Origin of the sequence: Haliea sp. E1-2-M8, from assembly GCF_030649675.1 — a bacterium.
GTDB lineage: Bacteria > Pseudomonadota > Gammaproteobacteria > Pseudomonadales > Halieaceae > Haliea.
This window is the reverse complement of sequence record NZ_JAUTDR010000033.1, coordinates 1-45,068: the sequence shown is the minus strand read 5'-3', so window position 1 is coordinate 45,068 and position 45,068 is coordinate 1. Positions and strand designations below refer to the sequence as shown.

Here is a 45,068-nt window from a genome sequence, read left to right as displayed (position 1 = left end):
CCGCCTTTCCTGGCAGATACCTGCCAGTTGATCTAGTAAAGACCAAAAAAGCGGGACTGAGTGACTATATCTGCGGAGATTTTCTCCCCGCACCCACACACGGGCAGCCGGTAGCGTCTGCTGCGGGCGCTGCGTGAGGATTTGCTGGTCACGGTTGTGCCGCAGTTGCAGGCTTCTTGGCTGGGGTGATGATAGAGGCCCTGCCTCCCAGCCCCGTGCTGGTACTGGGGTCAGATTGCCCCCAGCTCAATCGCCAACTCCAGCGCCGCCCGCAAACTACCGTCACTCACTGCACCCGTGCCAGCAAGGTCCAGCGCGGTGCCGTGGTCCACACTGGTGCGCACAATCGGCAGCCCCAGCGTAATATTTACCGCATTCCCAAACCCTGCATACTTGAGCACGGGCAGCCCCTGGTCGTGGTACATGGCCAGGTAGGCGTCGGCTTGTGCGAGCAGCTTGGGGCTGAATGCGGTATCCGCCGGTAGCGGCCCCAGCAGGTTCATGCCCTCTGCACGCAAGTTTTCCAGCACGGGGCTGATAACCTCGATCTCCTCCCGTCCCAGATGCCCGCCCTCGCCGGCGTGGGGGTTAAGGCCGAGCACCGCAATACAGGGTCTGGCAATACCAAATTTGCCCCTCAGGTCACTGTGCAGGATGTGCAGAGTCGCGGTCAGTGAGTCCGCGGTAATTGCCGCCGGTACCTGCGCCAGCGGCAGGTGGGTGGTGGCCAGCGCCACCCGCAGCTCGCCAGCGGCAAGGAGCATCACCACCCGGGGAGTGCCGGTTGTCTCCGCCAGGAACTCGGTGTGGCCACTGAAGGGGATGTCGGCATCGTTGATCACGGATTTCTGTACCGGAGCGGTAACCATGGCCTGGAATTGGCCGCTGGTGCAGCCCTCCACAGCACGCTGCAGGGTCTCGACCACATAGGGTGCATTGGCCACGTTCAGTACCCCGGGTTCCACCGCCGTAGCCAGGTGCGGTGCGCGCATTTTGCCGCCGGCGGGCAGGACACCAACAGTGCCGGCGGGCAGGGGCTGCGGGGTGGCGCCGAGGTCAATTACCTGCAGCCGCAGGGGCAGGCCCAGCTGCTGCGCCCGGGCCGCCAGCAGTTCCGGGTCGGCAATCACCACCAACTCGGCTGCCCAGTCGCTCTGGGCGATCATGGCGACGATATCCGGGCCGATACCTGCCGGTTCCCCGGCGGTGATGGCGATCCTCGGTACCGTCATGCTGTGGCTACTTGATGTCGACGTAGGCTTCGTCGCGGATCTTGCGCAGCCAGGCGTCCAGTTCTTCCTCGTACTTCCGCTGGTGCAGGGCCTCGGTGGCGCGGGCGCGAATGGCCTCGCGGGTCATGTCCTGCTCGCGTCTTTCCATGACTTCAAGCACGTGCCAGCCGAACTGGCTCTGTACCGGATCGGACAGTTCGCCAACCGGCGTTGCCGCCATGGCCTCTTCGAATTCGGGCACCATCTGGCCGGGGGTGGTCCAGCCGAGGTCGCCGCCTTCGGCTGCGGAGCCGATGTCTTCGGAATGCTCCCGGGCCAAATCGCCGAAGTCCTCGCCGGCTTCGGCGCGTTCTTTCAGGCTGGCGACCAGGTCGCGGGCCTCGTCACTGGTCATGATTTCGGAGGGCCGCACCAGGATATGGCGTACCCGGGTCTGGTTCACCATCTGGCTGCCGCCCTTCATGTCCGCCAGGTGCACCAGGTGCAGGCCGGAGGGGCTGCGGATCGGGTCCGAGGTGGCGCCGACTTCCAGGCTGGGCACCACATCGCTGAACAGGCTGGGCAGGTCCTGCAGGTTGCCCCAGTCAAGGGCGCCACCGGTGAACTGGTAGCGATCGGTGCTGCCGGCGATAACCCGGTCGAAAGCCTCGCCCCCGCGGATCCGAGTGAGCAGCTGTTGCAGATAGTCCCGGGCCGCGGCCACCTCGTTCTCGGGTGCGTCCTCGGCCAGTGGCAGCAGGGCGTGGAGGATGCGGTACTCGGGCTGGGTCAGCTTCTGCCCCTCGGAGGAGGCCAGGAAATTGTTCACTTCCTGCTCCGAGATCTGGATGCGCTGGTTGACGTTGCCGGACTGGACCCGCTGGATGATCATCTCCCGGCGGATTTGTTCGCGCATGGTAGCGTAGGACTGCCCTTCCCGCTCCAGCATCATCCGGAACTGCTCCAGGCTCATGCGGTTCTGTGCAGCGATACGCTCCAGTGCGGCATTGAGTTGGGCATCGCTGATGCGGGCCCCTACCCGATTGCCCATCTGCAGCTGAATGCTTTCGAGGACCAGCCGGTCCAGGGTTTCGCGGATCAACACATCCTCGGGGGGCAGTTCCATACCGCGCGCCTGCAGGGTCTGGGTAATACTCTCGATCCTCTCGCGCAATTCGCTGGCCATGATCACGTCGTCATCGACGATCGCGACCACCTGGTCCAGCATTTGCGTCTGGGCATGCGCTTGCAGCCCGAAAAGCAGCGAAATGGCGAGGCCGGTGGCCAGCAGTACAGATTTAATAGTCACGATCGTCGAAACCTCGAATCATATCTTCAAGCAGGTCGGTAACCCGGTTACCAAAGCCGCCCATACCCTTGAGTACGACTTGGACCTGTGTGGAGTACTCCCGTTCCAGATCAGGGTCGGAGAAATCGGGATTCTGGCCGGGGACGGTATCTATGTAGCGCAGGTGCAGCAGGCGAATACGCCAGCAGCAGCTATCGTATTCGATTCCGAACATATCTTCCACGCTGGTGCTGCCCTCGACGCTGAAGTTGAGCGCGGCGAACACGCTCCAGCGGTCGTCTATCGGGTAGTAGGCAGACAGGTGGGCCTGTTCGGTCACGGTATCCCGGTCCACCAGCGTCACCGGGCGGCGGTAGGAGTACCCGACATTGAACACGGCGCGATCCTCGCGCTGGTAGCTGGCGTGCAGGCTGCCGGCGTTCATGTTGCCGCTGTCCGGATCCCACACCAGGCTGTTGCGCAGGCTCAGGCGTTTGTTGGGGAAGAAGTTGAGGTCCGCCGCCATTTCCGAACTGGACTGGTCCAGCACCTCGTCCCGCGGGTCCAGCCGCACCCGGCGGTCCCGCAGGTAGAAGATCTGGCCGAGGCTGGCGTTCAGGTATTCGCGGCCGTCCTCGGCGCTGATGTAGCGGGTGGTCAGGCCCAGGGAGATCTGGTTGGCGTCGTCGAGGCGGTCGCGCCCGGAAAACCTCGTCTCCCGGAACAGCTGGTTGTAGCTGAAGGTCAGCTCGGCGCTGTCGAAGTCGGGCTGGGTGGACTGGTCGTCGTATTCGCTGATCAGGTAGTAGATACGCGGCTCGAGGGTCTGCAACAGGTCACGCCCCGCCAACTTGGTGGGGCGCTCAAAGAACAGGCCGCTGTCGACGCTGAGCATTCCCGAGCCCGCCGAGGGGCTGTCACTGCCGAGCAGGCCGAGGTCATTGAGCTCGTATTCCAGGTAGCGATACTTGGCGGTGGGCGTCAGGAAGCCGTACTGCCACAGCATGGGCAGGGTGGCGCCGCCTTCCATATACAGGCGCTGGCCGGTGACGCGCTCTGAGTCTGAATCGAAGTAGGAGTACTGGGTGAGGAATATCGGGTCTATTTCGAAGGGAGTGTAGTCGCCGCGATAACTCGCCGTTATCTGGGGCAGCTTCTTGTAGTCCTCGATGATGTCTTCGGCCAGGGTCTGGAACTGCTGGAACTCCATGCCCACCAGCCAGTCTTCTCCCAGATAGTCGATGGAGCCCAGTTGCAGCAGGTTGGTCTTGCGTTTGGTGTCGAGGTTCGAGGTGTCGAGGTCCTTGAAGTAGTCGACATCGCTGACCTTGCTGTAGTCCACTCGCGAACGCCAGCGCTGCTCGAACAGGCCATTGTGCTCGACGTTGGCGAGCCAGCGGTTGGCGCCGCTTTCCTGGGGCCGGTCCCGCTGCAGGCGATCATCGCTGGGTATGTAGGCGCCGCCGACGGACCAGAAGCCGGTATTGCGGTGGAGATAGCGCGCCTCTGCCTCGTGGTTCAGGCCCCGGTCCTGGATCAGGCGTGGGGTGTACAGCAGGTCGTAGTTGGGAGCCAGGTTGAAGTAGATCGGTACCGCCAGGTCCAGGCCGCCATTGGTGTCGGAGCTGATGTCGGGCCAGAGCAAGCCGGTGCGGCGGCGGTCGTCCAGCGGGAAGCGGATCCAGGGGATGTACAGTACCGGCACGCCGCCCAGGTCCAGCTTGGCGCCGGTCGCGGTACCCAGGCCCTCCTTGAGGTCCAGCTTGATGCTATCGGCGCGGATAGCCCACTCTTCGTCATCCGGGGCGCAGTAGGACATGCTGCCGTCCCGAATGAACAACATGCCCTCAGCGTCCCGGCGCAGCTGGCCGGCGCTGCCGTGCAGGTGCTGCTGGTGGAGGACAAATTCACTGTCGCGGATGCTGGCTTCCCCGGTGTCGGCGGAGTACTGGGCCTCCTGTCCGCGTAGCAGAATCCCGGGCTCGCGCAGGGTGATGCCCCCGGATACGGTGCCTTCGCGCTGGACGCGGTCGAAATAGGCGTCCTCGCCGCGCAGCTGGCGATAACCCTGGTCCACGGCGACTCCGCCGCGCAGATAGACATCGTCGCCCTGCATTTCGGATTCGGTGGCGCGAGCCCGGATGTCTGAGGTTGCGGGTGTGTCGGCGAGATCCGATTCCGCCAGCGGGTCAATGTAACGGCCGCCACAGCTGCGGCAGCGCTGGTCGCGCAGCTCTTCGGGCAGGGATTCCAGCGGCACCCAGTCCAGCCCGGCGGCGTCATTCGCCGCGGCGGGCCCCGCCACCACTGCCTGCAGGGCAAGGCTCAGGGCAACGGCGAGGCGGCGCAACCGGGGTTTGGCGGGGCTGTGCGAGCGCGGAATCATCAAGGTTGGATGCATTTTCTGGTATAAAACGGGATGATAAAGCATCACCCCGGCCTTGTCCGGGACTTTTTGCCACAGGAGCCCCCTTGTCGATCCCCTCGCCGCACCTCTTGCCCTGGGCCCTGGCTGCCCTCGACCAGCCCCCGACAAGGGCGGCCGTGCTGCTGCCCGTAGCGGGCGATGCCAGCAACCGTCGCTACTTCCGCCTGCAGTTGCCAGGGCGTGCCGTCATTGCGGTGGTAGCGCCCCCGGCGACAGAGAAAAATGCCGAGTTTCTGGCCATACGCCAACTGCTGGAGCGTGCCGGAGTGCGCGTACCCAGGTTGCTGGCGGCAGACCTGGAGCAGGGGTTCATGTTGCTGGAGGACCTGGGCGACCGGCTGCTGCTGGGGGAACTGGAGGACGCGACGGCAGACGCCCACTATGCCCGGGCGCTCGCTATCCTGCGCCAGTTGGCCGCGGTCGATTCCCGGGGGTTGGAAGCCCTTCCGGTTTACAACCGCGCATTGCTGGCGGAGGAGTTCAGCCGCTTCCCCGTCTGGTTTTTGCAGCAACTGCTGGGGCTGGAACTCACCAATGCCGAGATGCACCTGCTGGCGGAACTGGACGGTCTGCTGATTGGCAGCGCGCTGGCACAGCCGCAGGTGCTGGTGCACCGGGATTTCCACAGCCGCAACCTGATGTGCCTCGCCAGCGGTGAGCTGGCGGTGATCGATTTCCAGGACGCTGTGGTGGGGCCGATAACCTACGATCCTGTATCGCTGTTGAAGGACTGTTACATTCGCTGGCCGCGGGAGCGGGTGGTGGCGTGGGCGCTGGCCCATCGGGATGCCCTGCATGCGCAGGGGCTGCTCCCACTGGTGACTGACGCAACCTTCCTGCGCTGGCTGGACTGGATGGGCTTGCAGCGGCACCTGAAAGTGCTGGGCACCTTTGCCCGTCTGTATCTGCGCGACGGCAAATCAGCCTACTTGCAGGATCTGCCGCTGGTCATCGCCTACATCCGCGAGGTGCTGGCCGCCCATGCCGGTGAAACCGCCGTGCTGGACAATTTTCGCGACTGGTTCGAGCAACGCCTGCTGCCGGTGGTCGCGCAACAGTCCTGGAGCGAACTGCAGTGAAAGTGATGATTCTCGCCGCCGGGGTTGGCGAGCGCATGCGGCCCCTCACCGAGCACACGCCCAAGCCCCTGCTGGAGGCCGGCGGCAGGCCCCTGATCGCCTGGCACATTGAAGCCCTGGCCGCGCTCGGCCTGCGGGAGCTGGTGATCAACGTGTCCCACCTGGCGGGGCAGATCATGGACTGGTGCGGGGACGGCAGCCGCTGGGGTGTGCGCATCAGCTATTCCCTGGAACCCGAGCCGCTGGAAACAGCCGGTGGTATCCACCGGGCCCTGCCGCTGCTGGGGGATGCTCCGTTCCTGGTGCTGAACGGCGACGTGTGGACCGCTTTTCCGCTGCAGCGCCTGCTGGCGCAGCGGAACCTGGCTCCTGGGTCGGCCCATCTGGTGCTGGTCGACAATCCTCCGCAGCACCCGGAGGGTGACTTTTGCATGACGGCCGGGGGCAGTCTGAGTGCCCGCCCCGCCGGCACCCGCGGGCTGACCTATGCGGGCATCGGTGTCTACACCGCGGGTTTCTTCGCCGACATGGCGCCGGGCAAGTTACCCCTGCGGCCGCTGCTGGATGCGGCCATCGCCGCAGGGAGGGTCTCGGGTGAGCACTTCGGCGGCCCCTGGACTGACGTGGGCACGCCGCAGCGACTGCGGGAGCTGGACGTGCTGCTCTCGTCCAGCCCGTAGGACCCCACTGTGTGGGAGCCCACCAGCACCGTGGGAGCCCACCAGTACCGTGGGAGTCCACCAGTACTGTGGGAGTCCACCAGTACTGTGGGAGTCCACCAGTACTGTGGGAGCCCACTCTGTGGGCGATTGCCGGGGCCCCTTCGCTCGCAGAGCGAGCTCCTACGTTTGCGTGGGAACTGTGGGAGCCCACTCTGTGGGCGATTGCCGGATCCTCCTTCGCTCGCAGAGCGAGCTCCTACGTTTGTCCGGGAGTAGGAGCGCACTCCGTGCGCGATCGCCCGCAGAGCGGGCTCCTACGGTATGCCCCTTAAGGAATTTCGGGATGAAGCCGAAGTGCATAGCCGCTAGAATGACAGCCTTTCCTGCTACCGGAGTCTCGCCGTGACCGATTACCTGATCGCCCCATCCATCCTGTCGGCGGATTTTGCCCGCCTCGGCGAGGAGGTCGACCAGGTGCTGGCAGCGGGTGCGGATGTGGTGCACTTCGATGTCATGGACAACCACTATGTCCCCAACCTCACCATCGGGCCCATGGTCTGCAAGGCCCTGCGCAAGCACGGGGTCAGCGCTCCCATTGACGTGCATCTGATGGTGTCCCCGGTGGACCGCCTGATCGGCGACTTCGCCGAGGCCGGGGCCAGCTGGATCACCTTCCACCCCGACGCTGTCACCCATGTCGACCGCTCCCTGCAGATGATCCGCGATGCCGGCTGCAAGAGCGGACTGGTGTTCAACCCCCACGTCGGCCTGGATGCGCTGAAGTACGTCATGGACAAGGTGGATGTGGTGCTGCTGATGTCGGTGAATCCCGGCTTTGGCGGCCAGTCCTTTATCCCCTCTACCCTCGACAAGCTGCGCGAGGCGCGGGCCCTGATCGACGCTTCCGGTTATTCGATCCGACTGGAGGTCGATGGCGGCGTGTCGGCCAAAAATATCGCCGACGTTGCCGCCGCGGGCGCCGACACCTTTGTCGCCGGCTCTGCGATCTTCAATCAGCCGGACTATGCCGCCGTCATCACCGAGATGCGTCGAGCCCTGGCCGGGGTGAGCGGCAGCTGATGCAGCCGGAGGAGTTCGCCGCCTGTACGGCCCAGGGTTACAACCGTATCCCCGTCAGTATGGAAGTGCTGGCCGACCTGGAAACACCTGTCAGCGCCTACCGCAAGTTGGCGGAAGGACCGTTTTCCTACTTCTTCGAATCGGTACAGGGCGGTGAGAAATGGGGCCGCTACTCCATCATCGGCCTGCCCTGCCGCACTCTGCTGCGGGTGCATGGCTACCGGGTGGATATCCTGGTCGATAGTGAGGTTACCGAGTCCCACCAAGTAGAGGACCCCCTGACCTTTGTCGAGGAGTTTCAGCAGCGCTACCGGGTGGCCCCGCAGCCGGAACTGCCGGTATTTCACGGCGGTCTGGTCGGCTATTTCGGCTATGACAGCGTGCGCTACGTGGAGCCGAGGCTGAAGGGCGGGGCGCCGCCGGACGAGCTGGGCAACCCGGACATCCTGCTGATGCTGTCGGAAGAAGTGCTGGTGTTCGACAATCTCTCCGGTACCATCCGTATCATCGTCAATGTCGACCCGGCCCAGCCGGGGGCTCTGGAGCAGGCCCGGGCGCGCCTGCGCACCCTGGCTGACAAGCTGCGTGAACCGATGCCGCCCCTGCCGGAGGTGGCCCTCCACGGCGCCGATTCCGGTGCCCTGGAAAGCAGCGCCAGCTCCCACTTCAGCGAGTCGCAGTTTGCCGCGGCAGTGAACCGCATCAAGGACTACGTTCTGGCGGGGGATGTGATGCAGGTAGTGCCCTCCCAGCGCATGATGGTGCCCTTCAGCGCGCCGCCGCTGAACCTGTACCGCGCCCTGCGTAATCTCAATCCTTCTCCTTACATGTATTACCTGGATCTGGGCGACTTCCACATTGTTGGCTCCTCCCCGGAGATTCTCGCCCGCCTGCAGCAGGGCGAGGTCACGGTGCGGCCGCTCGCGGGCACCCGTCGCCGCGGCCACACCGAGGCTGAGGATCTGGCGCTGGAGGCGGAGTTGCTGGCGGACCCGAAGGAGATCGCCGAGCACCTGATGCTGATCGACCTCGGTCGCAACGACATCGGTCGCATTGCCGAGACCGGCACCGTGCAGGTGTCGGACCAGATGGCGGTGGAGCGCTATTCCCACGTCATGCACATCGTCTCCAATGTCTGCGGCAAGCTCCAGGCGGGCAAGTCCGCCATGGACGTGTTGCGCGCGACCCTGCCGGCGGGCACGCTGAGCGGCGCACCGAAAATCCGCGCCATGGAGATCATCGATGAGCTGGAACCGGTGAAGCGGGGGGTCTACGGCGGTGCCGTGGGTTACATATCCTGGGCCGGGGAGATGGACACCGCCATCGCCATCCGCACCGCGGTGATCAAGGACGGCAAACTCTACGTGCAGGTGGGCGCCGGCGTGGTGGCGGATTCAGTGCCGCGGCTGGAGTGGAAGGAAACCCACAACAAGGCCCGCGCCATGTTTCGCGCCGCCTCCATGGTGCTGGCGGGGCTGACACCTGGCAGGGAGGATGGATCATGAGCACGGAGAAACAAGCCGTCACCGTTGAATGCGTGACCGGTGATATCGTCCGGCAGCCGGATGTCGACGCGGTGGTCAACGCCGCAAACGCCGCACTGATGTCCGGCGGCGGTGTGGCGGGGGCCATTCACCGTGCGGCGGGGCCCGGGCTGGCCCGGGAGTGCCAGCCATTGGCACCCATCGAACCCGGTGAGGCGGTCATTACCGGGGGGCACAACCTACCCAACCGCTGGGTGATTCACTGTCTCGGGCCCATTCATGGGATCGATGAACCCGCCGATGCCCTGCTCGCGGCCTGCTACGAGAACGCCTTGCGTCTGGCCGAGGAAAACGCCATTGCCCGTTTAGCTTTCCCGGCAATTTCCACCGGCGCTTTCGGCTACCCGGCAGAGGCGGCTGCCGCGGTCTGTGCGGGGGCACTGAAAGCCGCGCTGCCCCAGCTGCAGCAGGTCACTCTGGTGCGCTTCGTGCTCTTTGATGACGCCGCCAGGCAGGTGCTGGAGCGGGCGCTGGCTGATGCCGGGCTGACTTTGTAGCAGCGAACACGCCTTGTCCGGCTGGGGTCGCCAGGTATTGCAACCGAGAACCCGGTAGACGGTCAAGAACCACTGCATGCTATAATCGCAGCCTTTTTGCGTGACCCGCGCCTTGCCGCCGATGCGGGCCAGCAAGGTTCAGCAGGTATCTTTCCCAACCCCCAGACCTGCTGCTCCTTCGCCCAAAGGATGTTTATGTCCAGGATACTCATGATCGACAACTACGACTCCTTCACCTGGAATATCGTGCAGTATCTGGGTGAGCTCGGGGCCGAAGTACGGGTGGTTCGCAACGATGAAATCGCCGTTGCGGACATCCCGGCGCTGGCGCCGGAGCGCATCGTTATCTCCCCGGGACCCTGCACGCCCAATGAGGCGGGCATCTCCATGGCGGTGATCGCCGAGTACGCCGGCAAATTGCCGATCCTCGGCGTGTGCCTGGGCATGCAGAGCATCGGCCAGGTCTACGGCGGGCAGGTGGTGCGCGCGCGCCAGGTGATGCACGGCAAAACCTCCCTGATCCACCATCGGGGGCAGGGGGTGTTCCGGGGTTTGAGCCAGCCTTTCGAGGCCACCCGCTACCACAGCCTGATAGTGGCGCGGGACGGCTTGCCAGAGTGCCTGGAAATAACTGCCTGGACCGAAACCGGGGACGGCGAGATGGATGAGATCATGGGTTTGCGGCATCGCGAACTGGCGGTGGAGGGGGTGCAGTTCCATCCGGAATCCATCCTCACTGCACACGGTCACGATTTACTGCGTAACTTTCTCGAGCTGGAGGCGCGCTGATGAACATGCAACAGGCACTGGCGCGGCTGGTGGAAATGCAGGGTTTGAGCCGGGATGAAATGGCCGCAGTGATGACGACGGTGATGTCCGGCGGGGCCTCGGACGCCCAGATCGGCGCCTTCCTGGTGGCGCTGCGGATGAAGGGCGAAACCGTTGAGGAAATCGCCGGGGCCGCCCAGGTGATGCGCGAGCTGGCGACACCGGTTGCGGTCTCCGGGCCGCATCTGGTGGACCTGGTGGGCACGGGTGGCGACGGCGCCAACCTGTTCAATGTGTCCACCGCGGCGACCTTTGTGGTGGCGGCGGCGGGAGCCCGGGTGGCGAAACATGGCAACCGTTCGGTTTCCAGCACCTCCGGCAGCTCTGACCTGCTGGAAGAGCTGGGCGTGCCCATGGACCTGAGCCCCGTCCAGGTGGCCCGCAGCATCGACAGCGTGGGCATGGGGTTCATGTTTGCCCCCGCGCACCACTCGGCAATGCGCCACGCCGTCGGCCCACGCCGGGAACTTGGCATGCGCACGATCTTCAATGTGCTGGGGCCACTGACCAACCCCGCCGGCGTCAAGCGCCAGCTCGTTGGGGTATTCGATCCCGCCCTGTGCCAGCCGCTGGCTGAAGTGTTGAAAGTGCTGGGCAGTGAACATGCACTGGTGGTGCACGGTGAAGGTGGCCTCGACGAAATTACCATCAGTGGCAGCACCGAGGTCGCCGAGTTGGTCCGCGGCACCGTGTCCAGCTATTGCATCACGCCCGAGGATTTCGGGCTGGCGCGGCAGGATCTGGAAGGTCTTGCGGTCAATAGTGCCGCCGAGTCAGCCGCGCTTATCCGCGCCGCCCTGGGCCGCAGCGACAGCGAGCTGGCCCGCAAGGCCGCGGCCATGATCGTGCTCAACGCCGGTGCCACCATCTATGTCGCCGGCCTCGCAGCCACCATTGCCGACGGCGTCGCGCTGGCGGATGATCTCATTGCCACTGGCCAGGCCATGGAGAAGCTCAGGGAGTTTGTCAGCTTCACCCAGATGATGAGCAGCGGGGGACACGGCTGATGAGCGCGGTATCCACCATTCTGCGCCGCATTCTGGCGCGCAAACAGGAAGAAGTTGCCGAGGGCAGGGCAAAACAGTCGCTGGCGGACCTGGAATCCCGCATCAGCGAACAGTCCGCGACACGCGGATTTGCCGCTGCGCTGCGGCGGCAGGTGGCGCAGTCCCAGCCGGCGGTGATCGCGGAGGTCAAGAAGGCCTCGCCCAGCCAGGGCGTGATTCGCGAGGATTTCCAGCCGGGGCAGATTGCGGAGAGCTACCAGCGTGGCGGTGCCACCTGTCTTTCGGTACTGACCGACGTGGATTTTTTCCAGGGCGCGAACGCCTATCTACAGGAAGCGCGCGGTGCCTGCGACCTGCCGGTTTTGCGCAAGGATTTTACTGTCGATGTCTGGCAGGTGCTGGAGGCCCGGGCGATCGGCGCCGATGCGGTGCTGTTGATCGCTGCCGCGTTGGAGGATCGGCAGATGCAGGAACTGGCGGCCGCCGCCGCCGAGTATGGCCTCGATGTGCTGGTGGAAGTGCACGACCGTATTGAGCTGGAGCGCGCGCTGGAATTGGATACACCGCTGCTGGGTATCAACAACCGCGACCTGCACAGCTTCGAGACCTCACTGCAGACTACCCTCGGTCTGCTGCCTCATATTCCGGCAGATCGGGTGGTGGTTACGGAGAGCGGTATTCACACTGCCGAGGATGTGGCCCTGATGCGCGACGCCGGGGTGTTCAGCTTTCTGGTCGGCGAGGCATTTATGCGCGCCCCTGAGCCCGGCGACAAGCTGCGGGAATTATTCTTCCCGTCCCCGCATGATCTGTAGGAGCGCAGTCCCTGCGCGATCGCCCGCGGAGCGGGCTCCCACCGAGTGATCTGTAGGAGCGCAGTCCCTGCGCGATCGCCCGCGGAGCGGGCTCCCACCGAGCGATCTGTAGGAGCGCAGTCCCTGCGCGATCGCCCGCGGAGCCAGCTCCCACCGAGTGATCTGTAGGAGCGCAGTCCCTGCGCGATCGCCCGCGGAGCCGGCTCCTACCGGGTGCCCAGGACCACCATGGTCTTGCCGGAAACGGATACCAGCCCTTCTTCCTCCAGGGTCTTCAGCACTCGCCCCGCCATCTCCCGGGAACAGCCGACAATCTTGCCCAATTCCTGACGGGTTACCTTTATCTGCATGCCCTCGGGATGGGTCATTGCATCCGGTTGCTTGCACAGATCCAGCAGGGTGTGGGCAATACGCCCGGAGACATCGACGAATGCCAGGTCTTTAAGTTTGCGGGTAGTCTGGCGCAGGCGGATACCCATCTGCCTGGCGATGGCGAAAAGGATATCGGGGAACTGGCTGCGAATCTGGTGAAAGCGTTCGTAGGAGATCTCGGCGACCTCGCATTGTTCCCGCGCCACCACCATCGCGCTGCGCACTTCCTCCTTCGCGCCAAACAGACCCATTTCGCCGAAGAAGTCGCCGGGGTTGAGATAACTCACTACCATCATGTGCTCGGGATCATTTTCGTCCTGCAGCATCACCGACACGGACCCTTCCAGGATCAGATAGAGGAAGTCGCTGTCGGCACCTTCTTCGAGGATTACGTGCTTGGAGCGGTACGCCCGCCGATTGCAGTGGCGGAGAAAATTTTCCACATTGGGTATGGTGTTGGTGATGTGCGGCTTCAGCATTCAGCAGTCTCCCTTCCGCCTGCAAACCAGGCAAACAATGGTACCGCACGCCCACCTCAAGTAAAACGCAAACCGCTATGCTAAGCTCGGCGCCTGATCAAATATGGGGATACAGGGCAATGCAGGTAACGGTCAAGTGGGTCGACGGCGCCATGTTCCTGGGGGAGTCCGGCAGTGGTCACAGCGTGGTGATGGACGGGCCACCGGATCATGGCGGCCGCAACCTGGGCCCACGACCCATGGAAATGCTGTTGCTGGGTGTGGGCGGCTGCGCGTCTTTCGATGTGATGGCGATGCTGCAGAAATCCCGCCAGCAGGTTGTGGACTGCCGGGTGGAGATTGCGGCCGAGCGCGCGGACGCAGTGCCGGCGGTGTTTACCAAAATTCACCTGCACTTTGTGGTAACAGGCGCGGGTCTGAAGGAAAAACAGGTGCAGCGGGCGGTGGAGCTGTCAGCGGAAAAATACTGCTCAGCATCAATCATGCTGGGTGCTGCCGGGGTGGCAATGAGCCACAGTTTCGAAGCCGTGGAGTTTCTGCCTTGAGGGCTAGTCCCAACACGTAGGAGCTCGCTCCGCGAGCGAAAGTCTCTTCGCGCGGGGACCGCGCTCCCACGTGGGAGCTCGCTCTGCGAGCGATTTTTTGGGGTCAATCGCCGGGTCCATCGCCTACAGAGTGGGCGCCTACAATGATCGCCCGCAGAGCGGGCTCCTACAGGTAGTAGCTGCTGCGGGTCATCAGTTTCGATACCGCGCCCATCAGCTCCTTGACCGGCGCGGGCAGGTCAGCGCCGCCCGCGGCGAGGGCATTTTCCCCGTGCCGTTCCTCGTCCGCCAGCATCTGCTGCAGAATCAGCTGGGACTTGCGGTCATCGATGGGCAACTGTTTCAGGTGGTCCTTCAGGTGTCGGCACACCCGCTCCTCGGTGGCGGCCACAAAGCCCAGGCTCCACTTGTCACCTACGGCGCCGGCGCCGGCGCCCAGCAGGAAGGAGAGGCCATACCAGGCCGGGTTCAGGTGGCTGGGGCGGCTGTCGAGCTCCCGCAGGCGCTCGACGCACCAGGCCAGGTGGTCCTCTTCCTCGCGCGCGGCGTCGCGCATCTCTTCCCGCACTTCGGGCAGCTTGGCGGTCAGTGCCTGACCCTGGTACAGGGCCTGGGCGCAGACCTCACCGGTATGGTTGACCCGCATCAGGCCGGCGATGTGGCGTCGCTGGCTGTCACTGAAAGTACTGTCGCGGTGTCCTGCCGCCGGAGATTGGCGGCTGGCGGGCTGACCGCGGTTGTGCAAGGTGCGCAACACCGTGTCGGCTTCGGCCAGCAGGCGGTCCAGCAATGTCAGTTGGCGGGTTCTCATCTCGGTAACCTCAGCGGTGGCACAGGCTTTAACTATAGCGCGCCAGCGCCCGCCAACCAATGTCCCGCCGCAGGGTCATCCCATCCCAGCTGATCTGCGCGGCGGCCTGGTAGCAACTGCGCTGGGCGCGGGCGATGTCAGCCCCCAGTGCGGTCACACAGAGCACCCGGCCGCCGCTGGTGACCACAGTGTCGCCCTCCAGCGCGGTGCCGGCATGGAACACCTTCACCTCTTCCGGCAGGATGCTGTCGAGGCCCTGGATCGGGAAACCCTTGCCGTAGGCGCCGGGGTAGCCGCCGGCGGCCAGTACCACGCCGATGGCGCAGCGCGGGTCCCAGTCGACGCTGGTCTGGTCGAGCTGGCCGTCCAGGGCGGCGTTGCACAGGGCTACCAGGTCGGACCGCAGACGCAGCATGATGGGCTGGGTCTCCGGGTCGCCGAAGCGACAGTTGTACTCGATCACCTTCGGCTCGCCCCGGGGCGAGATCATCAGCCCGGCATAGAGGAAGCCGGTGTAGGCGTTGCCCTCGGCCGCCATGCCGCGGACGGTGGGCAGGATGATTTCATCCATGACCCGCTGATAGACCGCATCGGTGACCACCGGGGCCGGTGAGTAGGCGCCCATGCCACCGGTGTTGGGGCCGGTGTCGCCGTCGCCGATGCGCTTGTGGTCCTGGCTGGTGGCCATCGGCAGCACGTGCTCGCCGTCCACCATCACAATGAAACTCGCCTCCTCGCCCTCGAGGAATTCCTCGATCACGACCCGGCAGCCGGCCTCGCCAAAAGCATTGCCGGCCAGCATGTCAGTAACGGCGGCCTCAGCCTGCTCCAGGGTCTCGGCGACAATGACACCCTTGCCCGCCGCCAGGCCGTCCGCCTTGACCACGATCGGGGCGCCCTGCGCCCGCAGGTAGGCCAGCGCCGGCTCCAGCTCGGTGAAGTTGCCATAGGCGCCGGTGGGAATATGGTGCCGGGCGAGAAAGTCCTTGGTAAATGCCTTGGAGCCCTCGAGTTGGGCGGCGCCCTGGCGCGGGCCAAAACAGCGCAGCCCGCGCTCACTGAAGTAGTCCACCACGCCCCCGACCAGCGGCGCCTCGGGGCCGACAATGGTCAGGCCGACGCCCTGCTCCTCAGCGAAGGCCGCAAGGCCCGGGAAATCCATGGTATCCATGGCGACGTTCTGCACGCCGGGCTCGGTGGCGGTGCCGGCATTGCCCGGCGCCACGTAGACCTGCTCCACGCCCGCGGCCTGGGCCGCTTTCCAGGCCAGCGCGTGTTCGCGGCCACCGCTGCCGATGATCAGTACCTTCATCTTGCCCCCGGATTCAGTGGCGGAAATGGCGCATGCCGGTGAAGACCATGGCCATGCTGTGTTCGTCGGCGGCCGCAATCACTTCTTCGTCGCGGATGGACCCGCCGGGCTGGATTACTGCGGCGATCCCCGCCTGGCCGGCGCTGTCGATCCCGTCGCGGAAGGGGAAGAAGGCATCGGATGCCATCACCGACCCCTTTACCGCCAACCCCGCGTGCTCGGCCTTGATCGCCGCGATGCGAGCGGAATTGATCCGGCTCATCTGGCCGGCACCGACCCCAACTGTCTGACCATTGCTGGCATAGACAATGGCATTGGACTTGACGTACTTGGCCACCTTCCAGGCGAACAGCAGGTCGCGCATCTGCTGCTCGTTCGGGTGTAGCTTGCTGACCACTTTCAGCTCTGCCTCTGTCACCATGCCGAGGTCACGGTCCTGTACCAGCAGGCCCCCGTTGACCCGCTTGTAATCCAGCGCCGGGCTGCTGCTGCCCCATTCTCCGCAGGCCAGCAGACGCACGTTCTGCTTCGCGGCCACCGCCTGCTGTGCCTCCAGGCTGACGCTGGGCGCGATGATGACCTCGACGAACTGGCGCTCGACAATGGCCTGGGCGGTTGCCGTGTCCAGCTCGCGGTTGAAGGCTATGATGCCGCCAAACGCGGATTCCGGGTCGGTGGCAAAGGCGAGGTTGTAGGCGTCCAGCAGGCTGCCGGCCACCGCCACACCGCAGGGGTTGGCGTGCTTGACGATGACGCAGGCAGGTTCGGCGAAGTTTTTCACACATTCCAGCGCGGCATCGGTATCGGCGACGTTGTTGTATGACAGCTCCTTGCCCTGCAGCTGGCGAGCAGTGGCGATGCCCGCTTCGGCCGGCTGCGCTTCCGTGTAGAACGCCGCCTGCTGGTGCGGGTTCTCGCCGTAGCGCATTTCCTGCACCTTGTGGAACTGGGTGTTGAAAGTGCGCGGGAAGGCCCCGGAGCCGCCCGGCACCAGGCTGCCAAAGTGATTGGCGATGGCGCCGTCGTAGGCGGCGGTGTGTTCGTAGGCCTTGATCGCCAGGTTGAAGCGGGTCGCCAGGGTCGTGGCACCCTGGTTGGCGCGCATCTCGTCGAGGATGCCTTCGTAATCGCTGGCGTTCACCACGATATTTACCCAGCGATGATTCTTGGCGGCGGCCCGGACCATGGTGGGCCCGCCGATGTCGATATTCTCGATTGCATCTTCCAGTGTGCAATCCGGCTTCGCCACCGTCGCCGCGAAGGGGTAGAGGTTGACCACGACCATGTCGATGGCCGCGATACCGTGCTCGGCCATGACCGCGTCATCCTGGCCGCGGCGAGCCAGGATGCCACCGTGTACCTTGGGATGCAGGGTTTTTACCCGGCCGTCCATCATCTCCGGAAAGCCCGTGTAGTCCGCCACCTCGGTCACCTCGAGGCCGCTGTCCTGCAGCAAGCGGTAGGTGCCGCCGGTGGACAGCAGCTTCACCCCCAGCTCCCGCAGGGCAGTGGCGAAAGCCACAATGCCGGTTTTATCGGACACGCTGAGGAGCGCGCGCTTGACGATTACGGGATGGGAGTCAGTCATGGGTTTGGGGGTGCCTGTCAGCTTTAGTCGGAGAGAAGGTTGTATTGCTTGAGTTTCTTGCGCAAGGTGCCGCGGTTCAGCCCCAGCATTTGTGACGCGCGGGTCTGGTTGTTGCGGGTGTGCTGCATGACCTCCCGCAGCAGGGGCGCTTCCACCTGGGAGAGCACCAGATCGTAGAAGCCCGACGTGGCCTGCCCGTCCAGCTGGTCCAGGTATTTGCGGACCGCGCGGGTGACCGCGTCGTGCAGGTGGCTGCCGGGCTCCGGGTCCGGAGTGTCGTCGCTGCCAATGTTTTCGATGGCGGTAACTGTGGCTGACTTGGATTGCAGTGTCTCGGGCCGGGTCATGCGGCAAGGTCCTTTGCGCTGTCGCGCATATTCAGTTGTTCGATCATGCGCAGTTGTGCGCAGCTATCGGTCAGGCTGTTGAAGGCTTGCCGGCATTCCACAAGCCCGGGGTGCTGTTGCAGGAACCAGCCCACATGCTTGCGGGCGATGCGCGGGCCCATGAACTCACCGTAAAAGACGTGCAGGGCGCTGATGTGAGCGTGCAGCGTTGCCAGCTGCTGCCCGATATCCGGCTCCGGCGGGGTGAAGCCGGTAGCCAGCCGGGTGGCAATCTGGCCGCAAAGCCAGGGTCGGCCCTGGGCGGCGCGGCCGATCATGACGCCGGCGGCGCCGGTGTAGCGCATTACGGCCTCCGCCTTTTCCGCGGAGTCGATATCGCCGTTGGCAAGCACCGGGAAATCCGTGGCCGCCACAATGGCAGCGATGGTGTCGTATTCCGCATCTCCGCGAAAGGCGCAGGCCCGGGTGCGGCCGTGTACCGCCAGGGCTGCAATGCCGGCATCCTCGGCAATGCGGGCGATGCTGACGCCGTTGCGCGCCACCGGCGTCGAACCGGTGCGAATCTTCAGGGTAACGGGAACCGCTACCGCCGCAACTACCGCCTCGAGGATGGCCTGGACCAGTGCTTCATCGGCCAGCAGAGCAGATCCCGCCGCCTTGCGGCAGACCTTCTTCGCCGGACAGCCCATGTTGATGTCGATGATCTGCGCGCCCAGCGCCACGTTGTAGCGGGCGGCCGCGGCCATCTGCAGGGGGTCATTGCCGGCGATCTGTACCGAGCGGGGTTCGATTTCGGCGTCGTGACGGGTGCGCAGCCGGGTCTTGGCGGTGTCGCGCAGGCGCGGATTGGCGTTGACCATTTCCGACACCACCAATCCCGCCCCCAGCCTGGCGCAGAGCTGCCGCAATGGCAGGTCAGTCACGCCCGCCATGGGCGCCAGGGCCACGGGGTTGGACAGCTTGTAGGGCCCGATTTGCAGCATTACGAGTGCCCGGGTTGGTCGTTCCAAGAGGGCGCGTATCATACTCGACCGGTCCGCGGGGTTAAAGCGCGGTGGCTAAAAAATCGCCAGCTGGTTCAGGTGCCGATCAGGTCAGGCCAGCGTTCCGCGCAGGCAGACCCAGTCCTCGCGCTCGCCGACCACGGCGAGCTCAAGCCGGTCGCTGTAGTGCGCACACAGCTCCGCCGCCTGGGTATTCAGCAACCCCGACAGCATCAGGGTGCCGCCGGGTCGCAACAGGCCGAGAAGGGTTGCGGAAAGCGCCATCAGCGGGCCTGCGAGAATATTGGCCACCACCAGGTCCGCCTGCTGTCGCCACGGGTCGATAGCCTCGGCCCCGGGCAGGGCGACCTCGAGGGCGCTGACGGGCAGCTGGTTGCGGGCGCAGTTGTCGCGGCTGGCGTTGAGGGCCTGGGGGTCATTGTCCACCCCCAGCGCCCTCGCCGCACCCAGTTTCAGTGCCGCCACCGCGAGGATCCCGGAGCCACAGCCGTAATCCACGACCGTGCAACCGCCCAGGGTCATGCCGTCCAGCTGGGTCAGGCACAGGGCCGTGGTCGGGTGAGTGCCGGTGCCGAAAGCCAGGCCCGGGTCCAGCAGCAGATTGACCGCTTCCGGTTCCGGCGGCTCCAGCCAGCTCGGGCATACCCACAGCCGCTGCCCGAAGCGCATGGGCCGGTAGTGGGATATCCACTCCCGCTCCCAGTCCTTGTCTTCGAGTATTTCCACCCGCTGATTGCAGGTTGCAAGCAATTTCCGGGGGAACTGCGCGAGCACGGCGTCCATGTCGGTATCCGCGCTGTAGAGTCCGCTCAGACGGGTCTGCTGCCACAGCGGGGTCTCGCCGACGCCCGGCTCCAGTACCGGCTGGTCGGCATTGTCCTCCATGGTCACCGCCACCGCGCCCGCGGCCAGCATGACTGTTTCCAGTTGCTCGACCTGTTCCGGGCCGGTATCCAGCCTCAGTTGCAGCCAGCTCATAGTGTCTTAGGCCCAGTCTTCCAGCTTGCTTTCGAGATAGTGAATGCTGACACCGCCGGCCTGGAAGGAGCGGTCTATGACCAGTTCCCGGTGCAGTGCAGTGTTGGTGCGGATACCTTCAATGACCAGCTCATCCAGGGCCTGGCGCATCCGGGCCAGAGCACGTTCGCGGGTTTCGCCGTAGCTGATGATCTTGGCGATCAGGGAGTCGTAGAACGGCGGCACCGTGTAGCCGTCGTACAGGTGCGAGTCGACCCGGATCCCCGGCCCGCCCGGGGCGTGGAAGGTCGTGACCTTGCCCGGCGAGGGCATGAAGGTCTGGTGGTCTTCGGCGTTGATGCGGCACTCGAAAGCATGCCCGCGGAACACCACATCCTCCTGGCGGACGGACAGGGGCAAGCCGCTGGCGATGCATAGCTGTTCGCGGACGATGTCGATGCCGGTGATCATCTCGGTGACCGGGTGTTCGACCTGGACCCGGGTGTTCATCTCGATGAAATAGAAGCCGCCATCTTCATAAAGGAACTCGAAGGTGCCGGCGCCGCGGTAGCCGATCTCGATACAGGCGGCGACACAGGCTTCGGCGACCTGGGCGCGTAGATGTTCGTCCACCCCCGGCGCCGGCGCCTCTTCCAGAACCTTCTGGTGACGGCGCTGCAGGGAGCAGTCGCGGTCGCCCAGGTGGATGGCGTTGCCCTGGCCGTCGGCGATGATCTGCACTTCCACATGGCGCGGCTTCTGCAGAAATTTCTCCAGATACACCACCCCGGAGCCGAAGGCCGCGGCGGCCTCGGCCTGGGTGAGCTGAACGGAGTTCAGCAGGGCGGCCTCGTTGTGCACCACCCGCATGCCGCGGCCGCCACCGCCGGCGGCGGCCTTGACGATCACCGGATAACCGATACGGCGCGCCACCTCCAGGGTGCGCTCGGCGTCATCGGTCAGGGGCCCGTCGGAGCCGGGTACCGTGGGTACGCCGGCCTTCTTCATCGCCTCGATGGCGGAGACCTTGTCGCCCATGAGGCGAATGGTGTCTGCCCGCGGGCCGATAAAGATAAAGCCGCTCTTTTCCACCTGCTCGGCAAAGTCGGCGTTTTCAGCCAGGAAGCCGTAACCCGGGTGGATGGCGGTGGCATCGGTGATCTCTGCGGCGCTGATGATGGCGGGTACGTTGAGATAACTGCCGGTGGAGGAGGCGGGACCGATGCAGACCGACTCGTCGGCGAGACGGACGTGCATCAGCTCCCGGTCGGCCTTGGAGTGGACGGCCACGGTCTTGATGCCCAGCTCCTTGCAGGCCCGGAGAATGCGCAGGGCGATCTCACCGCGATTGGCGATGAGTACCTTTTCCAGCTTGGCCATGGTGTGTTCCTCTGCTTGCGGCGCACGGGCGCCGGGGCTGTATCAGACGATGGAGAACAGGGGCTGTTCGAATTCGACCGGCTCGCCGTTGTCGACCAGGATGGCCTCGATGGTGCCGGCCTTGTCGGCCTCGATCTGATTCATCATCTTCATGGCTTCAACAATGCAGAGGACATCGCCAACCTTGACGGTCTGGCCCACTTCCACAAACGCGGGTGAAGTCGGCGAGGGAGAGCGATAGAACGTGCCCACCATGGGCGAGGTGATGACCTTGCCGCTGGTGGCCGGAGTCGCTGCCGGCGCGGGTGCTGCCGCTGTCGGCGCCGGGGCTGGCGGGGGCGGTGCGGGGGCATAGGCCGCCATCATCGGCTGGGCACTGTTGCGGCTGATGCGCACAGATTCCTCGCCTTCCTTGATCTCGATCTCGTCGATGTTGGACTCTTCCAGCAACTCGATCAGCTTCTTGACTTTGCGAATGTCCATAGTGGGCTCTCTCTGGTTTTCGATTAAGGCTGTTCCAGGCTGCGGATTGCGGCCAGTAGTCCAAGTTCGTAGCCCTGGGCGCCCAGGCCGCAAATGACGCCGCGGGCCAGGTCCGAGAAATAGGAGTGCTGCCGGAAGGGCTCGCGGGCATGGGTATTGGACAGGTGTATTTCGATAAACGGGATGGCGACTGCGGCCAGGGCATCGCGCAGGGAAACACTGGTGTGGGTGAAGGCAGCGGGGTTGATCAGGATGAAGTTCACCCCTTCGCGGCGGGCATCGTGGATGCGCTCCACCAGTTCGTACTCGGCGTTGCTCTGCATCGCCAGCAGGTGGTGGCCCCGCTCGGTCGCCATGGTGGCGAGGTCGCGGTTGATGTCCGCGAGCGTTGTCGCCCCGTAGATTGCCGGCTCACGTTCACCGAGCAGATTCAGGTTGGGGCCGTGCAATACCAGAATGGTGGCCATGATTCCCCGCCGTTGCTGTCTTCGACCTGTTTTGGGCGGATTCTCGCGCAATTGCCCGGTGCTGTCCATGTTTAATGTTATTTTTTTGGGAAATAGCGTCTGTTACCCGCTATTTAGACGAATTTAGCAATTTTCCAGACGATGGCGCCACGCAGGGCGCGGTTTCGCCGTGATTTGAGGATCATGGCGAAGAAAGGGGGGATATTCCGGAAAAACGTCAAAAGTTGGCGGCAACCTCGCCGGACACAGGCGCTACGCTGTCCAGGGCTCGGAGCACGGTGCCCTTGGTCAGGATCTGGGGCAGGATCAGCGGCTCTGCCGTCGGGTCTGCCGGATACAGCACGTACAGGGGTATACCCGTACGGCGGTGTTCGCGCAGAAAGTCGGAGATCGCGGCATCGTGGTTGGTCCAGTCGGCAACCAGGTAGGCTATGTCGCGCTCGGCAAAGGCGGCGCGAATATCAGCGGTGTGCAGTACGGCCCGCTCGTTGGCAATACAGGTGATACACCAGTCCGCGGTTACATCGACGAAAACCGCCTGGCCGTCCCGGCGCAGATCCGCAACCGTGGCGGTGGACCAGGCCAGTTCGCCATTCGCCTCCCGGGTGCCGCCGGCTTCAAACGGCGATCGCCACAGCCCCAGCATGACCGCCAGCACCAGGCAGGACACCGCCAGCCCCCGGCGCCACAGGGCGTCGTGCCACAGCCACAGCCCCAGTGCCAGCAACAGGCCGCCGGTCAGCGCTGCGGCCATGGTATCGACACCGGTCTGGCGCCCGGCCACCCACAGCAGCCAGATTGCAGTGCCGTAGAGGGGAAACGCCAGCAGCTGTTTCAGGGTCTCCATCCAGGGGCCAGGGCGGGGCAGCCAGTTGCGTGCCCGGGCACTGTAGCCCAGCAGCAACAGTGGTGCGGCCATGCCGGCACCCAGGGCAAAGAAAACTGCCAGCGCCACTGCGGCCGGCTGGGTGATGGCGAAGCCCAGCGCCGTGCCCATGAAGGGTGCGGTGCAGGGGCTGGCCACTACCACCGCGAGCACCCCGGTAAAGAAGCTGCCGCTGTTGCCCTGGCGGCTGGCAAGGCCGCTGCCGGTGTTCATCAGGCCGCCGCCCAGTTGCAACATCCCGGACAGGGACAGGCCCATGATCAGGAACAGATAGGCCAGGGCGATGACGAACCCCGGCGACTGCAGCTGGAAGCCCCAGCCAATGGCCTGCCCGGCGCGCTGCAGCAGGATCAGCACCGTGGCCACCGCCAGAAAGCTCAGTACCACACCCGCTGAGTACAGCCAGCTGTGGCGCAGGCGCTCATGGCTGGCACTGCCGGCGAAGCCCAGCACTTTCAGGGAGAGAATCGGGAACACACAGGGCATCAGGTTGAGAATGGTGCCACCGAGGAAAGCCAGCAGCATCATGTAGGGCAGGCTGCCCAGGGCGGCACTGGCGGATTCCGCAGCGGCGGGGGCCTGCCGTGTGGGCAGCGGCACTGCGCTGACACTGCCGTTGGCAAAATCGATATCGAACATTTCGGTACGCGGCGGATAGCAGAGCCCGGCGTCGGCGCAGCCCTGGGACTTGACCGTCAGCCTGGCGTACTCGGGCGCGTCGCTTACCTGCAAGCGGACATCGGCATCCAGATAATACACCTGCACGTCGCCAAAGAATTCGTCGTGGCGCTCCAGCGCCTCGGGCAGCTGGGCTGTCAGGGGAATGGTATTGCCGGCACTCTCCAGGGAAAACTCGAAGGCATGCTGGTAGAGATAGTAGGTATCGGCGATACGCCAATAGAGCCGCAGGTCGCCGGAGGGTTGAGCTTCCACCTCCAGCTGGTACGCTTCTTCTACCGGCAGGAACTCCGGCTGGCTGAAAGTGATAGCGCCCGGGTCGCCGGTGGGCAACTGGGCCAGGCTGAGGCTGCTGCAGAGCCAAAGCAGGCTGGCGAGTAGAAAACGCATTGAGGTTCCTTTTGCTGGGGGTCCGGCCGCTGCGGGCACTATTGTAGCAGTGCTGTGACGGCAGCCCAATTCGTGGTGAGCCCGGGGTCGGCGCTGGTGGTATAGTGTGACGCCTGCGGAGCCCGATAGTTTCCAGAGGCCTGATTGTTGAGCAAGGAGAGTTGCAAATGAAAGTTCTGCAAGCGGTGGCATTTACCCTGAGCTGTGGGCTGGCGCTGCCCCAGGCGGTGGCGGCACAGGGACAAGCTGTGCTGGAGGATGCCTGGGTGCGGGCCCTGCCGCCGACCCAGACCAACACGGCGGCCTATATGACAGTGCGCAACCCGGGGTCGGAGCCGCTGACAATCAGCGGTGGCAGCACCGCGCTGGCGGAGCGGGTTGAGCTCCATGACACGGCCGAGGTCGACGGTATGCTGCGCATGCGGCAACAGGAGTCGGTTACAGTGCCCGCGGGCGGGTCCGTGGACTTTGCCCCCGGGGGGCTGCACCTGATGCTGCTGGGTCTGGAGCGAATGCCCGCCGCCGGCGAGGTGCTGGAGCTGTGCCTGGATATCGACGGCGAGTCCGTGTGCACCGAGGCAGAAACCCGGCGCACCCCGGCCGGCTCCGGCCACGACCACCAACATCACCAGTAATTGACGCCGCTGGCCGACAGCCACGGGAGGAACGCCGAGATGACAGGATTCAGAGACAGGTGCGCGCGCTGGCGCGATGACTACCTGCCGCAGAAGGGCTGGGCCTACGGGCTGCTGGTGGTTCTGGGGCTATATCTGCTGTTGGCGGTGCTGGTCGGTATGTACTGGAGCTCCACGCCGGCCCCCTTCGATGTCAGCGAAAGAGCCAGGGCCTACGCGGCCGAAGACGGCGCCCGCATCGCCACCGGCTCGACCACCACCGCGGCCCTGATCGGCGCCATGGAAACCCTGCTGGAAAAGCGCGGCGGCTATCTGTCGAACGATGTCTTTCCCCCGGGCGTCTGGCTGGACAATGTGCCCAACTGGGAGTTCGGGGTGTTGATCCAGTCCCGGGATCTGGCGCGGGCGATGCGCGAAGTGTTCAGCCGCTCCCAGTCCCAGTCACGTGAAGATCCGGACCTGTCCCTGGCCGAACCCAAGTTCAATTTCAATTCCGACAGCTGGATCCTGCCGGCGACCGAGAGCCAGTACGGCGAGGGCGTCAAACTCCTGCGCAGCTATCTGCAGCGGCTGGAGGATGCCGATGAGAGCGATGCCCAGTTCTACGCGCGGGCAGACAATCTGCGCTACTGGTTGTCCACGGTGAGCTCCCGCCTGGGCAGCCTGTCCCAGCGGTTGAGCGCCAGTGTCGGCCAGCGCCGCCTGAATACCGACCTGGCCGGCGATGACAGTGCCAGCCAGTCCACCCCGGCGCCCGCTGAGTTGGAAGTGCGTACCCCCTGGATGGAAATCGACGACGTGTTCTTCGAGGCGCGCGGGACAGCCTGGGCACTCATTCACTTTCTCAAAGCGGTGGAAGTGGACTTTGCCGATGTGCTGGCCAATAAAAACGCCCGGGTGAGCCTGCAGCAAATCATCCGTGAACTGGAGGCGACCCAGCAGACAGTCTGGAGCCCCATGATCCTCAACGGCAGTGGCCTGGGTCTGCTGGCCAACCACTCGCTGGTGATGGCGTCCTACATCAGCCGGGCGAACTCGGCGATGATTGACCTGCGCGACCTGCTGTCGCAGGGTTGAGTTGGTGACATGAAACGGTTTACCTGCGGTCGTAGCGCAGGCGGGTGCCGGTATCCAGTGACAGCCGGATCTCGCTGGCGCTGATGGCCTCGGGGAAATAAGTGCCCGAGAGCTTGGCGTCGAGCAGGCTGGCGCCTTCCAGGTTGGTCTCGCGGAAGTCGATCCCGCTGAGATCGGCGTTGCGGAAGTAGGAATTGCTGAAGTCCAGGCCCCGGGCATTCATGTTGCGCAAATCCCGTCCGCGGTAATCACCGCTTTTCAGCTCACTACTGTCCAGTTTGTCACGCTGTTCGTTGAAGCCCTTGATATCCTCGTTGCGCAGCAGCTGATAGAGGGGATCCTGTTTGATAAAAGGCTTGCTCATGATGACCTTCCGGAAAAAATTGGGCACGGTAAATGATGTGGTTGCTGCCTATAGCTTAAGCCACCCGGTCGGCCGTGCCTAGCGCACCCGTGCGGAACCCGCCGTCCGGAGTGCAGCGGGAGGGCTTCCTGCTCACCCGGCAGTGGCGGGACACCGCCGCGGGCATCGAGCTGGAGCTGTGGTTTGCCACCGCCCAGGGCCCGCTGCAGGTGATCATCGGCGGTGAGCGCAGCGTATTCTTTCTCGCCGCGGACGAGGCGGAGCAGCAACGGGGGTTGCTGGCCCTGCATGCCGGGGTCGAAGTGGCGCCGGTAGCGCTGCGGAATTTCACCATGCAGCCGGTGGTGGCGGTGTACAGCCGCAGCTATCGCCAGGCCCGGCAGCTGGCGGACCAGTTGAGCGCAAGGGGCGCCGAGCCGCTGGAGGCGGATATCAACCCCGCGGATCGCTTCCTGATGGAGCGCTTTATCGCCGGTGGCGCCTGCATTGCAGGTGTCCCGGTCGTCAGCGGTAACTTCACCCGGATGAGTGATGCGGCGCTGCGCCCGGCAAGCTTGCGCCCAGCCCTGAAAATGGTGTCCTTTGACATCGAAACCGCAATGGAGGGGCTGCAGCTGTACTCGATTGCGGTTCACGCCACCGGGCCGGACGGCGACTACCGGCAGGTGTTCATGCTCGGTGAAAATGTGGCCGGCAGAGGTGTGGCCGGCGAGCACATGGTAGCGCTGCCCTCGCAGCAGGCTGTGCTGGAGGCCTTTCTGCAGTTTGTCGCCAGCCATGACCCGGATGTGCTGGTGGGCTGGAACGTGGTCAATTTCGACACCTGGTATCTGCAGCGGCTGGCGGACAGCCTGGGCGTCGCTCTGTGGCTGGGCCGCGCCCGCGCGCCCGTGCAGTGGCGGGAACTGGACGATGACGGTGAGCGGCGCACGGCGCGGGTACCCGGGCGCCTGCTGCTGGACGGTATAGAGCTGTTGCGGGCGGCGTTCTACCGGTTCGAGAGTTTTTCCCTGGAAGCTGTATCCCGGGAGTTGCTGGGCGAGGGCAAGTTGCTGCACGGCAGTGACCGCGGCGAGGAGATCGGCCGCCTGTTCCGGGAGGACAAGCCCCGGCTGGCGGCCTACAACCTGCGCGACTGTGAACTGGTGTCGAGGATCTTTGCCGAGACCCGGCTGCTGGATTTTGCCCTGGCCCGCAGTGTCATGACCGGGCTCAATCCGGACCGTCTGGGTGGTTCGGTGGCCTCCTTCGACAATCTCTACCTGCCGCGCCTGCACCGCGCTGGCTTCGTGGCGCCCAATGCCAGTGCCGATCACAGTGGCAGCCCCGGAGGCTTTGTGCTCGACTCGCAGCCGGGCCTCTATGACCACGTGCTGGTGCTGGATTTCAAGAGCCTCTATCCCAGCATCATCCGCACTTTCGCCATTGATCCGCTGGGGCTGGCTCTGGCCCTGCACGGCGACCTGGCCGAGGGCGCCACAGTGCCGGGTTTCGCCGGCGCCAGCTTCGCCCGCAGCGGCCACATCCTGCCGGCCCTGATTACCTCCCTCTGGCAGCAGCGCGACGTGGCGAAGGCAGCGGCGGATGCACCACTGTCCCAGGCGATCAAGATCATCATGAACTCCTTCTATGGCGTCCTTGGCAGCCCCGGCTGTCGATTTTTTGACGCCCGTCTGGCCAGCAGCATCACCCGACGGGGCCACGAGATCCTGTTGCGCACCCGCGAGCGCATAGAGGCCAGCGGCCACCGCGTCATCTATGGCGACACCGACTCAGTGTTTGTGTGGATTGCCGAGGCCGGCAGCGACGCCGAGGCGGAGCAGGCGGGCAGGATCCTGCAGGCGGAACTGAACAGCTGGTGGCAGGAACATCTGCAGCGGGAGTTCGGGTTGGTCAGCGCGCTGGAACTGGAATTTGAAACCCACTACCGCCGCTTCCTGATGCCCACCATCCGCGGTTCCGAGAAGGGCAGCAAAAAGCGTTACGCGGGCCTTGTTGGCAGCGGCGAGGCGCAGCGGTTGGTGTTCAAGGGTCTGGAGAGCGTGCGCAGCGACTGGACCCGGCTGGCGCGGGACTTTCAGGAAGAATTGTACCGGCGGATATTCCTTGATGAGCCCTGGGACGATTACGTGCGCCAGGTAACCATCGGTCTGCTGGCGGGCCGCCACGATTCAGGTCTGGTGTACCGCAAGCGCCTGCGCCGGCGCCTGGACGACTACCAGCGCAATGTGCCGCCCCACGTGCAGGCGGCCCGCCGCTACCCCGAGCAGGGGTTGCCGCTGCCGCGTCGCGGTGACTGGGTGGAGTACGTGATCACTGCCGTCGGGGCCGAACCCGCCGTGGCGCCGCGCGCCCCGCTGGATTATGAACACTATGTTGAACGGCAGCTGGAGCCCGTGGCGGACGGTATTCTCGGGCTGCTGGGAACCTCCTTCAGCGCCGTGACCGGCCGCCAGATCGACCTGTTCTAGTCGCCGAAAAACTCCGCCCGCAGTGCGGGGTAGTCCGCCGCGGGCAGGCGCGGGCCGAAATTGGCCACCACGCGCCCGGCCGCGAGGCTGGCAAAGCGGCCGGCGGCGGCATAGTTCTCACCGCGACCGAGGGCGTAGAGGAAGGCGCCGGCAAACATGTCACCGGCACCGTTGCTGTCCACGGCCTGTACCCGGTGCGGCGGGATGTCTTCGCGCCGCTCACCGTCCCAGGTGATCGCCCCTTCAGCGCCACAGGTGATGACAAAGCTGCGGGCGACCGGTTTCAGCCGCTCCATGGCGACATCGAGACGGTCCGTACGGCCCCAGCACAGGGCCTCGTCGCGGTTGCAGAACACCAGGTCCAGTTGCCCACCGATAATCGCCTGCAGGCCCTCGCGAAAGAACTCGACCATGCCCGGATCCGAGAAGCTGAGCGAGGTCTTTACCCCGGCGGCCTCCGCCAGCTCGCGGGCGCGAATGGCTGCGGCCCGGCCGCTGTCCGAGGTGACCAGATAGCCCTCGATGTACAGGTACTCGGAGGCAGCCAGCGCGGCCGGGTCCAGCTGGTCGATGGACAGGGTTTCGCTGATACCGAGGAAGGTGTTCATGCTGCGCTCGGCATCCGGGGAAATCAGCACCAGGCATTTGCCAGTGGTACCCGCCGGACGGTCCCGGGCCATGCTGTGGTCCACGCCGGCGGTCTCCAGGTCGCGCACATAAATGGCGCCGTCGTCGTCGTTCGCGACCTTGCAGGTCATGAAAGTGGGCGCGCCGAACTGGGCGGCGGCGATCATCGAGTTGCCGGCACTGCCGCCGCTGGCGTGGCTGGCCTTCACCAGGTGGCCCTGCAACTGCGCCAGCAGTGTCGCCTGGCGGGGCTCATCCACCAGGGTCATCAGCCCCCGGTCCACGCCCATGGCGCTGAGTTCGTCGTCCTGGACCTGGATTTCGGTATCGACCAGGGCAGCGCCCATGCCGTAAATAGCGTATTTTTTCATTCTCTGTTCGTACTCCCTTAGTCAGCGCGCTATTATCCGTCACCCCCGACCCATTGCAACCGGCTGTGCTGTAAACTCCGAGATCATGGCCAGAACCCGTCGACCTTTTCTGAAGCTGTTCCTTGCCCTCGCGGTTGCGGGGGTGCTGTTCATGGTGTATCTCGACGTCCGCATTACCGCGACCTTTACCGACAAGATGTGGGAAATACCGGCCAAGGTGTACGCTCGCCCGCTGGAGCTGTTTCCGGGTGCAACCCTGTCGGCAGACGACCTGGCCTGGGAACTCGAGATTCTCGGTTATCGCAAGGTCACCGCTGCGCGCCGCCCGGGCGAGGTGGCGCGTGCGGGCAACCGTTTCGAGCTGTATACCCGGGGCTTCGACTTTCCCGGTGAGCGCGAACCGCCCCGGCAGGTGCGCCTGGCGGTGGCGGACAAGCGTTTGCAGTCCCTGTCGGGCAGCGGCGGCGCCATCGACCTGATGCGCCTGGACCCGGTGCAGATCGGTGGCATCTATCCCCAGCACGGCGAAGACCGGATTCTGGTGCGGCTGGAGGACGTGCCGGAGAGCCTGCTGGCGACCCTGCTCGCGGTGGAGGATCAGCGGTTCTACCAGCACTGGGGTTTCTCGCTCACCGGTATCCTGCGTGCGGCGATCAGCAATGTGCGTTCCGGCCAGGTGGTGGCTGGAGGCAGCACCATCACCCAGCAGCTGGTGAAGAACTACTACCTTACGCCCGAACGCACCATTGTCCGCAAGGTGACTGAGCTGCTGATGGCAGTGCTGCTGGAGCTGCACTTCAGCAAGGAGCAGATTCTCGAGAGCTATATCAACGAGGTCTACCTGGGCCAGGAGGGGCCGCGGGCCATTCACGGCTTCGCCCTGGCTGCGCGCCACTATTTCGACCGGCCGCTGGAACAGCTGGGGCTGCACCAGCAGGCGCTGCTGGTGGGCATGGTCAAGGGTCCGTCCCTGTACAACCCCCTGCGCAACCCCGAACGGGCCCGCGAGCGCCGCAATTTGGTGCTGGATGTGATGGTGGAGCAGGGGCTTGTGTCTGCCGGGCAGGCCGCCATCGCCAGGGGCATGCCGCTGGACCTCAACAACCGCGAGGGCATCCGCGACAGCTTTCCCGCCTTCCTCGACCTGGTGCGACGCCAGCTGCGCCTGGAGTACCGTAACGAAGACCTGACAACCCGGGGCCTCAGTATTTTTACCAGCTTCGATCCGCTGATCCAGCGCCAGATAGAGCAGAGCAGTACCGCCATCCTGAAGCAGCTGGACGCTTCTGGTGAGCTGGAGACGGCCTCGGTGGTCACCCGCTTTGACAGTGGCGAGGTGGTTGCCCTGGTGGGTGGGCGTCAGGTTCGCTATGCGGGTTTCAACCGCGCCCTGGATGCCAGGCGTCCGGCCGGCTCCCTGCTCAAGCCCGCGGTGTACCTGGCGGCCCTGGAGCAGCCGCGGCGCTATACCCTGGCCACGCCGCTCTCGGACACGCCGCTGCAGGTGCCGGGCTCCAATGATGAGGTCTGGGAGCCGCGCAACTTTGACCGCCAGGCCCATGGCGAGGTGCTGTTGCACAGTGCCCTTGCCAGTTCCTACAACCTTGCCACCGCCCGGCTCGGGCTGGCGATCGGGATCGACAAGGTAGTGGCTATGCTGCGCCGTCTCGGTATCGAGGGTTCCATCCCCCAGGTACCGGCACTGACCCTGGGCGCAGGGGAGTATTCCCCGATGGACATGGCGGCGATGTACCAGAGTATCGCCGCCGGCGGCTTCCGCATGCCCCTGCGCAGCATTCGCGATATTGTCGACGCCGACGGCACGCCCCTGCGGCGCTACCCGTTGGAGTACGACCGCACGGTGAGCCTGCAGGCGGTACACCTGCTGCATTATGCTCTGCTCGAGGTGCTGCGCGAGGGTACCGGACGCGGCGCCTATGCCTATCTGGACAACAGCTTCCAGGCGGCCGGCAAGACCGGCACTACCAACGATGGTCGCGATTCCTGGTTTGCCGGATTCTCCGGTGACCTGCTGGCGGTGACCTGGATCGGTCGCGACGACAACAGCGGCACCGGCCTCACCGGCAGTACCGGCGCGCTCAAGGTCTGGGCCCACTTCATGGCCAACGCCAGCCAGCGCTCACTCGCCTACCGGATGCCGGAAGATATGCAGCCGCACTGGATCGACAGCAGTACCGGTTACCTCACCGGCGAGGGCTGCCCGGGAGCCCGGCTGATGCCGTTCGTCACCGGCTCCGAGCCGCGCCAACGCAGTAATTGCACCGGCAGGGAGAAGTCGGGCACTATTCGCGACTGGTTCCAGTCGCTGTTCAGGGGTGACAATTGATGCAGATAAATCTCCTCCTCAAGCGCGGTTTCGTGCTGGGGCTGGCCCTGGTGCTGACGGGCTGCGCAATCTACAGCATGCCCGGCAGCGAGCGTGCTCCGATTGAGACCCGGCCCGCCCCGGGAGAAACCGTGCCCGACACCCCGGAACCGGTGGCGACCCCGGTACCGGAACCTTACCCTCCCGCGCCGCAGCCGGCCGCGACGGATCCCGGCGTTACCTCTGCCGCCGCCAGCCTGCTGGAAAAGGCCAGCGCCGCGTCAGCACAGGGTGACTATGAGCAGGCGCTCGCACTGCTGGAACGGGCCCAGCGGATTGATCCCAACAGCGCGGAAATCTACCTGCAACTGGCGCGCGTCTACGCCGCCCAGGGCCAGGTCGAAAAGGCGCGTGACACGGCCTCCCGCGGTACCCTGTACTGCCGCGACGAGCGGGAGTGCAATGCCCTGCGCGCGCTGGCGCGCTAGTGCCTTAGAGATTTTCGCAAACCACCTGGAAGCCATCGCTGTCCGGTTCAAAGCGCAGTTGCTGGTTGATGCAGGCGGGGTTGTCGCCGGCGGAGTGGCTGACAAAAATCACTTGCGTATCGCTGTTGGCAGCGATGTGATCCACCGCCTTCAGCAGCAGCCTGCGATGGGCGCCGTCCAGGCCCAGGGTGGGTTCGTCCAGCAGCAGAATGAGCGGCGACTTCACCATGGCCCGGGCCAGCAATACCATGCGCTGCAGGCCGAAGGACAGGGTGTCAAAACTGTCCCGGACGTGGGCCCCGAGCCCCAGTGCCGCCAGCCATTGCTCCGCGCTGCGGCGCTGGACATCGCCCCAGTCGTCGAACAGGCCAACGCTGTCAAAGAAGCCGGATACCACTACCTCCACCACTTTCATGTTGCGGGCGAAGTTGAGCTGTAGCTGGGTATCCAGCTGGCCGTACTTCTGTTTGATTTCCCAGATACTCTCGCCGCTGCCGCGTTTGCGCCCGAACAGGGTAATGTCCTGGCCGTAGGCCTTGTGGTTGTCGCCGGTGATCAGGCTCAGCAGGGTGGTCTTGCCGCAGCCATTGGGGCCGGACACGCAGCAGTGCTGGCCGCGCTCCAGGCGCCAGTCCAGGCCGCGCAGGACCTGTAGCTCGCCGTAGGCCACGCTGACATTGCGCAGGTCCAGCAGCGGCCCCTCGGGGACGCTGTAGCTGCGAAGCGTCGGCGCTGGCAAGGCGCCCAGCGGTGGCAGGGTTGGCCGCATCAGGGCCTGCACCTCCTCGCGCGCGAGTACCGCTTCGCGCTCGCCGCTGCACAGGACCCGACCCTCATCAAGCACCAGCAGGTGGCTGATACCTGCTGGCACATCCTCCAACTGCCGGCACAACAGCAGCAGGCTGCGCTCGCCCGCCAGCAGTTCGTCGATGGCCACCTGCATCGCCTGCTGGCTGGCCCGGTCCAGGCCGTCCAGCGGGCTGTCCAGGATCAACAGTGCAGGCTGGCTGAGCAGTGCCCGCACCAGCAGGGTCTTGCGCATTTCCCCGGTGGAAATGAAGCGCAGGCCCCGGTCGAGGATGTGCCCCAGGCGCAGGCGGCTTACCCAGGCGTGGAAACGCTGGTCCGGCTCGCGCCCGCCGAGAATGGCGTCGCGCACGCGGGTGCCGGGGTCGGCGGCATCCGCCCGGTATTCCGAATCATCGAGCTTGCGATCGCGGGCACAGAGGGCCTGGGCCTGTTCAAAGCAGACATAGGCCACGCCATCCTGCTCCAGCGCAGGAGCGCTCAGATAGTCACCGGAAAAGTGGTTGGCCTGGTGGCTGAGTACCCGCGCCAGGCTGGTCTTGCCGGCGCCGTTGGGCCCGACACAGGCCCAGTGCTGGCCGGCGCGCAGCTCCCAATCCAGCTGCCGCAGGGCAGGCCTGGAGCGGTACACGAGGTTGACGGCCTGCAGGCTGAGCATGGTCTGGTCGTTGGTCATGGTTAAATCCTATAATCGTGGCTCACCCCGTAAGGACAGCCTTGGTGCCAATATCCCTGCTGCAAATGCTAGAGACCCGCCTGGCGACTCACCGCCCAGCCAGGCCCTGGCTGCGGCCGCTGATGAAGCGCTCGGCGGTGGCGCTGATTCTGCAGGTACGGGAGGGCGAGCTGCATATTCTAATGATCAAGCGCGCAGAAAGGGAGGGTGATCCCTGGTCTGGACACATGGCTTTTCCGGGCGGGCGCATGGATCCCGGCGATGCCCACGGCTACGCGGTTGCCCTGCGCGAGACCCGGGAAGAGGTGGGGCTGGACCTGGAGCGCCAGGCTCACTGCATCGGGCGCCTGTCCGACATCAATGCCAGGCCCCATCGCGGCACCTTTGGCATGGCGGTCAGCCCCTTTGTGTTCCGCATGGACCGCGCGCCCGTTTTCCGCATCAACCACGAGGTGGCGGAAGTCGTCTGGGTGCCCCTCGAGTTCCTGTTGAACAACGCCAACCGCGAAACCATGCGCTGGCGGCGCAACCGCCTGACCCTGAAGATGCCCTGTTACCTGTACGGCCGCTACCGCATCTGGGGCCTGTCGCTGGCGATGCTGGATGAACTCATGGATCTGGTCGAGGACACCGATCAGCGCCGCCGTAGCTGGCGCCGCTGAGACGCTGCCGAGCTAGCGAATCTGGCGCAGAAACTCCCTGGTATCCAGCATCAACTCGCGCAGGGCCGGGTCCTCACGGCTCGCTTCCAGCAGCGCCTCGCTGTCCACCTCGCCGCGGATATAGGCCGCCAGCAGTTCCAGCAGAACCGGGGTCATTTTCGGCGCTCGCTCCCAGCGCGGGGCATCGACCAGGTTGCCGGTGACCCGGTCTTCCTGGATCTCAAGCCAGTAGCCGCCACAGCTGGACAGGCGGTAGTCGTCGATGCGCCCATAGCTGAGATTGGGCGTATCGGGGTTGAAGCCCCCCGGCACCTCTTCGGTAATCCGGTATAGGGCCAGGACCCAGCGCGTGCCGACCGGAAATTCTTTCGCTTCCGGCCGGCAGTAATCCCGCGCCTTCAGCCAGAGCCGAACTTCCTCCTTGAACTCCCGTCCGCGCAGAATCCGGTCCACCGTGACATCAAGGGAATTGCCCTTGCCGCCCAGGACGGTGACTGCAGCTACCAGGTCGACCTGCGCCTGGACCTCGGCGAAACTGCCCTGCCACAGGCAGCTGCACTCCTCTTCTGGGGCAGCCTGGGCCAGTGCAGCCAGCAGACCCAGTGCGGTACAGGCGAACTTGCCCAGGGTGCGCTGCCAGCTAAGCACCGGCACGCCCCTACTGCAGTGCCCGCGCTGCCTGCAGCGCAAAATAGGTGAGAATGCCGTCGCAGCCGGCGCGCTTGAAGGCCAGCAGCGATTCCAGCATTACCGGCTCCCGGGTGAGCCAGCCCTGTTCGAAGGCGGCCATGTGCATGGCGTACTCACCGCTGACCTGGTAGGCAAAGGTGGGCGTTTTCAGCTCGTCCTTCACCCGTCTGACGATATCCAGGTAGGGCATACCCGGTTTGACCATGATCATGTCGGCGCCCTCGGCCAGGTCCAGCGCACACTCGTGCAGCGCTTCGTCACTGTTGGCCGGGTCCATCTGGTAGCTGTACTTGTTGCCGCCCTTGATGTTGCCGGCGGAACCCACCGCATCGCGGAACGGCCCATAGTAGCTGGAGGCGTACTTGGCGGCGTAGGCCATGATCAGCGTGTTGTGGTGGCTGTGCTGTTCCAGCACCGTGCGGATGGCGCCGATACGGCCGTCCATCATGTCCGAGGGCGCGACCACGTCCGCCCCGGCATCTGCGTGCGAAAGGGCCTGCTGCACCAGGGCGTCGCTGGTGATGTCGTTCAGCACGTAGCCGCTGTCGTCTATGATGCCGTCCTGGCCGTGGGTGGTGTAGGGGTCCAGGGCGACATCGGTGATCACGCCCAGGTCCGGCAGGGCGTCCTTCAGCGACTTCACTGCCCGCTGCACCAGGCCGTCCGGGTTCCATGCCTCCTCGGCGCCCGGGCTTTTCCTGCCGGCGGCGACCACCGGGAACAGGGCCAGCGCCGGCACACCCAGGTCCAGCGCTTCCCGGGCCTGGGTCACCAGCAGGTCGATGCTGAGCCGCTCGATGCCGGGCATGGAAGCGATGGCTTCGCGCTGGTTGCTGCCCTCCAGCACGAACACCGGAAAGATGAAGTCCGCGGGGGTCAGGGTGCTCTCCCTGACCAGGCGCCGGGAAAACTCCTGCGCCCGCAGGCGTCGCATGCGTGTCTGGGGGAAGGGGCCGCGCTGGCTCTGGAACATGGTATCGGTCTCCGGTCAGAGGCTGGCGAAAGCCGCGCGGGCGGCATCCACGGTGGCAGCGATATCGGCGTCGGTGTGAGCCGCGGACATGAACCCGGCCTCGTAGGAGGCGGGTGCCAGGTAGACACCGGCGTCCAGCATGGCATGGAAAAAGCGGTTGAATGCGGGCGTGTCGCAGGCCATGACCTGGCTGTAATTGGTGACCGTCGCCGCGTCGGTGAAGAAGCCGCCGAACATGGTGCCGGCGTGGTTGGTGGTGAACGGCACACCGGCCGCGGCCGCCGCCTGCTCCAGCCCCTCGCAAAGCTGGCTGGTGCGGCTGAAGACCGGCTCGTAGAAGCCCGGCGCGGAGATGACTTCCATGGTGGCGAGGCCCGCGGCCATCGCGATCGGGTTGCCGGACAGGGTGCCGGCCTGGTACACCGGCCCCAGGGGCGCGATCTGTTCCATGAACTCGCGTTTACCGCCGAAGGCGCCGACCGGCATGCCGCCGCCGATGACCTTGCCCAGGCAGGTCAGGTCGGCCTCGATCCCGTAGTAACCCTGGGCACCCTGCAGGCCGAAGCGGAAGCCGGTCATCACCTCGTCCAGGATCAGCACGGCGCCATGCTTGCTGCACAGTTCGCGCATGGTCTCCAGAAAGCCCGGCTGCGGCGGAATGCAGTTCATGTTCCCGGCGACCGGTTCAACAATGACGCAGGCGATGGAGTCGCCATGCTCGGCGAAGGCGCGGTGCAGGTCCTCACTGTCGTTGTAGGTGAGGGTCATGGTGTGGTCAGCGAGCGCGGCGGGGACACCGGGTGAGCTGGGGACACCCAGGGTCAGGGCGCCGGAGCCGGCTTTCACCAGCAGGGAGTCGGAGTGGCCGTGGTAGCAGCCCTCGAACTTGACGATGGTGTCGCGGCCGGTGCAGCCGCGGGCCAGGCGGATGGCGCTCATGGTGGCCTCGGTGCCGGAGTTCACCATGCGCACCAGGTCCATGCCCGGCATGATCTCGCAGATCCGGTCCGCCAGCTGGATTTCCAGCTCGGTAGGCGCGCCGAAGCTCAGCCCTTTCTCGCTCTGGCGAATGACGGCCTCGCGGACGTGGGGGTGGTTGTGCCCCATCAGCATCGGGCCCCAGGACAGCACGTAGTCAAGGTAGCGCTTGCCCTCGCAGTCATGAAAATAGGCGCCGTCGGCGCGCTCGATAAAGACCGGCGTGCCGCCCACCGCCTTGAAGGCGCGTACCGGGGAGTTCACTCCGCCGGGGATGTGCTGGCGGGCGCGCTCGAACAACTGCTGGGATGTGCTCATGTGATCCTTTCCTGAGGTAGTGCGGGTGCCGCCGCGGGCAAGCGTTGCCGCGACCGATTATTGCGTGCGGGTCAGTATAGCCAGAGTTGCCCCGCCTGCGTCAAAAGGGCCTGACCACCGCCAGGATGACGATGGCAAACAGGAACAGTACCGGTATTTCATTGAAAAACCTGTAGAAAACGTGACCGTGGCGGTTGCTGTCCGCATTTGCCTCGCGCACATAACGGCCGCACTGGAGGTGGTAGCCTACCAGAAACGCCACTCCGGCGATTTTCACCCAAAGCCAGGTTGCGGTCAGGTAATAGTCCGGGTTGGTAGTGATCAGGGCAATGCCAAAGGCGATGGTCAGCAGCATGAACGGAGTGACAAACCGGTACAGCTTGCGCGCCATGACCGCGAGCTGGGCGCGGGTCGCCGCGTCCTCGCTGGCAGCGAAGTACACCAGTATCCGTGGCAGGTAGAATAATCCAGCAAACCAGCAGACCATGAAAATGAGGTGAAAAGCCTTGAGCCACAGCATGGGAGCGATCCGGCGCCTTGTACGCTAATGTTTGATCCCGAATATTAACAGTTATCCGCGGCGGGTTTGCTTTTATACTAGGACGTTTCTTTATCGCCAGGGAGCGCGTGGACTCCCCGGCGCTGCAGCAGGGAGTGAGCATGATCAGGGCAGGTATTGTCGGAGGCACCGGGTACACCGGGGTCGAGTTATTGCGTCTGCTGGCGCTGCACCGGGACGTGGAGGTGGTGGCTATCACCTCCCGCGCCGAGGCGGGGCGCCGGGTGGATGACCTGTACCCCAACCTGCGAGGCCACTTTGACCTCGTTTTTGCCGAACCCGATGTGGCGCTGCTGGCTGCCTGCGATGTGGTGTTTTTCGCCACCCCGCACAATGTTGCCATGCAACTGGTGCCGGAGCTGCTGGCCGCCGGTAGCCGGGTCATTGACCTCTCTGCGGATTACCGGATTCGCGACGCGGCCCTCTGGTCCCAGTGGTACGGGGAGCCCCATGCCAGTCCCGAGTTGCTGCCGGAGGCCGTGTACGGCCTGCCGGAAGTCAACCGCGACCGGATCAGGGGCGCCAGGCTGGTTGCCTGCCCGGGCTGTTATCCCACGGCGATCCAGCTGGGCTGGATACCGTTGTTGGCCAAGGGTCTGGTCGATCCGGCCACGCTGATTGCCAGTGCCGCCTCCGGAGCCAGCGGCGCCGGGCGCCAGGCGAAGATCGACAATCTCCTGAGCGAGGTTGCGGGCAGTTTCAAGGCCTATGGGGTTGGTGGACACCGCCACCTGCCGGAGATAGAGCAGGGTCTGGCGGACGTCTCAGGCTCGCCGGTGGCAGTTACTTTTGTGCCCCATCTGCTGCCCATCGTGCGGGGCATTCACGCGACCCTGTTCGCCCGCTTGCGGAGCCCGGCGGGGGATTTACAGGCGCTCTACGAGGACTACTATGCCGCTGAACCCTTTGTCGATGTGCTGCCTCGCGGGATGTTCCCCCAGACCCGCACGGTCAAGGGCGCCAACCGCTGCCAGCTGTCGATCATGGTGCCGCAGGATCGCGACACTGTGGTGGTTATGTCCACCATCGACAACCTGGTGAAAGGTGCCTCGGGTCAGGCGCTACAAAACATGAACATCATGTTCGGCCTGCCGGAACAGGCGGGCCTGGAACTGGTGGGCCTGCTCCCTTGAGGTTCCCGTGAGCAGCGATCGCTATCGCACGGTGGTCCGCCGCTATCGCGTCCGTCACCAGCAAATAGTGGTGCTGGTGTTGGCCCTGTCCGCGGCGCTGATACTGGGCGTGGGTTTTATATTGGGTCGGCAGGCCGCGTTCAGCGGGATCAGTATTGACCCCCAGCGCTACCGGGAACAGGGTGCGGCCCTGCAGGCGGCGCGGGCGGAAGAAGACAACCTTGGCCGCCAACTGGGGGTGCTGGTGGCCCGGCACGAAGTGGATCGCGCCGCGCTGGAGCTGGTGCGGCAGGAGCTGGCGGGGCAAAAGGAACAGATAGCGGGCCTGGAGGAGGGGATCCGGTTTTATCGCAGCCTGATGGCGCCGGGGGAGATCGCCCAGGGGTTCAGCCTGCGCGAGATTGAGTTGGTGGCCCGGGAAGAGCCCCGCCGCTATGGCTTCCGTATTGTCGCGCAGCAGGAGGCACGCAAGCACAGGCCGCTGCAGGGTGAGCTTTACGCAGAGGTTAGCGGACAGCAGGCGGGAGCGCCGCGCAGTTATCCTCTTGCGGAGTTGAGTGCGGATCTTGAGAGCACTATCCTGCCTCTGCGATTTCGCTATTTTCAGTCGATAGAGGGCGACCTGGTGTTACCGGAGGGCTTTGAACCCCGGGCGGTCAGTGTCGTGGCAACCCTGTCCGCGCCCAGCAAGGCCGAGGCGCGGGAGCAGTACCCCTGGCGGGTGCAGGAGAAATTTACTCATGCCGGGAAGTAAGCGCGGCGCTGCAACGGTCCGGTGACGCCACCATCAATGGGCGCGCCGGCTGAGGACCCAGCTAAGGCGCCCCCAGCCAGGCGCCCCCAGCTAGGCGCCCCCAGCTAGGCGCTCCCAGCTAAAGTTGACTAGAATACTCGGACTTACCATAATGCTCGCCCAATGCAGTCAAGGCGGGGGGCATCGGTACCCCGGAGAACAATCATGTCCGTAGCTGAATCATTCAATCCCGGCGGCATCAACCTCACTGCCCGGGCGGTGAACAAGGTGCGTGAGCTGGTCGAGGAGGAAGAGAATCCGGGCCTGAAGCTGCGCGTCTATATCACCGGGGGCGGCTGCTCCGGCTTCCAGTACGGTTTTTCTTTCGAAGACACCGCGGCGGAGGATGACACAATTATCGAGCGCGACGGCATTGCCGTGCTCGTGGATCCGATGAGCTTCCAGTACCTGGTGGGTTCCGAAGTTGACTACACCGAGGGTCTGGAAGGGTCACGCTTTGTCATCAACAACCCCAATGCGGCGACCACCTGCGGCTGCGGCGCTTCGTTTTCTATCTGAAAACGGCCGCTCAGACCCCACCCGCGGGATAGATACCACCCAGCACCCTGGCTCCGCTAGCACCGGTCACGGCGGCGGCATTGCCCGCAAGGCCGCTCAGGGTGCGCCACGCCAGCCAGGCAAAAGCTGCAGCTTCAACCCACTCGGGGTCCATGCCCAGCGTTGCGGTGGTGTCCAGGCGCCGCGGCGCCAGCAGGCGGTAGAGGCGCCGCATCAGGTCCGTGTTGCGGGCGCCTCCACCACAAACATAGACTTCATCAACCCCCTCTGCTGCGCCCGTAATTGCGCTGGCGATACTGTCGGCAGTGATCTCGGCCAGGGTGGCCTGTACGTCCCGCGGGTCCAGCGCGGGCAGCGTGTGCAGGCAGGAGTCCAGCCAGGCCAGGTTGAAAGCCTCCTTGCCGGTACTGCGGGGTCCGCGGCGAGCGAGGTAGGGGTGGCTGCGCAGTTGCTCCAGCAAGGCGGCACTCACCTGGCCTTCGGCCGCCCACTCCCCGTCGCGGTCGTAGGGCAGGCTCCGGTGGCGCCGGGTCCAGTGATCCAGCAGTGTATTCCCCGGACCTGTGTCAAAGCCGCTGACCAGATGGGTTCCGCGGAGCAGGGTGATGTTGGCGATGCCGCCGATGTTGACGATCGCGCGACTGCGACCCTCACTGGCAAACGCCGCAGCGTGGAAACCCGGCGCCAGGGGCGCGCCCTCACCGCCGGCGGCGATGTCGCGGCGACGAAAGTCGGCCACGGTGGTGATGCCGGTCAGCTCGGCTATGGTATTGGGGTCGCCGATCTGCAGGGTGAAGGCAGGCGTGTTGCCGGCCGATGGTGGGCGGTGGCGGATGGTTTGGCCATGGCTGCCAACAGCGGCTATATCGTCGGCGCCATGGCGGGTGCTCGCCAGCAATGCCAGTACCGCGTCGGCGAACAGGACGCCCAGCTGACGATCCAGCCGCCCAAGGCGTTCAATTTCGTCGGCTCCCGGGTGGCTGATGGCAGCGATGTCGCGCCGGAGTTCAGGCGCGATGGGATGTTCCAGGGTCGCCAGCAGTTCACAGCCCTGATCGGTACAGCGAATCAGGGCAGCATCGATGGCATCGATGCTGGTGCCAGACATGAGGCCGATGTACAGCTCACGGGCAGCCACTTCAGGGCGCCGGCGCAGTTTCTCCGGTTTCGCTGCTGCTCAGGGCCAGCCTGGTGTCCGACTGCAGGCCAGCAAGCTGCCGGGAGGTATTGGCGGTGGCAGCCTTGAAGGCGGGAATTTCTGCCGCCGCGAGCATTTTTGCCTTGGGCAGTTCCTGATGCACTTTGCGCGGGTCGCGGTGTTGGCCATCGATCAGGAATTCGTAGTGCAGGTGGGGGCCGGTTGCTGCGCCGGTGGAGCCCACGGTGCCGATAACCTGGCCCTGGGCTACGCGCTGTCCTTCCTTTGCCCTGCGTTGATGCAGGTGCAGGTAACGGGTGATGTAGCGGTCACCGTGTTGTACAAACAGGTAGTTGCCGTTGGCCCGGGTATAGCCAGCCTTGATGACCCGACCATCGCCGGAGGCATAGACCGGAGTGCCGGTGGGGGCCGCATAATCGGTGCCCCGGTGTGGCCGGGTGGTTTTGTAGATCGGGTGCAAACGGCGCGGATTGTAGTTGGAACTGATACGGGTGAAATCGACCGGCGCCAGCAGGAAGGCCTTGCGCATGCTTTCGCCCTCCTCATTGTAATAGACCACGTCGCCATCCTTGTCTTCGTAGCGGAAGGCATTGAAAGTCTTGCCCCGGTTGGTAAAGGAGGCGGCGAGGATGGTGCCGTCGCGGTACTTTTCACCCTCGAGGTACAGTTCCTCGTAGATCACGTGGAACGTGTCACCCTTGCGCGGGTCCTGCACGAAGTCTATGACGCCGCCGAAAATATTGGCCAGGTCGAGAATCAGGGGGGTGGACAGCCCGGCGTCCTTGCCTGCCATGAACAGGGAGGAGGTTATCTCGGCGCTGACCCAGGATTCATGCAGCTCGGTCTGGCGGAATACCCGCTCTGTCTCAAAGCCGGAATCCGTGCGCCGGTAGGTAACGGACTCCAGCGGCGAGATGACGTGCCGCACAGCCTGCAGGGCGCCGTCAGCCGCTGTCTCGAAGGCGATGGTCTGGCCCGGATAGATACGCGACAGGGCCTTGCCTTCCGGCGCTTCGTTGACTACCTGGTAGACATCGGTGTTGCTGAACCCGGCGCGCTTGAAGATCAGCGACAGGTTGTCGCCGCGACGAACAGTCTGTTCATCCCAGGCGGACGCGGCCACGGTTTCCTGCTCCACTACCGGTGCTGGGGCCGTCGTCAACGCCGTGGCTTGCCGCGGGTTCACCTCGATGGGCTGGAGGATGTCGCTGTCCAGCTGGAGCCCCAGGTTTGGCGTGTCCTCGCGGTTGGCGTTAACCTCGCCAGAGGGCGTGAGAACGGTGGCTGCGGCTACCAGCGCCGACAGTAATCCGACAGCCAGCAAGTGTTTCCGGTGCAGCCGCCGCGTGCCTGCTGGCATGACTGTCGCTCCCCGATAATTTCCCGAATTGCGCATAATCGTTGTTAGCTGTGCTTTGTAGGCCTTTGAGTATATAAAAGATTTCGGCATTCTGACAGGGCCTGAGGGAACATAAGATTTGCTTTTCCCCAGCCTTATTGTATGGTTTGCGCCCCCCAAAAGGCCGTCTTGGCCGCCAAATCCGGGAGTCGCCCGATGAGTAGTGCCCTGCTGACCGACCTCCAAGCCCGAGGCCTGATCTTTCAGGTAGCGGGAGAAGATCAGCTGCCAGCCTGGCTGGATGGCGGTTCACGCACGCTGTACTGCGGCTTTGACCCCACTGCCGACAGCCTGCACATCGGATCCCTGGTGCCTCTGCTGATGCTGCGCCGGTTCCAGTTGGCGGGCCACCGGCCGTTGGCCCTGGTGGGTGGCGCGACTGGTCTGATCGGCGACCCGTCCTTCAAGGCCCAGGAGCGTCAGCTCAATACGCCGGAGGTGATCGCGAGCTGGGTCGAGAAAATCCGCCAGCAGGTGTCCCGTTTCATCGAGTTCGACGCTGGCCCTGCCTCCGCCGAGGTGGTCAACAATCTGGACTGGACTCAGGGTATGGATGTGCTGACCTTCCTGCGGGATGTGGGCAAGCACTTCTCGGTCAATGCCATGATCCAGAAGGAGTCCGTCAAGCAGCGCATTGAGCGAGAAGGTAGCGGCATCAGTTTTACTGAATTCACCTATATGATCCTGCAGTCTTTCGATTTCGCTGAACTCAGCCACCGTTATGATTGCAGTCTGCAGCTTGGCGGGTCTGACCAGTGGGGCAATATCACCGGTGGCATCGACCTGACGCGGCGCATGTACGGCAAGCAGGTGTTCGGTTTGACCATGCCGCTGATAACGAAGGCGGACGGCACCAAGTTTGGCAAGACCGAATCCGGCACTGTCTGGCTGGACCCGGCGCGTACCTCCCCCTATGCCTTTTACCAGTTCTGGCTGAATACGGCCGACGTGGATGCCTATCGCTTCCTGAAATACTTCACCTTCCTGCCGGTGGCTACTATCGACGCGCTGCAGCGAGCGGACGAGGAGCGGCAAGGCCGCCCGGAGGCGCAGGCGGTGCTGGCGCGAGAGGTGACTCTGCTGGTGCATGGGGACTCTGGCCTCGCTGCGGCCCAGCGCATTACCGACGCCCTGTTTAGTGGCGATCTCGCGCAGCTATCGGAAAATGACCTGGAACAGTTGCGTCAGGACGGCCTGCCCGCCAGTGCGCTGACTACCGGGACGCTGCCCGCCACCCTGACCCATTTGCTTGCAGATGCGGGCATGGCGGCTTCCGGCAAGCAGGTGAAGGATGCCCTTGGCCGGCAGGCTGTGTTTTTCAACGGTCGCGCCCTGGGTTGGGAAGATAACGAGCGGGTGGGCGATTGCCTCAATCGGAATCTTGCGCTTTACGGCCGTTTTTTTCTCGCCCGGCTGGGCAAGAAGAAATACCACCTGTTCGAACTCGTGTGAAGTTGGGTTCGGGCAGCGCAAAAACTGGCAAAATCGGCCTGTCTGAACTATTTTTTGCGAATAGTGTTGCGCAGCCCTGATCCGCTGCGTATAGTTCGCCTCCCTTCGCAGTGGCAGCGACGCCAAGCCCGCGAAGAGGGTCTCTATCCCTTTTACTTTCAAGTGCTTGGGTTGAGAAACTGAAGTGAGTTACCGGCAGCAGCTGCCAGCAAGATATTGCAAATAGCTGTTGCCAAGCAGTCACTCATCGGTATAATACGCGTCCCCGTTAGAGGCTACAGTCTCTGGCGGAAACCACGGCCCTGGCGGTCCTGGGTTATTTAACAAGGAAACGAAGACAGATGTGTGGGCACTTGTTGGGATAGTTGTACGACTATTCAGACACAACAAGTGACTCATCGATTCATTATTGGATTATATGATTAACGAGTGTGTCTGAGCCGAGATTTGGGT

General features: G+C 64.5%; 42 protein-coding genes. 19 read left to right on the top strand and 23 right to left on the bottom strand.

The genetic code is table 11. From position 1 onward, the window contains the following. Nucleotides 1-230: 230 nt before the first annotated feature. The 3 genes from pdxA to Q6D67_RS19535 are packed head-to-tail and all read right to left on the bottom strand — an operon-like array spanning nucleotide 231 to nucleotide 4,885. Nucleotides 231-1,232, bottom strand: a complete 1,002-nt coding sequence (pdxA, locus tag Q6D67_RS19545; protein ID WP_304707358.1) for a 4-hydroxythreonine-4-phosphate dehydrogenase PdxA — start codon at nucleotides 1,230-1,232, stop codon at nucleotides 231-233. Between the two features lie 7 nt (nucleotides 1,233-1,239). Continuing rightward, nucleotides 1,240-2,520 (bottom strand): peptidylprolyl isomerase, encoded by a 1,281-nt coding sequence (locus tag Q6D67_RS19540; protein WP_304707357.1) that lies wholly within the window; start codon nucleotides 2,518-2,520, stop codon nucleotides 1,240-1,242. Beyond that, nucleotides 2,510-4,885 (bottom strand): LPS-assembly protein LptD, encoded by a 2,376-nt coding sequence (locus Q6D67_RS19535; protein WP_304707356.1) that lies wholly within the window; start codon nucleotides 4,883-4,885, stop codon nucleotides 2,510-2,512. The genes Q6D67_RS19540 and Q6D67_RS19535 overlap by 11 nt, the downstream gene beginning before the upstream one ends. An 86-nt stretch (nucleotides 4,886-4,971) precedes the next feature. On the opposite strand from Q6D67_RS19535, the gene Q6D67_RS19530 reads away from it, so the two are divergent. The 8 genes from Q6D67_RS19530 to trpC all read left to right on the top strand — a co-directional run bounded on the left by Q6D67_RS19530 (nucleotide 4,972) and on the right by trpC (nucleotide 12,439). Next, entirely contained in the window at nucleotides 4,972-6,006 is a 1,035-nt protein-coding gene (locus tag Q6D67_RS19530; protein WP_304707355.1) for an aminoglycoside phosphotransferase family protein, read from the top strand. Between the two features lie 5 nt (nucleotides 6,007-6,011). Next, nucleotides 6,012-6,686, top strand: coding sequence for an N-acetylmuramate alpha-1-phosphate uridylyltransferase MurU (gene murU, locus Q6D67_RS19525; protein WP_370552000.1), 675 nt, complete (start codon nucleotides 6,012-6,014; stop codon nucleotides 6,684-6,686). 384 nt (nucleotides 6,687-7,070) lie between these two features. Next, nucleotides 7,071-7,748 (top strand): ribulose-phosphate 3-epimerase, encoded by a 678-nt coding sequence (gene rpe, locus Q6D67_RS19520; protein WP_304707353.1) that lies wholly within the window; start codon nucleotides 7,071-7,073, stop codon nucleotides 7,746-7,748. Continuing rightward, a complete protein-coding gene (gene trpE, locus Q6D67_RS19515; protein ID WP_304707352.1) occupies nucleotides 7,748-9,253 on the top strand; it encodes an anthranilate synthase component I in 1,506 nt (501 codons plus the stop codon). The genes rpe and trpE overlap by 1 nt, the downstream gene beginning before the upstream one ends. After that, nucleotides 9,250-9,789: a macro domain-containing protein gene (locus Q6D67_RS19510; protein WP_304707351.1), complete on the top strand. Its 540-nt coding sequence runs from the start codon at nucleotides 9,250-9,252 to the stop codon at nucleotides 9,787-9,789. The genes trpE and Q6D67_RS19510 overlap by 4 nt, the downstream gene beginning before the upstream one ends. A gap of 195 nt (nucleotides 9,790-9,984) precedes the next feature. Next, nucleotides 9,985-10,578 carry an aminodeoxychorismate/anthranilate synthase component II gene (locus tag Q6D67_RS19505; protein ID WP_304707350.1) on the top strand — a complete coding sequence of 198 codons (594 nt, stop codon included), beginning with the start codon at nucleotides 9,985-9,987 and terminating at the stop codon, nucleotides 10,576-10,578. Then, nucleotides 10,578-11,624, top strand: coding sequence for an anthranilate phosphoribosyltransferase (trpD, locus tag Q6D67_RS19500; RefSeq protein WP_304707349.1), 1,047 nt, complete (start codon nucleotides 10,578-10,580; stop codon nucleotides 11,622-11,624). Before Q6D67_RS19505 ends, trpD begins: the two co-directional genes overlap by 1 nt. After that, complete coding sequence (trpC, locus tag Q6D67_RS19495; protein ID WP_304707348.1) at nucleotides 11,624-12,439, top strand: indole-3-glycerol phosphate synthase TrpC; 816 nt, start codon at nucleotides 11,624-11,626, stop codon at nucleotides 12,437-12,439. Before trpD ends, trpC begins: the two co-directional genes overlap by 1 nt. Before the next feature lie 206 nt (nucleotides 12,440-12,645). Here trpC and crp read toward each other — a convergent pair whose 3' ends face one another. After that, nucleotides 12,646-13,290, bottom strand: a complete 645-nt coding sequence (gene crp / locus Q6D67_RS19490) for a cAMP-activated global transcriptional regulator CRP (protein ID WP_304707347.1) — start codon at nucleotides 13,288-13,290, stop codon at nucleotides 12,646-12,648. 119 nt (nucleotides 13,291-13,409) lie between these two features. On the opposite strand from crp, the gene Q6D67_RS19485 reads away from it, so the two are divergent. Beyond that, nucleotides 13,410-13,835 (top strand): OsmC family protein, encoded by a 426-nt coding sequence (locus tag Q6D67_RS19485; RefSeq protein ID WP_304707346.1) that lies wholly within the window; start codon nucleotides 13,410-13,412, stop codon nucleotides 13,833-13,835. Between the two features lie 166 nt (nucleotides 13,836-14,001). Here Q6D67_RS19485 and coq7 read toward each other — a convergent pair whose 3' ends face one another. From coq7 to Q6D67_RS19435, 10 genes are all read right to left on the bottom strand, one after another. Then, complete coding sequence (coq7, locus tag Q6D67_RS19480; protein ID WP_304707345.1) at nucleotides 14,002-14,646, bottom strand: 2-polyprenyl-3-methyl-6-methoxy-1,4-benzoquinone monooxygenase; 645 nt, start codon at nucleotides 14,644-14,646, stop codon at nucleotides 14,002-14,004. Between the two features lie 28 nt (nucleotides 14,647-14,674). Beyond that, on the bottom strand, nucleotides 14,675-15,958 hold the full coding sequence (gene purD / locus Q6D67_RS19475; RefSeq protein ID WP_304707344.1) for a phosphoribosylamine--glycine ligase: 1,284 nt from the start codon (nucleotides 15,956-15,958) through the stop codon (nucleotides 14,675-14,677). 13 nt (nucleotides 15,959-15,971) lie between these two features. Next, complete coding sequence (purH, locus tag Q6D67_RS19470) at nucleotides 15,972-17,546, bottom strand: bifunctional phosphoribosylaminoimidazolecarboxamide formyltransferase/IMP cyclohydrolase (protein ID WP_304707343.1); 1,575 nt, start codon at nucleotides 17,544-17,546, stop codon at nucleotides 15,972-15,974. Between the two features lie 23 nt (nucleotides 17,547-17,569). Then, entirely contained in the window at nucleotides 17,570-17,893 is a 324-nt protein-coding gene (gene fis / locus Q6D67_RS19465) for a DNA-binding transcriptional regulator Fis (protein WP_304707342.1), read from the bottom strand. Beyond that, nucleotides 17,890-18,876 carry a tRNA dihydrouridine synthase DusB gene (dusB, locus tag Q6D67_RS19460; protein ID WP_304707341.1) on the bottom strand — a complete coding sequence of 329 codons (987 nt, stop codon included), beginning with the start codon at nucleotides 18,874-18,876 and terminating at the stop codon, nucleotides 17,890-17,892. Before dusB ends, fis begins: the two co-directional genes overlap by 4 nt. Before the next feature lie 111 nt (nucleotides 18,877-18,987). Next, nucleotides 18,988-19,875, bottom strand: a complete 888-nt coding sequence (prmA, locus tag Q6D67_RS19455) for a 50S ribosomal protein L11 methyltransferase (protein WP_304707340.1) — start codon at nucleotides 19,873-19,875, stop codon at nucleotides 18,988-18,990. Nucleotides 19,876-19,881: 6 nt separating this feature from the next. Further along, nucleotides 19,882-21,234 carry an acetyl-CoA carboxylase biotin carboxylase subunit gene (gene accC, locus Q6D67_RS19450; protein ID WP_304707339.1) on the bottom strand — a complete coding sequence of 451 codons (1,353 nt, stop codon included), beginning with the start codon at nucleotides 21,232-21,234 and terminating at the stop codon, nucleotides 19,882-19,884. A gap of 42 nt (nucleotides 21,235-21,276) precedes the next feature. Beyond that, nucleotides 21,277-21,717 (bottom strand): acetyl-CoA carboxylase biotin carboxyl carrier protein, encoded by a 441-nt coding sequence (gene accB, locus Q6D67_RS19445; protein ID WP_304707338.1) that lies wholly within the window; start codon nucleotides 21,715-21,717, stop codon nucleotides 21,277-21,279. 23 nt (nucleotides 21,718-21,740) lie between these two features. Then, nucleotides 21,741-22,184: a type II 3-dehydroquinate dehydratase gene (aroQ, locus tag Q6D67_RS19440; protein ID WP_304707337.1), complete on the bottom strand. Its 444-nt coding sequence runs from the start codon at nucleotides 22,182-22,184 to the stop codon at nucleotides 21,741-21,743. Between the two features lie 217 nt (nucleotides 22,185-22,401). After that, the gene (locus tag Q6D67_RS19435; RefSeq protein ID WP_304707336.1) at nucleotides 22,402-24,138 is read right to left on the bottom strand and encodes a protein-disulfide reductase DsbD; all 1,737 of its coding nucleotides are present in this window, start codon (nucleotides 24,136-24,138) and stop codon (nucleotides 22,402-22,404) included. Nucleotides 24,139-24,305: 167 nt separating this feature from the next. Here Q6D67_RS19435 and Q6D67_RS19430 point away from each other — a divergent pair, with 167 nt between their 5' ends. Both Q6D67_RS19430 and Q6D67_RS19425 read left to right on the top strand, forming a co-directional pair. Beyond that, nucleotides 24,306-24,773, top strand: a complete 468-nt coding sequence (locus Q6D67_RS19430; RefSeq protein ID WP_304707335.1) for a copper chaperone PCu(A)C — start codon at nucleotides 24,306-24,308, stop codon at nucleotides 24,771-24,773. Nucleotides 24,774-24,812: 39 nt separating this feature from the next. After that, nucleotides 24,813-25,850 (top strand): DUF2333 family protein, encoded by a 1,038-nt coding sequence (locus Q6D67_RS19425; protein ID WP_304707334.1) that lies wholly within the window; start codon nucleotides 24,813-24,815, stop codon nucleotides 25,848-25,850. Nucleotides 25,851-25,869: 19 nt separating this feature from the next. Here the strand turns inward: Q6D67_RS19425 and Q6D67_RS19420 are convergent, their stop codons facing one another. Next, on the bottom strand, nucleotides 25,870-26,214 hold the full coding sequence (locus Q6D67_RS19420; RefSeq protein WP_304707333.1) for a pentapeptide repeat-containing protein: 345 nt from the start codon (nucleotides 26,212-26,214) through the stop codon (nucleotides 25,870-25,872). Nucleotides 26,215-26,288: 74 nt separating this feature from the next. On the opposite strand from Q6D67_RS19420, the gene Q6D67_RS19415 reads away from it, so the two are divergent. Then, nucleotides 26,289-28,685 (top strand): DNA polymerase II, encoded by a 2,397-nt coding sequence (locus Q6D67_RS19415; protein ID WP_304707332.1) that lies wholly within the window; start codon nucleotides 26,289-26,291, stop codon nucleotides 28,683-28,685. Here the strand turns inward: Q6D67_RS19415 and Q6D67_RS19410 are convergent. Beyond that, entirely contained in the window at nucleotides 28,682-29,683 is a 1,002-nt protein-coding gene (locus tag Q6D67_RS19410) for an adenosine kinase (RefSeq protein WP_304707331.1), read from the bottom strand. The two genes, Q6D67_RS19415 and Q6D67_RS19410, sit on opposite strands and share 4 nt — an antisense overlap. 85 nt (nucleotides 29,684-29,768) lie before the next feature. Here Q6D67_RS19410 and mrcB point away from each other — a divergent pair, with 85 nt between their 5' ends. Continuing rightward, nucleotides 29,769-32,030, top strand: a complete 2,262-nt coding sequence (gene mrcB, locus Q6D67_RS19405) for a penicillin-binding protein 1B (protein WP_304707330.1) — start codon at nucleotides 29,769-29,771, stop codon at nucleotides 32,028-32,030. Beyond that, complete coding sequence (locus Q6D67_RS19400) at nucleotides 32,030-32,497, top strand: tetratricopeptide repeat protein (protein ID WP_304707329.1); 468 nt, start codon at nucleotides 32,030-32,032, stop codon at nucleotides 32,495-32,497. The genes mrcB and Q6D67_RS19400 overlap by 1 nt, the downstream gene beginning before the upstream one ends. Nucleotides 32,498-32,501: 4 nt before the next feature. Here Q6D67_RS19400 and Q6D67_RS19395 read toward each other — a convergent pair whose 3' ends face one another. Beyond that, entirely contained in the window at nucleotides 32,502-33,980 is a 1,479-nt protein-coding gene (locus Q6D67_RS19395) for an ATP-binding cassette domain-containing protein (protein ID WP_304707328.1), read from the bottom strand. Between the two features lie 44 nt (nucleotides 33,981-34,024). On the opposite strand from Q6D67_RS19395, the gene Q6D67_RS19390 reads away from it, so the two are divergent. Further along, the gene (locus Q6D67_RS19390; protein WP_304707327.1) at nucleotides 34,025-34,642 is read left to right on the top strand and encodes a CoA pyrophosphatase; all 618 of its coding nucleotides are present in this window, start codon (nucleotides 34,025-34,027) and stop codon (nucleotides 34,640-34,642) included. 12 nt (nucleotides 34,643-34,654) lie between these two features. On the opposite strand, the gene Q6D67_RS19385 is transcribed toward Q6D67_RS19390, so the two are convergent. From Q6D67_RS19385 to Q6D67_RS19370, 4 genes are all read right to left on the bottom strand, one after another. Beyond that, nucleotides 34,655-35,296: a delta-aminolevulinic acid dehydratase gene (locus Q6D67_RS19385; protein ID WP_304707326.1), complete on the bottom strand. Its 642-nt coding sequence runs from the start codon at nucleotides 35,294-35,296 to the stop codon at nucleotides 34,655-34,657. A gap of 4 nt (nucleotides 35,297-35,300) precedes the next feature. Beyond that, nucleotides 35,301-36,305, bottom strand: a complete 1,005-nt coding sequence (gene hemB, locus Q6D67_RS19380; protein ID WP_304707325.1) for a porphobilinogen synthase — start codon at nucleotides 36,303-36,305, stop codon at nucleotides 35,301-35,303. Nucleotides 36,306-36,320: 15 nt separating this feature from the next. Continuing rightward, a complete protein-coding gene (hemL, locus tag Q6D67_RS19375; RefSeq protein ID WP_304707324.1) occupies nucleotides 36,321-37,601 on the bottom strand; it encodes a glutamate-1-semialdehyde 2,1-aminomutase in 1,281 nt (426 codons plus the stop codon). A 100-nt stretch (nucleotides 37,602-37,701) separates the two neighbouring features. Continuing rightward, a complete protein-coding gene (locus Q6D67_RS19370; protein WP_304707323.1) occupies nucleotides 37,702-38,121 on the bottom strand; it encodes a CopD family protein in 420 nt (139 codons plus the stop codon). Between the two features lie 140 nt (nucleotides 38,122-38,261). Here Q6D67_RS19370 and argC point away from each other — a divergent pair, with 140 nt between their 5' ends. From argC to erpA, 3 genes are all read left to right on the top strand, one after another. After that, nucleotides 38,262-39,293: an N-acetyl-gamma-glutamyl-phosphate reductase gene (gene argC / locus Q6D67_RS19365; protein ID WP_304707322.1), complete on the top strand. Its 1,032-nt coding sequence runs from the start codon at nucleotides 38,262-38,264 to the stop codon at nucleotides 39,291-39,293. Nucleotides 39,294-39,300: 7 nt separating this feature from the next. After that, entirely contained in the window at nucleotides 39,301-40,047 is a 747-nt protein-coding gene (locus Q6D67_RS19360) for a DUF6776 family protein (RefSeq protein ID WP_304707321.1), read from the top strand. Nucleotides 40,048-40,251: 204 nt separating this feature from the next. After that, entirely contained in the window at nucleotides 40,252-40,605 is a 354-nt protein-coding gene (erpA, locus tag Q6D67_RS19355) for an iron-sulfur cluster insertion protein ErpA (protein WP_304707320.1), read from the top strand. A 10-nt stretch (nucleotides 40,606-40,615) separates the two neighbouring features. Here erpA and Q6D67_RS19350 read toward each other — a convergent pair whose 3' ends face one another. Next, the gene (locus Q6D67_RS19350) at nucleotides 40,616-41,743 is read right to left on the bottom strand and encodes an anhydro-N-acetylmuramic acid kinase (protein ID WP_304707319.1); all 1,128 of its coding nucleotides are present in this window, start codon (nucleotides 41,741-41,743) and stop codon (nucleotides 40,616-40,618) included. 1 nt (nucleotide 41,744) lies between these two features. After that, a complete protein-coding gene (locus tag Q6D67_RS19345) occupies nucleotides 41,745-43,124 on the bottom strand; it encodes a peptidoglycan DD-metalloendopeptidase family protein (RefSeq protein ID WP_304707318.1) in 1,380 nt (459 codons plus the stop codon). A 195-nt stretch (nucleotides 43,125-43,319) separates the two neighbouring features. Here Q6D67_RS19345 and tyrS point away from each other — a divergent pair, with 195 nt between their 5' ends. Beyond that, nucleotides 43,320-44,615 carry a tyrosine--tRNA ligase gene (tyrS, locus tag Q6D67_RS19340; protein ID WP_304707317.1) on the top strand — a complete coding sequence of 432 codons (1,296 nt, stop codon included), beginning with the start codon at nucleotides 43,320-43,322 and terminating at the stop codon, nucleotides 44,613-44,615. Nucleotides 44,616-45,068 lie beyond the last annotated feature (453 nt).

Coding starts and splice junctions, on each gene's coding strand:
- pdxA (WP_304707358.1), bottom strand. CDS start 1,232: ATGACGGTACCGAGGATCGCCATCACCGCCGGGGAACCGGCAGGTATC.
- Q6D67_RS19535 (WP_304707356.1), bottom strand. CDS start 4,885: ATGATTCCGCGCTCGCACAGCCCCGCCAAACCCCGGTTGCGCCGCCTC.
- murU (WP_370552000.1), top strand. CDS start 6,012: ATGATTCTCGCCGCCGGGGTTGGCGAGCGCATGCGGCCCCTCACCGAG.
- trpE (WP_304707352.1), top strand. CDS start 7,748: ATGCAGCCGGAGGAGTTCGCCGCCTGTACGGCCCAGGGTTACAACCGT.
- Q6D67_RS19510 (WP_304707351.1), top strand. CDS start 9,250: ATGAGCACGGAGAAACAAGCCGTCACCGTTGAATGCGTGACCGGTGAT.
- Q6D67_RS19505 (WP_304707350.1), top strand. CDS start 9,985: ATGTCCAGGATACTCATGATCGACAACTACGACTCCTTCACCTGGAAT.
- trpD (WP_304707349.1), top strand. CDS start 10,578: ATGAACATGCAACAGGCACTGGCGCGGCTGGTGGAAATGCAGGGTTTG.
- trpC (WP_304707348.1), top strand. CDS start 11,624: ATGAGCGCGGTATCCACCATTCTGCGCCGCATTCTGGCGCGCAAACAG.
- crp (WP_304707347.1), bottom strand. CDS start 13,290: ATGCTGAAGCCGCACATCACCAACACCATACCCAATGTGGAAAATTTT.
- Q6D67_RS19485 (WP_304707346.1), top strand. CDS start 13,410: ATGCAGGTAACGGTCAAGTGGGTCGACGGCGCCATGTTCCTGGGGGAG.
- coq7 (WP_304707345.1), bottom strand. CDS start 14,646: ATGAGAACCCGCCAACTGACATTGCTGGACCGCCTGCTGGCCGAAGCC.
- purD (WP_304707344.1), bottom strand. CDS start 15,958: ATGAAGGTACTGATCATCGGCAGCGGTGGCCGCGAACACGCGCTGGCC.
- purH (WP_304707343.1), bottom strand. CDS start 17,546: ATGACTGACTCCCATCCCGTAATCGTCAAGCGCGCGCTCCTCAGCGTG.
- fis (WP_304707342.1), bottom strand. CDS start 17,893: ATGACCCGGCCCGAGACACTGCAATCCAAGTCAGCCACAGTTACCGCC.
- dusB (WP_304707341.1), bottom strand. CDS start 18,876: ATGCTGCAAATCGGGCCCTACAAGCTGTCCAACCCCGTGGCCCTGGCG.
- prmA (WP_304707340.1), bottom strand. CDS start 19,875: ATGAGCTGGCTGCAACTGAGGCTGGATACCGGCCCGGAACAGGTCGAG.
- accC (WP_304707339.1), bottom strand. CDS start 21,234: ATGGCCAAGCTGGAAAAGGTACTCATCGCCAATCGCGGTGAGATCGCC.
- accB (WP_304707338.1), bottom strand. CDS start 21,717: ATGGACATTCGCAAAGTCAAGAAGCTGATCGAGTTGCTGGAAGAGTCC.
- aroQ (WP_304707337.1), bottom strand. CDS start 22,184: ATGGCCACCATTCTGGTATTGCACGGCCCCAACCTGAATCTGCTCGGT.
- Q6D67_RS19435 (WP_304707336.1), bottom strand. CDS start 24,138: ATGCGTTTTCTACTCGCCAGCCTGCTTTGGCTCTGCAGCAGCCTCAGC.
- Q6D67_RS19430 (WP_304707335.1), top strand. CDS start 24,306: ATGAAAGTTCTGCAAGCGGTGGCATTTACCCTGAGCTGTGGGCTGGCG.
- Q6D67_RS19425 (WP_304707334.1), top strand. CDS start 24,813: ATGACAGGATTCAGAGACAGGTGCGCGCGCTGGCGCGATGACTACCTG.
- Q6D67_RS19420 (WP_304707333.1), bottom strand. CDS start 26,214: ATGAGCAAGCCTTTTATCAAACAGGATCCCCTCTATCAGCTGCTGCGC.
- Q6D67_RS19410 (WP_304707331.1), bottom strand. CDS start 29,683: ATGAAAAAATACGCTATTTACGGCATGGGCGCTGCCCTGGTCGATACC.
- mrcB (WP_304707330.1), top strand. CDS start 29,769: ATGGCCAGAACCCGTCGACCTTTTCTGAAGCTGTTCCTTGCCCTCGCG.
- Q6D67_RS19400 (WP_304707329.1), top strand. CDS start 32,030: ATGCAGATAAATCTCCTCCTCAAGCGCGGTTTCGTGCTGGGGCTGGCC.
- Q6D67_RS19395 (WP_304707328.1), bottom strand. CDS start 33,980: ATGACCAACGACCAGACCATGCTCAGCCTGCAGGCCGTCAACCTCGTG.
- hemB (WP_304707325.1), bottom strand. CDS start 36,305: ATGTTCCAGAGCCAGCGCGGCCCCTTCCCCCAGACACGCATGCGACGC.
- hemL (WP_304707324.1), bottom strand. CDS start 37,601: ATGAGCACATCCCAGCAGTTGTTCGAGCGCGCCCGCCAGCACATCCCC.
- Q6D67_RS19370 (WP_304707323.1), bottom strand. CDS start 38,121: ATGCTGTGGCTCAAGGCTTTTCACCTCATTTTCATGGTCTGCTGGTTT.
- argC (WP_304707322.1), top strand. CDS start 38,262: ATGATCAGGGCAGGTATTGTCGGAGGCACCGGGTACACCGGGGTCGAG.
- erpA (WP_304707320.1), top strand. CDS start 40,252: ATGTCCGTAGCTGAATCATTCAATCCCGGCGGCATCAACCTCACTGCC.
- Q6D67_RS19345 (WP_304707318.1), bottom strand. CDS start 43,124: ATGCCAGCAGGCACGCGGCGGCTGCACCGGAAACACTTGCTGGCTGTC.
- tyrS (WP_304707317.1), top strand. CDS start 43,320: ATGAGTAGTGCCCTGCTGACCGACCTCCAAGCCCGAGGCCTGATCTTT.